Origin of the sequence: Caldicoprobacter algeriensis (assembly GCF_023838525.1) — a bacterium.
Taxonomy (GTDB): domain Bacteria; phylum Bacillota; class Clostridia; order Caldicoprobacterales; family Caldicoprobacteraceae; genus Caldicoprobacter; species Caldicoprobacter algeriensis.
Map to the genome: position 1 here is coordinate 1 of NZ_JAHUQD010000004.1, position 57671 is coordinate 57671.

Sequence of the window (57671 nt, forward strand, 5' to 3'; positions counted from 1 at the left end):
CCCCTCCCAAAAGTGCTATTTTGCTGACTTTTTATAGTATTATTATACCATATTTAGCACTTTTTTGAAAGAGATTGGCGTATTTTACCCTACAATTAGTCCGAAAAATTTTTACTCCTCAGCGCTGAATCAGGTCCTTTTTCTGAAATAGCGGACGCGGAAGGTGTCATAGGTCATTCCACCTTCTGGCAATATAAATCCGCGCATCTTTACGGTATCCAGGACACGGCTCATCTCGCCAATCTCCTCTTCCATAAGAGATAAAGCCTGCAGTACGCCTAAAGTTTCCCATGGCAACAATTCAATATCCGCCTTTACTCCATCAGGCAAGGTTGCCCAGCCCGACAATATCCACAAAGGCTCCCGACGGCTTTTCATCGCCTCCATATATTTTAAATCGATTCCACCCGCATATGCGACAATGGCATGACTGCTTAGCAGACTGAGGTCGCACTCATCTGCTATCACCACAAGTTGCTTGCCTTTAAGGCATTGACCGGCATCAGTGGTAACCGGGCAAGCCAGCCCGGTCTCCACCAGGATCTCATCGGCCAGTCCATAAAGTTCTTCCTCAACTGTGCCCCCCAGTACCATGTCGTTTATAGAAGGCGCCAGCGCTCTGGCAAACAGCCTGCCAGCCCAGCCATCAGCCCCCCAAATTCCCACTTCCATGTTGAGAACCCTCTCCTTTAGCATCCCCAGCAGATGTTTTACCGAGTCCACAAGTGCGAAGATGCGCATCTGGTACGCGGAATCCACAACAAATCTCTCGTTCATCACTTCCACAGCCTCTTCAGGCAAAGCACCCCAGTAATAGGGGATGCATACCACTTCAATGCCAAGCTCCTCCACCAGCCTTAAATATCTGAGGAGTCTCTTGCTGCGCCTGCCGGGCGAAAGCCCATCCCAGTTCACCATAAAATCCGGCAATTGGAGTATGTACCCCATCTCCTGGGCATCTTCTTTAAAAAAGATGGTACCTATAGGCTGAAGCGTTCTGCTAGACCGCCTACCCTTCAAAATATTCATTAATCTGCCCACAATTCCAGTACCAGCTTGGGATTGGTCATCCACATGCCGAAATGTCATGACGGCAAACTTGCTCACTTTCTGATCCCCATTCAATTCAAATATTCAACCCTGTGGGTGATGCCAAATTCCCGTATCAGCCTGGCGTACATATCTGCAGTGATGTCTTCTGGCCTTTTCCCCGAAAGGCTGACTATCAAAGCCTCAATCACATTGGTGCCAAAAGAGCGCCCGTTAAATTCCGGAGTTGAGGTCACAAGCAGCTTCACGCCCCTCTGCTTGAGCATCTGTACATCGCTTTCGGTGACGGTATTGGTCACAATCACCTTTCCCTCCAGGTGATCAGGAAGGTAGCGCTTTATATATATAAAATCTCCCGCAATGATATCAGCAGCCTGGTAGTACCTGCTGTACTTAGGGAGTATCTTTTCCTGCTCACGGCCTGTTGGATACAGCCAGTGAAAGGGCAACCGGCAAACGATGGGCATCAAGGCACTTGCCAGACGATGCAGATTTTTTAAACTGCGTATCGGTACGGGCAGCCCCAGCGCAAACATCACATCGCCGAATATCATATCACAGCCCATACCCGTAAATCCCTCTGCCATGCCAAACCTATCCATGGCAGACACCAGCAATACCTTTTTCCCTTTCAAATCCAATCCGCAATCCCTGTGCAGGAAATTGACCACGTCACGTTCCAGCGTATTTTTAAGGCCTGAACCATCAACGATGGGCGTTTTTTGGGCAGCCCTGGCAAGGGGTAACGCCGCCCTTATCACATACCTCCGCCCATTGCCACCATACAGATACAGGTCGATCCCGCCCATGCCAAACACATCAACTTTTCCATCCAGCTCCTCAATGAGCTGAACGGCCTTTTTTAAGTCCCCATCGGTTCCTATCCTCTCTATAAGAAAATCCTGACCGCAGATGTTGGTGGTAACGCTGTGGTTCCTTGAAGAGGCCCCTATGCTTACGCTGACAATCCTCTTCATGCCATCCTCCTATAAATCATTTTTATTCAACCGGTCCATCACCAATTACAATTATACCCATTACTGAGGCTTGTCAAATATCCTGACAAAAATTCTCAAAAATTTCCCTTTAAAGCGCTATCACACAGACCTTTCCAGCTCAAGCAGATACCCCTTCAGCAGCTTACGGATTTCCTCTACGTCCTTTAAAGTATTCACGATATTTTTAACCCTATTAGCATTGGGCAGTCCCTTAATATACCAGCTTATATGCTTCCTCATCTCCCGGATTCCCACTTCCTCTCCCTTGTATTGTATCATCATGTTGAGGTGATGCAACGCCATTTCGATCTTCTGGCGCGGGGTGGGCGGAGGCAGCAATTCCCCTGTCTCCAAATAATGGACTATCCTCTTAAAAATCCAGGGATTGCCGTGAGCCCCTCGACCGACCATTACGCCATCGCACCCCGTCTCATCCAGCATCCGCTTTGCATCCTCGGGCGTAAATATGTCCCCGTTCCCGATGACGGGTATAGATACCGCTTGCTTCACCCTGCGAATGATGTCCCAATCGGCAGCGCCAGAGTAAAACTGCTCCCTGGTACGGCCATGCACCGTTACGGCACATCCCCCCGCTTCTTCGATCATCTGGGCTATTTCGACGGCGTTGACGCTTTCATCATCCCAGCCCTTCCTTATCTTGACAGTTACAGGCTTGCAAGAAGCCTCCACCACCGCCTTTACTATCTCATAAACCTTTTCGGGTTGACGCATGAGTGCGCTTCCATCCCCATTTTTCACAATCTTGGGCGTGGGACATCCCATATTTATATCTATCAAGTCCACATCGGTCTGAGACAGCTTCCTGGCTATCTCGGCCATTATATCGGGGTCAGAGCCAAAGATCTGCACCCCTACAGGGTGTTCGTCAGGATGAACCTCGGTAAGCCTCCAGGTCTTTTCATCGCCGTAGTAGAGGCCCTTGGCGCTCACCATTTCAGTATACACCATGCCACAGCCCTGCTGCTTGCACAGCAGGCGAAACGGTATATCTGTAACTCCTGCCATTGGCGCTAGAAATACATTGGTGGGAACAGACAAAGTGCCTATCTTCATCATATACGATTCCTCCTGTATGTCGTTTGCTCATTCTCTTTGTGCGTCAAGGGTTTAAACAAAAACAGCCACGGGCTCTTCCCCGCAGCTGTCGTCAAACATCATCAACGTCTCTTACAGGCTATCCACCTCTATCCATTGACCTTCTGCAATGGATAGATCCACTGCCTCAATCACCTGCGAACACTTCACCCCGTCATTGAAATCGGGGCAGGCATTTCTATCGTGAGCGATTGCCTCTACAAATTCGTAAAGCTCGTGTACAAAGGTATGCTCATAGCCTATAACATGCCCTGCAGGCCACCACGCCGAAGCATACGGATGAACCGGCTCTGTAACTTGAATAAGCCGGAAGCCCTGTACTCCTTCGGGGTCTTCAGAAGAATAATACCACAGCTCGTTCATCCTTTCAAACTCGAACTTTAGGCTACCCTTGCTGCCGTTTATCTCAAAAGACATACCGTTTTTGTGGCCGTTGGCAAAGCGGGTAGCCTCAAAGGAGCCGAGGGCACCGTTTTTAAACTCAGCAAGGAACAGGGTAGCGTCGTCTACCGTTACCTCACCGCGGGGCGCACCGGCCTGGGCGTTAGCGCTCAAGCCCTCCATCCTCTCCACTATGGGCCTTTCCTTAATAAAAGTCTTGTTAACACCAATGACCCTGTCAAACTCTCCTACCAGGAAGCGGGCAAGGTCAATGATGTGAGCGCCCAGGTCGCCCAAGGCCCCCGACCCGGCTATCTTCTTGTCAAGCCTCCACACCAGCGGAAACTCGGGATCCATAACCCAGTCCTGGAGATATAAAGCCCGGAAGTGGTATATCTTCCCGATTTTGCCCTCGTCAATCAATTTTTTGGCCAGCTGTACAGCAGGAGCAAACCTGTAGTTGAACCCTATCTGGTGCTTTACCTTGTTCTTCTCCACTGCTTCCAGCATTTCCCTTGCGTCCTTGAGGTTTAAAGCCAGCGGCTTTTCACAAAATACGTGTTTTCCTTCCTCAGCGGCTGCAATGGCTATCTCCTTGTGAACGTTGCTGGGGGCAGTTATATCCACCATGTCTATGTCGTCCCGTTTGACCAGCTTCTCCCATGAGGTTTCGTAGCTTTCCCACCCGAATTTCTCGGCCGACTGCTTGACCCATTCCTCGTCCCTGCCACATATGGCCTTCATGACGATCTTCAGGCTGGGATTGAAAAACATCCCCAGTTTCCTGAAGGCATTGCTATGGGCCTTACCCATGAACTTATACCCAACAAGCCCCACATTCAAGGTATCCTTCATCATATACGAGCGCAGGAGACCCCATCTTTTTCAAGATGGAGAGGAATGCGCTCTTCCCTCCTTTCTAACATTAACGTCTTTGCCCTCTCTACAAGTTTTAACTTGTTGTGTTTGGCACTGTCGCGCATCTTTTCTCCCGAAAAACTTTTTATAGCAAAACAACCACTGCTCCTTAAACCTACTATTATCCCAATCTTTGAGATTACATACACCCTATGCGGTAAGCCTCCTTGTGGAGTTAGGTGCTCATCGCCAATGTTAGACAGGCTTGTCATGCAATTGTATTTTACTACAACGGATATAGATTTGAACAATGCCCATTTCGGTGCCATTATAACATATCAGGGAACCCCTCCAATTTATCAAGAGAAGTCCCCTGATTTAATTTCAAAGCCTAATTTTAAGCCCACCACATCTCGCCTTTGGACTCAAAAATCATGACCTCTTTCAAGAACGCAATGGCCTTCTGCAGCCCTTCATTTGGCGACATAAGGCTGTCCTCATGTTCTATGCTCATTACGTAATCATAGCCCACCATGCGCAGGTTGCTCACAATGTCCTTCCACACCTGATAGTCATGGCCATATCCGACTGTGCGGAAGATCCAAGAGCGGTTGATCTCATCGCTGTAATGCTTTGTATCCAGCACGCCATTCACAGCGGTGTTGAGCTTATCTATCCTGGTGTCCTTGGCATGGAAGTGATATATGGCCGGGCCCAGCTTGCGGATAGACGCAACGGGATCTATCCCCTGCCAGAACAGATGGCTGGGGTCATAGTTGGCGCCAATGGTATCGCCCACCGCGGCTCTCAGCTTAAGCAATGTTTCGGGATTATAAACGCAGAAGCCCGGGTGCATCTCAAGGCATATCTTATTCACGCCGTGGTCATTGGCAAACTTGACCGCCTTCTCCCAGTATGGGATAAGCACCTCGTTCCACTGATAGTCCAGTATCTTCAAGAAATCATCCGGCCACGGGCATGTGACCCAGTTCGGATACTTAGAACCGGGAGAGTCCCCAGGACACCCCGAAAAGGTAATAACCCTGTCGACACCAAGCTTTTCAGCCAGCAGCACCGTCTTTTCAAAATCCTTATGAAAAGCATCCGCAATCTCCTTTTGGGGATGTACGGGATTGCCGTGACAGCTCAATGCGCTGATCTGCATGTCGTACTTCTTGAGCAGGTCTTTAAACTCATTGAGCTTATTTTCATCGGCCAGCAGCTCATCAGGATTGGCATGCGCTTTACCAGGAAATCCCCCCGTACCTATCTCTACCGCTTCAACCCCCGAATCATGCAAATACTTTAAGGCCTCCTCAAAGCTCTTGTTGGCCAGCAACACCGTGAAGACCCCTAACTTCATATGTACGCGCCTCCCTTTTGCTTTATTTTTTATCATGGGCAATCTAATATGATTTTTATCAACAGCTCAATAATATATATTCTACGCCGCTTAGCAAATTCCTCCATGAAAAAGCTATTAATTTAAGTTTACAGCATTATTTTTTTGCCTTTTCTAGCACTTTCCAGCGCGCCGAAGACCATTGCCATGCTCTTTATATTATCAGTACAATCGGTCTCGGCCTTCCTGCCTTCCAAAAGCGCGTTAAACATCTCATCAAGACACCCAACATGCCCCTCTCTACCGTTCCACGAATATGTGGCTTCAACCCTTTTGGTCTCATAAATGAACTGTTTCGTGTGACCCTCTACCACAACCTCACAGTAGGGGGGATTGACACCATCCCATATAGCCGTCCCCTTACTGCCCGTAATTCTCCAGCAGGATTCCCACGAAGTAGGAGCGCCTTGCGCACACCAGGATCCCCTGTAACAGAACACCGAACCATCCGAAAACTCAAAAATACATACCGCAGCAGCATTTCCTTTATACCATGAACCAGGGGGATTGAATTCATGGCAGTACACCGAAACGGGGTCCGCACCAATGATAAAACGCGCTTGGTCAAATGTATGGATGGCCATGTCCAGGATAAGCGGGCTGTCCATGACCTCTCTGAACCCTCCAAAATGGGGCCCCAGGAAAAAATCGGCACATACAAACCCAGGCTTGCCGATAACCCCCGAGCTTACAAGCTCGCGAAATGCACGAATATGTTTTAAGTATCTCCTATTCTGCATAACCGCATACATTCTGCCTGATTTGCTAGCAACAGACACCATTTCCCGGGCCTCTTCCATCGAGGAAGCCATGGGCTTTTCACCCAGCACATCGCATCCCATCTTAAGCGCTGTGGTCACTATCCTATGATGAGCTTCAGGTACGGTTACATCAAACACCAGGTTAGCTGATGAATCTTTTATAGCTTTTTCAATGTCCTGGTATATGCCACAGTTCAAGCCATACCGCCTTGCCATAGCACGTGCGTTTTCTTCATTTATATCAACCAGCGCCACAATTTCAGCGTCTTGCCTTTCCAAAGCGTATTTTATCCAGGTATTGGCCATGTTACCACAGCCAGCCACAACTATTCTAAACCGCTTCATCTCGCTGCCTTCACCTCCGTCCATACCCTATCATACTCCTTTATAACATCCGACAGCGCTTCAAATACCTCGCAATTCTTCAAATCCTCATCGGGTGGATAGGCAGTCCTGTCGTTGAGAATCTCGGGGTCCAGCATCTTCTTGGCCTCGGTATGAGGCGTGGAGTATCCTATATAGTCGGCGTTTCTAAAGGCGATCTCGGGCTCACACATGAAGTTGATGAACTGCTCTGCCGCCTTCTTGTTTTTAGTACCCTTTAGAATTACCATGGCATCGACCCACAGATTGCTGCCTTCCTTGGGGATTACGTACTCCAGGTCGGGGTTTTCCCTCTTGGTATAGACGGCATCGCCCGACCACACAACCGCAAGAGCGGCCTGCCCTGATATCATGGCATCCTTAACCTCGTCACCCACGTAAGACAGCACCAGTGGCTTTTGCCTTATCAACGCCTCCTTGGCCTGCTCCAATTCATCTATATTCCTCGTATTCAAAGAATATCCCAGCATCTTGAGGGCCACCCCTATGGAGTCCCTGCTGCTGTCCAGCATGAAGATCTGCTTCTTGTACTTTTCATCCCACAGTATCTTCCAGCTGTCAACAGGCTCTTTGACCATCTTTTTGTTGTACAAAATGCCAACGGTGCCCCACATGTAGGGAACGGAATATTCGTTATTCGGGTCATAGGGGAGATTCTTAAACCTTTCATCAATGTATTTATAATTAGGAACGTTGCTGAAATCTATCTTCTCAAGCATGCCTTCCTTTATCATGCGCTCGATCATGTAATCTGACGGAATGGCCACGTCATAGTCGGCTCCACCGCCCTTTACCTTTACATACATCTCCTCATTTGTAGCAAAGGTATCGTATATCACGTCGATGTTGTACTTCTTTTCAAATTCTTCAATGACAGTTTCGTCGATATAATCTCCCCAGTTGTACACTTTAAGCTGCGCCTTGGGAACGCTGCCGCATCCGGTCAAAATGCCCACCACAATCATTATGCTGAAAAAAAGCCCGAAAATTTTAAATGCCTTTTTCATCGCACACTCTCCTTTACCTTTGAATTGTCTTTGCTCATCCTTTTGTTTACAATTAATAACAGTATAAGCACAGTGACAAACATAATCGTTGATAAAGCATTTATCTTAGGGTTGACACCCCTTCTGGCCATGGAATATACGTATATGGCAATGTTAGACACCCCCGAGCCGGTGGTAAAGAAGCTGATGACAAAATCGTCGATGGATAGGGTGAAGGCCAACAAAAACCCCGTTAATATTCCCGGCATTATCTGGGGGATAACAACCTTTCGTAAGGCATAAAAAGGGGTTGCACCCAGGTCGAGCGCCGCTTCATATACGTGTTTATCAAGCTGCTTGAGCTTGGGCAATACGGATAGTATTACGTAGGGTATATTAAAGGTGATGTGGGCAAACAGCATGGTGAAAAAGCCCAGCCCCATCCCGGTAAAGGGCTTGGTAAACACAAACAGCAGCATGAGCGACACGCCTGTCACAATATCTGGGTTTATCACAGGCAGGTAGGTAAGGTTCATCACTATTGCCTTCTTAATCCTCTTCATCTCATGTATGCCTATGGCGGCCGCCGTACCGATGACCGTGGCTATCACTGCCGACAGGACGGCTATGGCCAGGGTATTGTAAAGCGCACGTAACACCTCGGTATCCCTAAACAGCTCGGCATACCACCTTAAAGTGAAGCCACCCCACCGCCCCATGGACCTGGACTCGTTAAAGGAATATACAACCAGCATAACTATTGGTGCATACAGGAAGAGGAAAATTAGGTACAGGTATACCCTTTTGACAATGCGCCCTACCATATTGCACCCCCCTCATACTCCCTGTCGTATTTGCGCATGATGCCCATGCTTATCAGAATTATCACCGTCAGCACAAAGGATATGGCCGACCCAAAGTTCCAATCGCCTACAACTATGAACTGCTGCTCTATCAGATTGCCTATGAGTATATACTGCCCGCCACCCAGCAGCCTGGAGATTATAAAGGTGGTTACCGCCGGCATGAACACCATGGTGATGCCCGATATGACCCCTGGCAGGCTGAGGGGGATGATAATCCTCTTCAGCACAGTAATATAGTCTGCACCCAGGTCTTCTGCCGCTTCGATGATGCTCTTGTCCATCTTAGTCAAAACCGAATATATGGGCAGCACCATAAAGGGCAAAAAGTTGTACACCATCCCCAGCACCACCGCGTGGTCGGTATAGAGAAGCTGTACAGGAGGGAGGTGCAAGAAATTCATCACCATATCGATCAGGCCATTCTTCCCCAGCAGGCTCATCCAGGCATAAGTCCTTACCAGAAAATTTATCCACATGGGAATGACGAACAGCAAGGCCAGAACCCTCTTCTGGCTGTATTCCTTGCTGGCAAGGATCAGCGCCACGGGATAGCCTATCAAGAGGCACACAACGGTGCATATGAGCGCAAGCAGTATTGAGCGCAGCAACACCATCAGGTATATCGGTTCCCATACGCGCTTTATGTGCTGCAGCGTAAACCTTATGCCCTCTTCGGTGGTGGCGGTAAAGGTATAAAACAGCAGCAGAAATAGCGGCACCACTATGAAGATGGCCATCCATACCAGGTAGGGGTATGCGTACCACGCCTTTTTCATTTTACCGCCACCTTTTTCATTATATGAATGTCGTGGGGAAGTATGCGGAGCCCTATCCTGCTTCCCACCGGCTCCATAAGGGTGCTGTGTATCATCCAGTTTATCCCTTCGCTGCGCACTATCATCTCGTAATGTACCCCTTTGAAGGTCACCGATTCCACTTCTCCCTGCAGCATACCCTCTCCTACAGGTACCAGCTTTATGTCCTCGGGCCTTATGACCACATCTACTTCTTCATTGCGTTCAAAGCCGGAGTCGACGCACTCGAATTCATGGCCAGCAAAATACACCAGGTTGTCCTTAAGCATCCTGCCCGGGATGATGTTGCTCTCACCGATGAAATCGGCCACAAATGCGTTTTTAGGCTCGTTGTATATCATCTCGGGCGTACCAATCTGCTGTATGGTGCCATCCTTCATGACCACGATGGTATCCGACATGGTGAGGGCCTCTTCCTGGTCGTGGGTCACATAGACAAAGGTGATACCCAGCATCTTCTGAATCCTCTTAAGCTCGATTTGCATGCCCTTCCTCAGTTTCAAATCCAGAGCCCCCAGGGGCTCATCCAGCAGCAACACTTCCGGCTCATTGACCAGTGCCCTGGCTATGGCCACCCTCTGCTGCTGTCCTCCGCTTAGCGAGTCCACGCTCCTTTTTTCAAACCCTTTAAGGTTTACCAGCTCAAGCACATCGGCCACTTTTCTCTCTATGGTCTTCTTATCCAGCTTCTTTATCTTAAGCCCAAACGCTATGTTCTCGGCCACATTCATATGCGGAAACAGGGCGTATCTTTGAAAGACGGTGTTTACCTTTCTCTTGTAGGGAGGCAGATTGGTTATATCCTTGCCTTCAAAGAACACCGCACCAGAGTCGGGCCGTTCAAAACCCGCAATGATGCGAAGCGTTGTGGTCTTACCGCACCCGCTCGGCCCAAGCAAAGTAAGAAACTCGTTTTTGCGTATATACAGATTGATATTCCTCAAGGCCTCTGTCCCGTCGTAATTCTTGGAGACATTCACCAGCCTTATGATAGGCTCCTCTGCCATGTGTACCTCCCCCTCAAACCTTCATAATATTAAAAGCTGGGTGGCGATGATATCCACAGCACAACTGCCTTCGCCTTCCCAGCATTTTCTATCCTATGAACCTGGTTGGCCTTAAAATAAAAGCTCTCTCCCTTTCTCACCCTGTACTTACGGTTCCCCAGATAGAGGTTTATGCTGCCCGATATCACATAGCCGAATTCCTCTCCATCGTGCGGATTATCTTCATTGGAGCTTCCGCCGGGTTCTATCTGCAGGAGTATGGGCTCCATTGCATTTTTTTGAGCGTTGGGCACCAGCCATTTTATGGAGTGCTTGAGCTCCTCGTCCTGCTTTATGAAGACATCGTCCTTCTTGAACACCACCTTCTCGGGCACAGCATCGCTGAAGAAGTCTTTGAGGTTTGTCCCGAGGCATTCCAGTATGTCCATCAAGGTGGCAATGGATGGCGACGTAAGCTCCCTCTCCACCTGCGAGATAAAGCCCTTGGTCAGCTCGCACCTGTCGGCCAGCTCTTCCTGCGTCAAACCCGCCTTAAGCCGCAGTTGTCTTATCTTCTCACCGATTTTCATATGCTATTCTCCCAACGAAATTGAAACTGAAATTTTAAACACAAACTTTTTAAAGTTTTTGAAGACTAAACTTTTTGTTTAGTGATTTTAAACCCAGCACAAACTTTAACACAGATAAAAAAATATGTCAATACTATTTTTTTGTAAATAATATTGACATATATGGAAATTTATTCTATTTAAGTTTGCAGCGAAATCTAATCGCCCATCTTATCCATATTCACAGCCTATCTTATCTACGCACCACCGGCTTTTTGAAGCACCCTCCACATCCCATCTTGGGGTTTATACAGCACCACCCTATACTTTTCCCTGCCGCCATCATCCAAAAATTTCACCGTCACGGTGCCATCGGGATTGTCCAAGACAACCGGCTCTCCTATATCGGTCTCCATTCCCACCCCCAGGCCATCTATCTGTGCCACCATAACGGGATCAGAACGCCACGGCTGATGCCCTCCCAGTTCCCAGGCCAAGTTTTGTGGAGTCAGGCTGCCATCGGTTATACGCCAACCCTCCTGAGTTTTAACCACGGTGAAAAAGCCTGTGTAGTAAAAGATTCCCGTTCGCGAGTTGTCACCGGTAACCTCGATATGCCGGGTCTCGACGAAAAACCTCGCCTGTCCATTTTGCCTTCCAGCAGGAAGAAGCTTTAAAAGCTCCACCTGCACGGTACCCTGCCATGATGCAAGGAACTCTTGATAGGTGTGTTTACGCCTCCATTGCTCACTCCAACATCGATAGGCCTCCTCATACGGCTGTAAGCCCTCGCCTGTGGTTCCGCCCAGCGCCGCCATCTGGCGCTCGGTCAAATTCGATGCCGCCTTTAAAGTGTCAAAATAAAAGCGCAAGGCCGCCTCAGGCGAGTCAAATGCCTGCAAGAAATCTGCACCGCTGTAGCTATGCCCTTCTCTTGGATGCCCTGCATCCTGTCGTTTATCTTTTGAATTCAAAAAGCTAGATGCCATGCCATTGGAATCAAAGAGCATAGCAATCGATAAAGACAAAAATGCAACAATGATGATCAGCGCAAACCTTTTCTTCATGTTAGTTTCACCCTTTCTTCGGCAGTTCATTTTTTTCAGCGCTACAGTCAATTTAGCTGAAAAACAGCTCTTGTTTCTGAAACAAAGCCTTTCAAAATCAATATCCTTCTATCTTCAAGATTAATTATCTCTCTCCAGTTAAAAGTTTATTTAATTTATCAGAATTTTTACCGCGGCTTTGCAAATTAACGAGCAAGCAAATGGCTTTATCATTATAAGCTAAATATTACCAGAATAAATACAGTCTTACCAGCTTTCCATTAAAAGTTAATACAGAGGTTAACATTGAATCCACGATTCAAAAAATACACTAAAAAAATACAATGTACTCAAAATCGCGGCTTACAAATTCCGAACATTTATCACTCTTATAAGATATTGTATAGGTATATATTCCGTACTTTTTATAAAAAATGTTGCTTTTTGTTTGAAAACATGGTATATTTTCTTATACATACCTAAAACAATCGTTCAACACGATTCAAAAAGCAAAAGGATATGGGAAAATACAAAATAATACAAACAGCAAGGGAGGAGTTAGAAGCTATGGAAATTTTACAAGACATACTGGCGGCTTTGAGCGTAATCTTAAACGGTTTGCCCCAAGGACTACTGACATTATCCTATGGTTTTGCATCGATACCAACTGCCCTGGCTTTCATAGTCGGCGCTGCCGGCAACGCGCTGGTGGGATCTGTCGCTCCCATATCATTCCAGGCCGAAACCGTAACAGTGGGAGGGACCATGGGCCAGGACAGGCGCGAACGCTTATCCATGACCTTCCTGGGCGGCTGCATCATGACGCTAATAGGCCTCTTTGGGATTTTAGAAAAAATCGTGGATTTTGTGGGCCCTGTCATTACCAGCGGCATGATGGCCGGCGTGGGTATTATGCTGGGAAAAATATCCATAGATATGGCCAGGAAAAACCACATTGTTGGATTCAGTTCAATGATAGTTGGCTCTATCACCTACCTTTTAACCAAAAACCTGGTATATACCATCACGGTTTCAGTGGTGGTGTCCAGCGCAATTGCGTTTTTGCTTAAACAAAAGTCGGACATTCAGATAACGTGAGTCGTACAGGCCGTCGAACGGCTGGTCACCAAAGCTGGAGGTATAGTGGTCTCAAAAGCGGCCATCCTGGCCGAGGGAGACGCTGCCCAGCGGGATGATATAATATTTTGTGAAATTTAGGCATCAAAAAGGCATCCCTACATGAGGGATGCCAGACTTTCTTTGCCCAGTATGACGATTTTCCTTCGCCCCTCCAGCTTTATCCAGCCCATCTTCTGGAAGTATGACAGCTTTCTGCTGAGCGTCTCGGGAGACATGCCGGTATGTGACGCCAGGTCGGCCCTTGCTGAGCTCAAGGACCACCTCGTCGTTATGTAAATTTCAGTCAAAACATCACAAACTCCTTACAAAGCGCTGGCCGAATTCCCTGCACTGCTGCAACGCCTGTTCATCGGGATTCCACAGAGCCCTTATCCCCTCATCTACAACCGCAAAGCCGGCATCCTTCAGCTCCTCAGTGATAATCTTTACGCCTTCGCCGCTCCAGCCATAAGCTCCAAAAGCGGCCGCCTTTTTATTTTTAAAGCCCAAACCCTTTATCATCTCGAGGATGCCCGATATGGAGAAGGAGATTCCCCTGTTTATGGTAGGCGAACCAAACAGCACGGCCTTGGATTTGAACACCTCGGTGATTATATCGTTTTTGTCATATTTTGCAGCATTATACAACTTAACCACCACGGCATCATCAGCAGACCTTATGCCTTCTGCAATCGCCTCTGCCATTCGCCTGGTACCATTCCACATGGTGTCATATATGATGGTGATTTGATTTTCCTGGTAGTTATCGGCCCATTCCAGGTACTTGTTGACAATCTGAAGCGGGTTGTCCCTCCATATAATGCCATGGCTGGTACATATGATATCAATGGGCAACCCCATATCCACGACCTCTTTAATCTTCTTTGTGACAAAGCCGCTAAAAGGCGTCAATATGTTGGCATAGTACTTCATGGCCTCATAATACAGCTCATCCTGGTTCACCTGATCGTTGAAAAGCTGCTCCGATGCATAGTGCTGGCCAAATGCGTCGTTGCTGAACAGGATGTTCTCCCCTGTCATGTACGTAAACATGCTGTCAGGCCAGTGGAGCATCCGCGCTTCGATGAAAATCAGCTTGCTCTCCCCTATATCCAGGGTATCGCCGGTCTTCACCTCAACGAAATTCCAGTCATGGTGATAGTGCCCCTTCAACGACTTTACGGCATTGGCAGTGCAATATATTGGAGTATCGGGAATCTCCCTCATAAGTTCAACCAAGGCACCGCTGTGGTCTATCTCTCCATGATTTATTACGATATAGTCAATCTCATTAAGGTCTATCTCCTTCTTCAAATTTCGGACAAACTCACCTGCAAAGGGCTTCCATACCGTGTCTATCAGGACGGTCTTCTTATCCCTTATAAGATAGGAATTGTACGAGGAACCCCTGTGAGTCGAGAGCTCGTTGCCGTGAAACTTCTTAAGCTCCCAGTCTATCTTGCCCACCCATGTAACCTTTTCCGTTATCTTTCGCGCCATCTAAAGCACCTCCAACATATCTAAATTGATTATTTTTTGGTCTATAGTCTGCAGCCTTTATACAATTAATACACTCAAAGCTCGCATTTGAAACCATTTTTCGGGCTTACAATGACCCGCGCTTTTTCTTTGAACCGGATTTTTGGGCCGGCTGCTTCTGCTTCTTACCCTGTTCTTTCACATCTTGCAGCTTTTCTCTCAGCCTGAATATCTCATCCCTGATTTGAGCGGCCTTTTCAAACTCAAGGGCTGCTGCGGCGTCCCTCATCTCCTTCTCCAGCTTCTCTATACGGGAATGTATCTCCTCAACCGACAGCTGCTCTTTCACATCATAATCGGCGGGCTGCTCGGCCACGGCTTTTGTAGCCTCTATGATGTCGTGTATGCCCTTCACAACAGTCCTTGGGGTAATCCCGTGCCTTTGGTTATACTCCATCTGGAGCCGGCGTCGCCTGTTGGTCTCATCTATGGCCCTGCGCATGGAATCGGTTATGGTATCGGCGTACATTATGACCTTGCCGTTGACATTTCTTGCTGCGCGGCCAATTGTCTGTATAAGCGACGTCTCGGAACGGAGGAAACCCTCTTTATCGGCGTCAAGTATGGCCACCAGCGATACCTCAGGAAGGTCCAACCCTTCCCTGAGCAGGTTTATTCCCACCAAAACGTCAAACTCACCTTTGCGCAGGTCGCGGATAATTTCCATGCGTTCGATGGTATCGATGTCAGAATGCAGATACCGTACCCTTATGTCCATCTCCCTTAAATATTCGGTAAGGCTCTCGGCCATCTTTTTAGTCAGAGTGGTGACCAGCACCCGTTCATTTCTTTCAACGCACTGGCGTATCTCGCCAATCAAGTCGTCGATCTGCCCTTCCACCGGCCGCACCACCACCTCGGGATCCACCAGTCCTGTAGGCCTTATGATCTGTTCAACCACGCGCGACGACTTGCTGAGCTCGTACGGTCCCGGAGTGGCGCTGACGTAGATGACCTGGTTTATCTTGCTTTCAAACTCCTCAAAGGTAAGAGGCCGGTTGTCATAAGCTGCAGGCAGTCTAAAACCGTACTCCACCAGGTTATCCTTTCTGGAGCGGTCGCCAGCATACATGGCCCGCAACTGCGGTATGGTGACGTGGGACTCGTCTATGAACATTAGGAAGTCCTCTGGAAAATAGTCCAGCAGGGTATAAGGAGGCTCGCCAGGTTGCCTGCCATCCAGATATCGGGAATAGTTCTCTATGCCGTTGCAGTACCCCACCTCTCGCATCATCTCGATGTCGTAGTTGGTGCGCTGCAGCAGGCGCTGGGCTTCCACCAAACGTCCCTGGTCCCTGAGCTCCTTAACCCTTATCTCCAGGTCACACTCTATCTGTGCGATGGCTCGTTCCAGGCGCTCGCGCGACGATGCATAGTGCGAAGCAGGGAATATGGCCACATGAGTGCGATAACCCAGCACATCCCCGGTTAATGCGTCTATCTCAGCGATCCTGTCGATCTCATCACCAAAAAATTCAACACGGATGGCTCGGCCGGAAGACCCTGCAGGGAATATCTCCACCACATCGCCCCTGACCCGGAAGGTTCCCCGCACGAAGTTTATATCGTTTCGCTGATACTGTATGTCCACCAGCTTGCTCAGCACCTCATCCCGGTCCTTTATCATCCCGGGCCGCAACGACAGTGTGAGGTCCCTGTATTCCTTGGGGTTTCCCAGGCCATAGATGCACGATACGCTGGCCACGATTATGACGTCCCTGCGTTCGAACAACGCCGAAGTAGCCGAATGGCGCAGCTTGTCTATCTCATCGTTAATCGAAGTCTCCTTCTCGATGTAGGTATCGGTGGCTGGCACGTAAGCCTCTGGCTGATAGTAGTCGTAATAGCTCACGAAGTATTCGACAGCGTTATCGGGGAAGAATGCCTTAAACTCGCTGCACAGCTGAGCCGCCAGCGTCTTGTTGTGCGCCAAAACCAGCGTTGGACGCTGGACTCGCTCGATTATGTTTGCCATGGTGAAGGTTTTGCCCGAACCGGTAACCCCTATCAGGGTTTGATGCTTCTCGCCTTTATTTAAACCCTCTACCAGTGCCTCAATGGCTTTAGGCTGGTCCCCTTGAGGTTTGAAATCCGACTTTATTTTAAAACGCATAGTCATGCTTCACCTCTTCAAAGTCAATTATACCACAATTCATACGTCATCAAAATCTTCATGTTGATGAACGCTGTTACGTTATGTGAACTAGGTCTATTTATCGTACTTACAGATTGCTAAATTGTCCAAACCAGTTTCACTGGTGGCATTATAGCAAATATGCGAGCATCCTGATTGTTCATATTTTATTATGACCAAAATAATGGAAAAAGCAGGTAACATTACCTGCTTTTTTATATTATCCTTATCCCTTTAGTTTTAATCTCTTTTATAAATGGATCATCTTTTTCAAATGCATCGCTGGTAAATGGCCGCGGTGATATTCTGTTGTCAATTTTCCTCCTGAGCCGCATTAACAACAAAGTATCTTCTACTAAATCTCCTGAAAATGTATCAGCCACAACCGCAACATCTATATCGCTGTCCTCGGAATAATTTCCGTTAGCATATGAACCATACAGATATACTTCCTTTACACCTATTTCTTGTTTAAGCAATTCAGCATAATTTTTAACAATATTTTCCACTATTCCCGGAGTAAGCTTAGTAGCCATTCTTTCATCTCCCTTATACGTTCAATATTCTCCCACGCATATTCCTTGGTACATTTTTTATAGAACTCGTGTTTATAGTCAGGATAACGAACATTGATATTAAACGTCGTTAACAAATCCAGCACATCTTTTTGCTCATCTGTAGTATGAATCAAGGCTTTCTCAGCTAATCTAGAAAGGTCATGAATTCTCGGAGGGTTATCACTTACATTTTTTACATATATCGCCTTAATCAGCTTTTCAATAACCAGATGCCCTATAAAAAGGCTCCAATGATAGTCTCCAGTCTCATACAAGTGGAGCATGGTATTATAATCTCGCAAAGCCGTATCAACCCAATAGCGAATTAATTCTTTTTTATCCATGAGGAATGACTCCTTTAAATTATAGCTTCTTTATTAATTATATCGCTATACAACGCTTTTATCAAGAAATAATAGGGTTGTCCAAAAGAAAGGGCCCTATTTCGTAAGCAGGGAGGCACTGCACCAACTTGCCTCGGGAATTGTATCCCTGGCCTCGCTTGAACGTCACACAGGCAATCACGAAAACGCAGGGGATACAACCTGAAATTGCAGCTTGCATCATCGCAATAGCAAAAATATAATAAAAAATGTAAAAAATTTAAAGGAACTGGAAGATGGTCAGATATGGAAATGATATATGTTAGCGTAGATCAGGGAGTACCGCGCTATGTTTACACTGGTTGCAAAAACTGCACAAGTACCATTGGCATAAGCCTGTGCGGCATTAAAAACAGGGGCTGCTGCTATTATTACCCCAGGTTCACACTTTTGGACATACAGAGGATGGCCAGGTCACTGGAAGGATTGTGGGTCCTGGAGACCATAAGGCGGCTTCCTTCTGTCGAGATACACCCTTTTGAGATTTATGCCAGGGGATATTTTGATGAGGAAGGCTATATAAGATACATGGAAAGCGGGAATAAGATTGACGCAGGAAGTATCCAGGACCATTCCATATTCTTTAAAGCCTGTCCCTTTGTCAAGAGCGGCTATGGCTGCACCCTTCCACCGCGCTACCGGACGTATGTCTGCAACTTCTTCCTGTGCGATGAGGTGATAGAAAAGATAAAAGGCAACAGCTCTTTTGAAGCTTATATCAAAGAAAGGGAAAGATATGTAAGGTGGGTGGAGTGGGAAAACACCTCCTTAAAGGAAATACTCTTTGAAAACAAGCTTGACCTCGTCAAGGACTTTGATGGCACCATAAAGCTGTTGCAGGAGATACCGCTAAATATCTATGATTTCCCTCAACTGCAGCCCATCGTGATAAGTGCAGGGTTCAGCAGGGGAGCTTAACATCTATCTCTCATTCGTGGTGGCAAAAACTCGCTCCACCTTTAAGGGTGCCTGCAAGGAGCTTTTGTATAACCTCCTCAACGCTGCCCTCCACTCCTGTTATTACATCAATGCCATATTCCTCCAATAATTGAATCGCCTGTTTGCCTATACCACCACAAAGAATACAATTTACACCCTGGTCATGTAAAAACCTTGGTATAAACCCGGGAGAGTGACCTGGATTGTCTATTACCCTACTGGTGGTAACTTTCCTGTTTTCAATGTCTATTAAAACATATTTTTCGCATCTGCCAAAATGAGGAGACACATATCCCTGATCAGCTGAAATCGCGTACCTCATAATTTTATCTCTCCTTTCACAATCGTCAAAATGATAAAAATTTGAAAATTTTGGGAGGAGAACCCCGGAAGTTTCCCCTCCCCAACCGATTTATTTATCGTCTTCTTTTTCTGACTCCTCAATTTCTTTTATCCTGTCCTGTATATCCTGCAGCTGCTGTTTGAGCAGCTCAGCCTGCTCTTTCAAGATGTCAATTTCTTTGAGCTGGCCCGCATCGCCCACATAATAAGGGTATGCATAAGGGTTGACCCAGCCGCCAAAGGCGGGATAGCCGTAAGCTGCCCGTATCCAGCCAGGAAGGCCGGTAGCCCAAAACCAGTGCCTGTAGCCCCGTCCCCTGCCGCGCCCGAAAAAGCGCAGGGCAAACCACCATCCACCCGGTATGGGATTCATATATCCAGGTACAGGATAACCGGCACAAAAGCCTGCTCCTCTACCTGTCATTGGCCCCAATCCATCTGGACCAGTCCCATCTCCCCTCGGCATGCTGTTCACCTCCTTTCCTTTTATAACTGGTATCTTTTTTGTTATCAGCTTCTGCAGTCTTTATATATTAAATTTGTATCAACGCTTACCACCACATCCATCTTCTGCCGCAAAGCCATCTACCCCGTCTGCGACCCACTCCACCAAAGAAGAATGGCCTTCCCCATAGAGCAAATCCGAGAAAATTTTTCCACATGTACAAAGGATAAAATTTCCTTAAGCTAAACAATGGGTAAAACCTCACAAACGGAAATGTTCTATAAGGATATCTCAAAAGTTCTGGCCAATATTTTTTAGGAGCTCTATTGGTGGGGTCCGCAATGGTGTCGTTTAAAGGGACTACGCAGTATCCCCGCCCTCTGCCAGTCATGGGCCCTTGCCCCAGAGGTCCCGTTCCATCAAAGCCGGGCATAAGATACACCCCCTTCTTCCCTTTTTTGAAATGCAGGTGACAGTAAAGACATATGTAACGCAATTCTTTCTTTCACACAGTCAGCTTTTTCAGTTCATCCACAAGCCTGTGCCACAATTTTACCACCTCATCGGTAAACTCGACGTTCCCTGCCTCCACTGGCGTCTTAAAGTTTTTCAACGCCTCGACAATGGCAGGGTCAAACGGTATTTTCCCTATCACCGGAAAACCGTTTTGTTGGCAAAAACGCTCAATTTGTTCGGTTATCTCTGGGTTTAAGTCATATTTGTTTATGCATACGAAAGCAGGAATTCCAAAGTGCCGCGCCACATCCAGAACTCTTTCAAGGTCGCTAAGTCCGGACATTGTAGGCTCAGTTACGGCAACGACGGCGTCAGCCCCGGTAATCGATGCTATAACTGGACAGCCTATGCCGGGAGAGCCGTCTATCAAAAGCCATTCCTCCCCTTTGCATTGCCCTTCGGCACTCTTTCTCACCTCGGTGACCAGCTTCCCCGAACCTTCTCCACCGATGTCCAGCAATGCATACGAAAAAGTTCCTCTGTCAGTGCTGGAAACATATACCTCCCCTGTTTTTTCGTCGTCTAAGCGTATGGCATTGCAGGGACATACCAGAGCACATACCCCACACCCCTCACACTTCATAGGAAGCACTTCCAGCTTTTTGCTTATTGCTCCGAATCTGCACACCTGCCAGCATCTGCCACATTGCATGCAAACCGAATAGTCGATAACAGCTTTTTTGCCTCCAAAATAATCCCTTCGTTCTATACTTTCTCCCTTTATAAGAATATGGAGATTGGGCGTTTCCACATCGCAGTCGGCCATCATCTTATTGTGTACGATAAGGCTTAAAGAGGAAACTACGGTACTCTTTCCAGTTCCACCCTTGCCGCTTATAAAAACCACCTGTTTCATTTATTGCTACCCCTTTTCACTTTTTCGTACAGCAATGCCAATCGAGCCCTCCATTCATCGTCCACGTCAATCGGAAGAATACCTTGTGAATAGGCTTTAGCCACTTCCACCGAAAACGGCAATTTCACAAGCACATCAATACCTCTTTTTTCGCAGAACTCATCTATTAAATCCACCCCTTCAGAGGCCTTATTTGTAACCACTCCAAACGGAATACCCATACGCTCCATGAGCTTTACAGCTATTTCCAGGTCGTACAACCCAAAAGGGGTGGGCTCGGTCACCAGTATGCAGTAATCACAGCCTTCAATCGCATGTACGACGCTGCACGAAACGCCTGGCGGGCAGTCCAGTATTGGATGCGCATCTTCTTTCAAATTCCTTTTAAGCTCATCTACTATGGGCACACCTGTTGATTCACCGGTATTGAGCCTTCCATGAATAAATGCCCCATCTTGGCTGATTTCAACCACGCCTATCTGTCTTGGCACCTCCTTTATGGCGCCTTCCGGACAGGCGATGGTACAAGCTCCACAATAATGGCATATCTCGGGAAATACAAGCACTTTGCCGCGCACCACAGCAATGGCGTTAAACTGACAAACCCGGGCACATAGACCACAGCCGGTACACTTTTGCACATCCACCGTAGGAACCAATAGCTCTACCGAGATGCTTTTTCCTATCCGAGGCCTTAAAAATATGTAGCCATTTGGTTCCTCCACATCACAGTCAACATACTGGCTGCCAGGAATCAAGGCTGCCAGGCTGACAGATACCGCCGTTTTGCCGGTACCTCCCTTACCACTTAAAACAGCTATTTTCATACCTGCCTCCACCCAAATCCTTTGCCATAATGGGGCGGTACGCTGTCTTCAATCTTGTCCAGCAAACCTTTTTTGAGCCTCTCCACGTTTTCCTTTACAGAACCGTTTACGCCTCTGTACACGCCTATACCGACTGCCTTCAAAACATTCATGGCATTTGGCCCTATGTTACCTGTGACCACCGCATCCACACCTTTATCCACCATAAGCTGGCTGGCAGTTACACCGGCTCCCCCGCCTGTAAAAGCCGCATCATTCCTGATACATTCAAATTCCATGCTATCGGTATCAACTAGCACAAAGAAGGCTGCTCGACCAAATCTTGGGTCCAGCGGGCTTTCCACGGAATTGCCAGTTGCTGTAACACAGACTTTCATGCACTTTCCTCCCCTGGAAGTATCCTGGAAAACAAAGCTTATTTTGCCTTTTCGACTCCACTTGTTTTCATTTAAAGTTTCTCAAAAACCATTTTGAGCATATGCTCTAAATATATTCTATTTATATTATGGGCATATGTCAATAATTTTACGCAAAAAAAAATTTTGAAAAATTTTTGCTCGAAATTACCTTGGTGACCTCCCCTAGATAAATTGAGGGGAATCCTAAAACTGCTCCATAAATCTTTCGGCAACCGGTTTGAAAAAGTCAGGATACAGGTGATGTACCAGCTCGATTCGCCCTTCGTCGCCCAACTGCGCTATATCGGGTATAAGAGGCAGGCTGCCCAGGAAAGGAATCCCCGTCTCCTCTTCCACCTGCTTTCCCTTGCTCCTGCCAAACAATTCTATGACCTCTCCGCATTTAGGGCATTGAAGATAGCTCATGTTCTCCACAAAGCCCACAACAGGGACGTTCATCGTTTTCGCCATATGTATGGCCTTCCTTACAATCAATCCCACCAGCTCCTGCGGCGAGGTCACCACCACTATCCCGTCAAGGGGAAGGAACTGCATGACCGTCAGCGGTGCATCGCCTGTCCCAGGCGGCAGGTCCACCAGCAGGAAATCCAAATCACCCCAGTCCACTTCCTCGTAAAACTGTTTGACGACGCCGGATATTAGAGGCCCACGCCATATCACCGGCTGGTCTTCCTTGTCTAGAAGCAAATTTATAGACATGACCTCAATGCCTTTAACCGTAACGGCTGGCAGAAGCGCCCCTTCCCTGCTCTTTGCCTTGCCTTTTATGCCGAACAGCTTGGGTATGCTGGGACCGGTGATGTCGGCATCCAGAATTCCCACTTTATAGCCTTTCTCCTTGAGCCATGTGGCAAGCAGCGCCGTCACCGAGGACTTTCCTACCCCTCCTTTCCCGCTCATCACCGCAATCACGTGTTTTATATCGCCATACGGGTTGTTGGATTTGGGAATATTTACTTGTTTTGTGTTTGGATTTTGCATTTCCTGTGACATATACAATCTCCTTTCATTGATTTTGCATTTATTTATGATACGTCAAAAATAGGAAAACAGGCATTGTCCTTTTTGTGTAGTTTAACCCTTTACTCATGCAAAAGAGATGAGCAATATTATATTCATTTAAATTTTTTGTAACCGCATAATATTGACACCCTAACTCATATCCAAAGGCAATTCCTCCTCTTTTCGATACAGTACTGTTCAGGCAACACTATTTCAGCTAACAAAACAGCGGCCTAGGCAAAGCAAAACTTATTGGCATATGCCAATTATATTTTAGCCTCATTCTGTCAATCTGTCAACAATTATCAACTTTTAGAATCAGCCTGGTGGTGCCACATTATACTGTAGCCACATGAAAAGCGCCGCCCACCACCTTCCGATTGAAATCAGAAGCAACCAGACAGCACTTTTGTAATTGCAAGTATAAAAAATTTAAAAAGGCACAGTCAATTGTCCTGTGCCTCTTTCAAATTATGCCGTATTCGCTTCCACAGCCTGAATATGATACCCTTTTGTTCATCCACACGGAAGTATCTGCCAGTGGTACGCGGGACAAATATAATGCCTAGGTCCTCTATGGGATTCTGATAATCCCTGTACTCCAGGGTTATCACCTTATCCTTGCGCTTCACCTCTGCCCATATGAAGTACATACACTGGCTCAAAACCTCATGCAGCATATCCTCGCTGTTTATATCCCTGCCGTTTAGCCTCAGCAATATATCCCCGCGCTGTACGCCCATCTTTTGGGCCGAAGACTCAGGGAGTACCTCAAGAACCCTAAGCCCCCTCCATGGCACCGCAAAAGCCGGCTTGCCCTGCATCTGCTCCCGTTTGCTTAAAATGATGAGCAACTCGTGAAACAGAGGCGCACTCACCGCCGCAACATACTTCATCCAGTAAACCCGCGATGAAGCCACAGCCATAATTAAGATTGATGTGCTGTACACCCCCAACCAGAACCCCGACTCCCGCGTCCTTTCGTTCGGCAGCTGGGTTATAGCAATGTCACCGTATCCCAAAACAGCGACGATGGGCAGAAGGGCAAACACCTGCGCCATGTTTTGTGGCTTAAAAAGCGGCCACCAGTCAGGCATGGCCACACCACCACCCGAGGCCAGACTGGCACCGGCTTCCGGAATAACCAGCACCACCAGTGGTATGGGCCACACCTTTTGCATGAGGTATGCCCCAACCGGTTTGAACATCCTGTGCTCTATCCATACAGGGAGGCTGTCCTTGTAGCCATCCAGTATGATAAGCAGGCTCTCCATTAGGTGTAATATCCCCACAAGGGCAATTAAGGACGATACATCTATTTTAGGCCAACCCGTCAACAGGTTAACCAACGAAACTATTCCCCCGGCATAGGAAAAGCATATATACCTTTGATTGAACAGCATCAAGAAAAGCGCCAGGGGCCAAATAAAAAGTATGGCATTGTAATCGATAGCGATCCCAATCAGCACTATAAGGACGCTGGCCATCAGCCCCACAAGCATGCCACACAGCACCACGTCAGCAAGCTGAGTAGACACGGGATTGCGCAGAACGCCCAGCCATGACTCTTCCAGCCGCGCATTCCTCTGAATATACAGATAAGCCACCATCACAATACCTATAAAGAACAGGCTGGTTATAGCCTGCGCAAAAGAGGAAAATATAAGCTTTACTAAGGCCAAACCAAAGACCCCCTACTTCTTCTCGCTGAGCATCTTTCTTATCTCCTCAATACCCTTTTGCAGCTGAGTATCAAGTTCCACGGGTAGCTCCTTACTAGGATTTTCTTTTAAAAACTTCTTGGCCTCCTCGCTCAGGTCAACATCGATATCGGGTACGACGCCTTTTTGATGTATACCCCTTCCCTTTGGAGTGAAATATTTGGCAACCGTTATCTTGAGAGCCGACCCATCTCTGAAGGGACCGCGCAATCCCTGAACCAACCCCTTACCAAAGGTGGTTTTACCGATTATGGTACCTACACCATAATCCTGAATAGCACCTGACAACACTTCGGAAGCACTGGCGCTGTATTCATTGACAAGCACCACTAAGGGAATACCCAGATATTCTTTATCGGAATAGTACTTTTCGCCTCTTCCCTGGCGGTTTTCGCTGTACACGATTAAACCCTCTGGCAACAGCATATCAGCAATCTCAGTACATGCCTGAAGCAGGCCGCCGGGATTGCCGCGCAAATCCAGGACAAGCCCCTTCATCCCCTGGCCTTTGAGCTCCTCAACGGCATTTTTGAAATTTTTGGGCGAGTTCTCATCAAATTGGTACAGCCATATATAGCCGATTCCATCGCCTATCATCCTGTATTCCATGTCAGGAATCTCAATAACCGCACGCTCCAGAGTAAAGTTGAGGGGCTGGCCATCCCTCAAGATGGTGATATTTACCTTTGTGCCCGGCTCTCCCTTCATCATGCTGACCGCCTTATCCAGTTCACTTCCGGTTACTTCTAGATCCTCAACCTTGATGATCTTGTCCCCCTGCTGTATTCCAGCTTTGGCAGCAGGGCTGTCCTTAAAAGCTCTGACGACGGTTATGAGGTTGTCTTTCTCATCCACCGTAACCATAAGGCCCACGCCCGCGTAGCTGCCCTGCGTCTGCACGATAAATTCCTTGTACTCCTCCGCCGTAAAATAAGTGGTATAGGGGTCGCCCAGAGCGGCGGCCATGCCCTTTATGGCACCAACAAACAGCTTATCCTGATCAGGCTCCTCTATATAGTCCCTCTCAATGGTCTGCCTCACTTCTTCAAGCATCTGGTACTTTTCCAGCAGCTGATATACTTCCCTGCTTACCACATACCTGTTTCCACTTTGAATGTCGATATACTTGCTGACTTGAAGGGTTAAAAAGGATGAAAAAAATGCGGTGATGATAATGATGACAACTGCTCCCCATGCAGCGGCTTTCTTGCTTATCATCTAGGAATATTCCTCCTTAATACTGATTACAAATATTGTCAACATAAAATTATATATACTTGGATTTTGGCTTTATTATACCATCTTCTCAAGACTTTTCAAAATACTTTTTTGAATTTTTTAAATAACAAAACCATAGGCCAGAGAAGAACCGGCTCTTCTCTGGCCTATGTGCTGAGCGCGATTTATCGCCCCAAATACGGCATGGGATTAACAGGCACCCCGTCTTTCCTCACCTCAAAATGCGCATGGGGACCAGTTGATATGCCCGTGCTACCCACCTTCATAACCGGCTGCCCTCTCTTTACCTGCTGCCCCGCCGATACCAGGATTTGCGAACCATGGGCATAAAGGGTGGTTATACCTCCTCCATGTTCGATTATTACGCAGTTGCCGTAGCCGCCGTACCACCCTGCAAATATAACCGTTCCATCAGCGCCGGCCACAAAATTCTGGCCGTATATGCTTTGCCCGCTTCCATAATTTGAACCAATATCTATGCCTGTATGTAGCCTTCTGGTACCGTAAACAGGATGTACACGGTAGCCGAATGGCGAAGTTATGGTATAAAACCCTGGAACCGGCCACGCCAGTATGCCGCCTGTATATTGACTACCGGTTTGCTGGCTGCCGGTATCCCTGCCTGCTCTAGACTGGGCCTCCCTTTTGCGCTGTTCCTCCAGCTGCCTGAGCAATTGCTGGATGGTCTTTTCAAGTTCCTTTGACGTTCTTTCAAGCTCCTCCAAGTCGCGTTCATAACGCTCTTGCTGCTCCTTCAATTGCTGCAACAACAGGTTCTGCTCCTTCTTCTTTTGCTCGATCTCCGCCTTTTGTCTGGCTACTGCCTGCTTTTTCTGTGTAAGAGATTGCTCCAATTCTTCCAGCTCGGCCCGCTTTTTGTCCACCTGATCCCTGTACTGCTCCATCTGGTCAAGAACCTGTATATCAAAAGCTATCAGCTGCTGCACCATGGACATTCGATCCAAAAACTCGTTTATGCTTTTCGCTTCCAAAAGAAGCTCCAGATATGAAGGGACACCATTCATGTATATAGCCCTTATTCGATCAGCCATCAGCTCTTCCTGCTTTTCGGCCTCCTCAATAGCCCTCTCAAGCTCTTTGCGCGTCGCCTCCAGCTCCTCCTGCGTAGATTGCAGCTCTTTTTCAAGCTTATTTAGCTCCTGTTCCTTTTGTTTAAGCTGCTTTTCTATATCCTGCAGCCTGGCAGCCACCTCGTTTTGTTGTTGCTTGACCTCTTCCAGCTGCTCTTCAGTATTCTTTATCTCTTCATTGACCTCATTGAGCTGCTGTTTTTTCTTATCGATGTTGGAAGCAGCCATGGCGGTAACCCCAGTAAAAACAAACAAAACAGCACATAACAATGCAATAGCCCTGTATCGCATCCCCTTCACCCCAATACACGTTTATTTAAGGCATTCACATGCTCTTTTCAAATATATTGCCAGCAAAGCAGCAACGCCAAAGTCACCATTCATGTTTTGGTAACCATCAGCTCAACTTGCCTGCCAGCATATCCTACCATACCAATAATACATGCAAATCATCCGACTAAGAAGCATGTCCACCTTTTGATCAAAATAAACCATATGAAGTGGGGCATAATAGTAGGGCACAATGTCAACGTTTACACCCTCAAGTGCTTTCTGATTGACAGGCAGCTGGCCAACACGCCCACACACGCCCCCACCAGCAAAGAGGCTTCAAGGACATACAGCATTACTTCATTCAATGGCAGCAGTCTAAATATTCCCAGATACCCCCACCTCATGTTTATATAGCTGCTCCTGTCAAGCAAGAACTTGTAACCCAGCGCCACAACCCCTGTGGCTATTACGCTGCCCATCACTCCCAGGATGAGCCCTTCAATTATAAAAGGCCAGCGAATAAACCAGTCGGTGGCTCCAATGTATTTCATGATCCCTATCTCTCTTCTTCTGGAATACACCGTCAACCTGACGGTATTGCTGATGATAATGGCAGCCACACCCGCCAGGACAGCCACAAGGCCCATGCCCACCAACCGGATGGTCCGTGCAAGCCATTCTATAAACTCGGCCACCTTGCTGCTGTAGTTCACCTCTTCAATGGCAGGGATCTCTTTTGCCTTCTCCACAATGGTATTCACGTATTCCGGCTTCTCTATTTTAACCAAAAAGGAGTCAGGTAAAGGATTGTTCTCCCCGGTATACCCATCAAGCAGGCTTCCCTTATCGCCCAGCTGGCGCTTCCACTCTTCAAGAGCCTGATGCCTGGAGATAAACTCAACATCGTAAACGCCTTGCCAGCTGCTTATCTCCTTTTCCAAACTGGAGCGTTCACTGTCGGTCACTCCGTCTTTCAAAAACAGGGTAATCTCCATCTTGGATTCCACTTCTTTCATCATCACATCAAGGTTGACAACGATAACCAATATAAGTCCCAAGACGATCAGCGCAACCATTATGGCAGTGACTGACGCCAGCGACATGACACGATTGCGAAGGATATTTTGAAACCCGTGATAAACGAAAAACCTCCAGCTCCTAAGGTTCATCAAAATATCCCCCTTCCTGCTCGTCCTTGATCAAAACCCCCTTACGGAATTGAAGCACCCGTTTTCGCATAGCGTTGACGATGCTCTTGGCGTGAGTGGCCATGATTACGGTGGTCCCCCGACGATTTATCAGATTTATGATCTTCATGATCTCCATGGCAGTTACGGGATCCAGATTACCGGTGGGCTCGTCCGCGATGAGAATTGAGGGATTATTCACAAGGGCCCTGGCAAGAGCCACCCTCTGCTGTTCGCCGCCCGATAGCTGATGTGGGTAAGCATGGGCTTTTGAACCCAGCCCTACCATACTCAATACAGCCGGCACTCTCCTGCGGATCTCCTTTGGAGAAGCCCCCACAATCTCCATAGCAAAAGCCACGTTTTCATAAGCCGTCCTATCGGGAAGCAGCCTGAAGTCCTGGAACACCACTCCCAGCTTACGGCGATAATACGGAATTTCCTTCCTCTTTAAAGAGGATAAATCAACGTCATCCACAATTATGCTGCCAGATGTGGGCTCAATCTCCTTGAGAAGCAATTTTATCAACGTGGTCTTACCTGCGCCGCTAGCCCCCACTATAAACACAAACTCGCCATTTGCAATTGTAAAGTTTACATTTGATAGCGCACACAAACCATTGGGATAAACCTTTGTCACGTTTCTAAACTGTATCAAGAGTAACACTCCCGTTTCTGCTTATCTAGCATCATCATTATTTTAAATGTAACTGCATCATGGAAGTTTCTCAGGTCAAGCCCCAGTGCTCTCTGTATCTTGTCCAGGCGATACACCAGGGTGTTACGGTGAATATAAAGCTGCCTGGCAGTCTCGCTCAAATTCAAATTGTTTTCAAAAAATTTATTAATGGTAGTTATCATCTCTTCGTTGAGCACCTTTCTGGCTTCTTCGTTAAAAATCGCTTCACAGTACTTGTGTGAAATCTGCAGGGGAATCTCGTGCAGAAACCGCTCCAGAAGCAAGCTGTCATATCTGTATATTCGACCCGTCACGTCATACATCAACCCTACCTCTATGGCCTGCATGGCTTCAAGATACGATTCTCTCAGCTGAAAGATGCTGGGCTTAGTTCTACCTATTCCAATGCAGATCTTCACGGTAGTCTCGTTCAGAATAGTCTCTTCCATAGCAGCTGCCATCTGCTCCAGCTCATCCTCATCCATCTCGTCAAACACCCGCTTAACCAGTATCACCGTTCGGTTATCAAACAATATCAGAATATCTCCCTGACTTTTAGGGAAAACTTTTAAAAGCAGTTTGTAGACCTGTTCGGCCTCCATGCTGGCAGTACGTATGACAAGCACACATCGAGCTACGTTGGGTTCAAGCTTATACTCTCGAGCCAGCTCCTGAAGCTCAAGGTCGGACACCTGATCCAGTATAATCCTGCGCACAACCTCTTCTCGATTAAGCTTCTGTATATTGGACTTCAAATACAGCTCAATGATTGATGCAATAAGCATACAGTAGTTCCTGGTGACCTTGCTTACACCATCCATGGCTATAAAATAAGTGATGGTCTTATCAACGCTGAACTTCAAATAAGTCCTGCCGTTGTGAACAAAGGTGAGCCTGCCGTTTATGGTATCGTAGTCCCTCACAGCCGGCTCAGCCTGTCCCACTCTCTCCCTGTCGCTACTGGCCACAATCATCCCCGCAGGATCGACGATATCGGTCGTTACCTGGATATTGCGCGCCACCCTGTCCAGTACCTTTTGCATCCTTTGCTCGGTTAGCATAATATTACCACCCAAATATAAGTATACATTAATTTATGAAATAAAAAAAGCAGAAATATTATCCATAAAGACAATATTTCTGCTTTTTTTACAAAAAGTCCTCTTTGATTTTAAAGGATATTTATCTAAGCAGTATGGTCTCTTCCGTATCCTTATCAAAGAAGTGCAGCTTGTTGGTATCAAAGGCAATCTTAATGGTATCGCCCACTCTTGCCTTGGACCTCGGGTTAACTCTTGCCACCAGGTTCCTGCCCGATACCGTCAGGTACAAGTAAGTCTCAGAACCCAGGAGCTCTACAACGTCTACATGAGCCTTTACCGTGCTGTCTGCAGCACTGGCTAAGAATATCTCCTCATCATGGAGGTCCTCAGGACGAATACCCATTATTACTTCTTTACCGATATAGGAAGGATCTTTAAATTTCCTTACCTTGCCTGCCGGAATCTTGATCTTGTTATCCTCAAATACGGCGTATACGTCATCGCCCTCTTTTACCAGGTGCACATTGATAAAGTTCATCTGCGGGCTACCGATAAATCCTGCTACGAACAAGTTGACGGGATAGTCGTACAAGTTCTGAGGTGTGTCTACCTGTTGGATGAATCCATCCTTCATGACAACGATACGCGTACCCATGGTCATAGCTTCGGTCTGATCGTGCGTTACGTAGATGAAAGTGGTTTGCAATCTCTGATGTAGCTTTGTAAGCTCGGTTCTCATCTGCACCCTCAGTTTCGCATCCAAGTTGGACAACGGCTCATCCATCAAGAACACCTTAGGTTCACGGACTATAGCACGCCCTACAGCCACCCTCTGTCTCTGTCCACCCGACAGAGCCTTGGGTTTTCTGTTCAACAGATGCTCAATATCCAGCATCCGTGCGGCTTCCCTTACGCGCCGATCTATTTCGGCCTTGGGTACCTTCCTGAGCTTGAGACCGAAAGCCATGTTGTCGTATACCGTCATATGCGGATACAGAGCGTAGTTCTGGAAAACCATCGCTATATCCCTGTCTTTGGGAGCCACATCGTTGACCAATCTATCGCCGATGTAGAGTTCCCCTTCTGTGATCTCCTCTAGCCCGGCAACCATACGCAGTGTAGTAGTCTTTCCACATCCAGAAGGGCCTACCAAAACTATAAACTCCTTATCAGCAATATCAAGGTTAAAATTGCTTACAGCAGTGACCCCTCCTGGATATACCTTAGACACGTTTCTAAAAGTTACACTTGCCATTTAAACCCCTCCATAACAGTATTTTCCGCACCCCTTGGATGCAAAACTTAAAAAATAAATACCAAGTATGATTATATTATAATGTCTCCAGGACAATCTGACTATAGATATTATTAACAAAAAAAGCACATTAGTTTTTGAAAGTATTGCATAAATGTTGAATATCCTTCTTCCACTTTAATATTTTATTACTTGCCACTACCCGCTTCAACAGAATATATGCCTCTATGCATAAATAATAAATGCAACGATTAAGGTGATATATCATAGGATTATTATAGGTATGTGAAAAATTTTAATAAAACACGCTCAACATGTTGTATTTTTATACAATAATATTTATAATTATAACATGTGCATTAAAAATCAAAGGGGGTCACAGCGTTGATCAGGGTTAGCGTTGTTGGCGCAACGGGATATGCCGGAATAGAGCTGGTGAGGCTGCTCTACTCCCATCCACAAGTGGAGCTTGTGCATCTCGTATCCCAGAGCTTTGCTGAACAGCCTATATCCGACATATATCCAAATTTCAAAGGATTGCTCGACAAGGCGTGCAGCCAGCTCGACATCGACAAAATCGCAGAGGAAAGCGACGTCGTATTCACCTCGCTGCCTCACGGGATTTCAAACCAAGTGATCCCGGCTCTGTACGAAAGGGGCAAAAAGGTGATTGACTTAAGCGGCGATTTTCGATACAAATCAGCGGAAGTATACGAAAAGTGGTACGGCACCCGTCACGTACGCCCAGACCTGCTGCAAGCGTCGGTATACGGGCTTCCGGAATTACACAGGGATGAGATCAAAACAGCCAGGCTAATAGGCAACCCCGGCTGCTATCCCACATGTGCTATATTGGGTCTGGCTCCACTGGTAAAGCAGGGGCTGATTGACTTAAATTCCATCATCATAGATGCCAAATCCGGAGCCACGGGTGCGGGCAGGGAGCCGTCACAGGGCCTTCACTTTTGCGAAGTGGATGAAAACATAAAAGCGTACAACGTGGCAACTCACCGCCACACTTCCGAGATAGAGCAGGAACTCGGCATACTGGCCCAAAGGGAGGTCACATTATCGTTTACCCCGCATCTTTTGCCTGTAAAACGGGGAATCCTGAGCACCATATACGCCAATTTGAAAAAATCGCTGAGCTTTGGAGATGTTTACAGCCTGTACAGCGAGTTTTACGCCGGCGAGCCGTTTATAGTCCTTCACCAGGAAGGAAACCTCCCCGAGATAAAGCACGTAAATGGCTCAAACAACTGCCACATCGGATTTGTGGTTGACAGGCGCACCCACCGGATAATAGTCGTGGCGGCAATAGACAACCTCATAAAAGGCGCAGGAGGGCAAGCTGTACAAAACATGAATATACTGTTTGGTCTGGACGAGACCATGGGGCTGCGAAATCCTGGATGGTACCTCTAAAACAGCTACCATCACATCTGCGTTGCTGCGTTATAAAGAAATAAAGGGCAATTTTAGGATAGGGCAATTTTAGGATAATCAAAATTTTCAGCCCAAATAAGAAGCCAATATATTTAAGAGAAATCTTAGGGGAGAGGAGAACGATTATGGATACATTGATTCATAAGGCCAACATCTTAACCGAGGCCTTGCCTTATATACAGCAGCTCAGCGGCAAAACTGTTGTTATAAAGTACGGCGGAAATGCCATGATAAGCGACGACATAAGCCGTACCATCATGCAGGATATCACCCTTCTCAAATACGTGGGCGTAAATCCCATTGTAGTGCACGGCGGTGGACCAGAGATCACCAAAATGCTTGAGGCTTTAAATATCCCATCTAAATTTTACAAGGGACTGCGCATTACAACAAAGGAAGCCATGGAAGTAGTGCAAATGGTATTAACGGGAAAGATCAACAAGGATATAGTATCCCAGCTCAATTCCCTGGGGGGCAAAGCCATAGGCCTGTGCGGGAAAGATGCTAACCTAATAGAGGTAGAGCCCATGGAGCCCATAGATGGAGTGGACCTGGGCTATGTGGGGAAGATCAAAAATATAAACTGCAAAGTGCTGGAGATACTGGCAAGGGATGAGTACATCCCCGTAATTGCCCCCATAGGCGTAGGCCCTGACGGACAGAGCTACAATATAAACGCCGATACGGTAGCGGGAGAGGTGGCCGCGGCTCTAAAAGCCGAAAAGCTGATATTTCTCACAGACGTCGATGGGATAAGGCGAGACCCGCAGGACCCCGAATCAATCATATCGGTCATAACAGTAGAAGAAGTGTACGACCTGATAGACAAGGGTATAATCACCGGCGGCATGATACCAAAGGTAAAGGGCTGTATAAAGAGCATCGAGCAGGGCGTCAAACGCACTCACATTGTCAACGGCACCATCCCCCATCCCATCCTTCTTGAGATATTCACCGATAAAGGGATTGGCACCATGGTGACGCGATAAAACTTAGAAAATCCATTAAAGCAGTCATTGCAATGACTGCTTTTTTGCTATATCCTATTTAGAGAAAAACTTACGAAAGAGGGGATCTCATTGACCCGCAAATCAGGCAGATCAAAAGCTGCACAAAACGCCCTTGCCAACCTGGCCATAATAGCCACCGTCATCTTCTGGGGAATGTCATTTGTGAGCTCCAAGGCCATCCTCAATGCAGGCGTGCCTCCATTTACCATGGCCTTCCTTCGCTTTCTCATAGCATCCTTGATCCTGCTACCTATTCTCAAGCGATTACAGCCCGACACCAATATACGAAAAGAGGACAAAGTTCCTTTGATGTTGAGTGCCCTTTTCGGAGTGACCATATACTTTTTGTTTGAGACCTGGGGAATAAAGCTCACATCGGCAGCAAGCGCATCCATGATAGTTGCCAGCATACCCGTATTCACCATATGCGCCGAATATGTCATCTATAAAAATAGTATTTCGCCCATTAAATGGCTTGGGGTATTGATGTCAATAACAGGGGTCTATTTCATAATTAAAAGAGGACAACCCAGTGAGAACAACCCGCAGGCTCTCTGGGGCAACTTGCTTATGATTGGCGCCTGCCTGTCATGGGTTGCATATATATTAATAAGCAAAGGCTTAAACAGCAGGCTTTCGGGGCTGGCGCTCACCACATATCAGAGCTTGTTCGGAGCGCTGTTTCTTCTGCCGCTCGCTCTCCTTGAACGCAACCTCTGGCGCCCCATACCCCCTATAGCATGGATAAACATAATATACCTGGCCGTATTCTGCAGTGCAATAAGCTATTTCCTCTATATATATTCCCTCTCACACCTGGATTCAGTGGTGGTCTCATCGTATGTAAACCTTATACCGGTGGTAAGCGCCCTGGGCGGCACATTTATACTGGGAGAAGAGATAACCCTGCAGCAGATTTTAGGCGGACTGATAGTAATAGCGGGCGTTTATGTAGTGAATCTAAAAAAGGAGGAGGCATACAGGAATCTCAAGCAACACAAGCAAACCACCAGTTATTAGCTGAAAAGGTCAAACATTGCAAATATTGTAATGTAAAAGCGCTGTAAATGCTGTATTACTCTTAAATTTTTACACATAGGCGGTACCAAATCAATTTGACGAAATGCTATTGTAATATCTTTACTTTGCCATTATAATTTAATTCTAGATGTTGCAGTAATCTCTCCACCAACAATCCCTCATTTTAAACACAAAACATGGAAACAGCCGAAGCAAACATTTAAACTAAACCGTTGGTAAGCCATAATCCTAAAATCGTCTGGGATGGTAAACACAAATAAAAAAATCAGATGAGGTGATATATCGTGTCTTTAAGCCCTGAATGGAGACACAGGATACTGAGCTGGAAAAACGAGCTCACCCGTCATTTCTACATACCCCTGGGTGAAATTGAGTGGGAAGGGTTTACCACAAAGCAGCAGCTCACCTACAGGGAAGCATTAAAAGGAAACTTTTCTCCCATGCCACAGGGTACAAAATGGGGTGCAAAGTGGGAATACGGTTGGTTCAGGAGCACTATAACCCTGCCAGATGAAGCGGCAGGCAAACGCATCGTGCTGAAAGTCGACGTTGGTGGAGAAAGCGCCATATATGTAAATGGCGTAAATGCTGGAGCAAAAGACAATGAACACCACGAGGTAACATTGACCATGAACGGGGTTCCAGGGCAGCAGTATGAGATACTGGTAGAGGCTTATGCCGGTCACGGCCCCAGAGTGGCCAGCGTAGGGCCCACGCCTCCTGGACGCATCACCGTTCCCGAACCCGGTCCCACCCAAGCCGTGGTGGGAAAGAGCACCTATGGCATCTGGGAGGAAGAGGTCTACCAGCTGTGGCTTGATGTGCAGACTCTGTTCGAGGTTCGTGAAAGCCTTGATCCCAATTCATTGAGAGTGGCCGAAATCGATGCCGGCCTTAAAGATTTTACTTTAATAGTGGATTTTGAGCTGCCATATGAGGAAATGATGAAAACCATTAGCGCCGGAAGGGAGCGGTTAAAACCCCTTTTGGAGTGCGTCAACGGCTCTACTGCTCCCATCATGTTTGCATTTGGGCATTCGCACATAGATGTGGCCTGGCTATGGCCGCTGGCCGAAACCGAAAGAAAATGTGCCCGCACCTTTGCAACCCAACTGGCATTGATGGATGAATATCCGGAATACAAGTTCTTGCAGAGTCAACCCCACCTTTACATGATGGTGAAGCGGCGCTATCCTGAGCTTTACGAAAGGATCAAGGAAGCCGTCAAAAGAGGCCAGTTCATCCCTGAAGGCGGAATGTGGGTTGAGGCCGACACCAACATATCCGGCGGCGAAAGCCTGATTAGGCAGTTCATACATGGTAAGCGCTTTTTCAAAGAGGAGTTCGGCATAGACAGCAAGCTGTGTTGGCTTCCCGACGTATTTGGCTATTCAGCCGCTCTTCCTCAGATCATGAAAGGGTGTGGCATCAAATATTTTTCCACCCAAAAGATATTCTGGGGCGCATACACTGGCGGGGAGCCATTCCCTTACAACACCTTCATATGGGAGGGAATAGACGGCTCTGAGATTTTGGTGCACCTGCACAACGACTATAACTCCCATACCAATCCGGCTACGCTGATCCAGCGTTGGAACGAGCGCGTCCAGAAGGATGGGATATCCACGCGCCTGCTTCCCTTCGGCCATGGAGATGGCGGCGGTGGTCCAACGCGCGACCACCTGGAATACTTAAGGCGGTGCAAGGACCTGGAAGGAGTACCCAGGACAAAGATATGCCATCCACTAGAATTCTTCTATGACCTTGAAAAACGTGGGTTCCCCGAAAACAGGTATGTGGGTGAACTTTATTTCCAGGCACATCGCGGCACTTACACTTCCCAAGCCAGGACCAAGAGAGGCAACCGCAAGAGCGAAATAGCCCTCAGAGAAGCCGAGATATGGGGAGCAACCGCCAGAGCGCTTAAAGGATATGCCTTCCCGCTGCAAACCGTGGACCAGGCGTGGAAGACCGTGTTGCTCAACCAGTTCCACGACATCCTGCCGGGTTCATCCATCCAAAGGGTATATGAGGAAGCCGAAGCAGATTATGAAAAGGTAATCTCTACCGCCAAAAAGGTAGCAGAAGAAGCCGCTTCCAGTCTATTGGAACGAGCATCAGAAAAAGCAATTACGGTATTCAATTCACTCTCATGGAGCAGGACGGCCATAGTGCCATTGCCCAAGGAATTTAAAGGGGCTACGCTGGCTGATGGGCGACCTTTGCCAGTTCAGCAATCGGAAGATGGCCTGCTGGCTGAGGTTGAAGTGCCCTCCTGCGGATGGATTACGCTGTATCCCGGAGATGGGAAGGCAATCGAAAATGTCCTCAAGATTACCCTGCATTCGATGGAGAACGAGTTTTTGCGCATAGAGTTTAACGACAAAGGCGAAATAGTGAGCATATTTGATAAAGAGGCTGACCGCGAGCTTGCTGCCGGGCCTTGTAACAGCTTCAAGATGTACAAGGATGTTCCCAGCCACTGGGATGCGTGGGATATCGACAGCATGTACAGCTTAACGCCGGTCGAGCTGAATGAGCCCGCTTCGTTTGAGGTGGTATCCCAGGGGCCTCTGATGGCCATTCTCAGGGTCAAAAGGAAGCTCCACAACTCCCTCATGACCCAGGATATCATCTTGCGGCGCAACAGCAGGCGTGTTGACTTCGTGACTACAATTGACTGGCAGGAATCCCACAAGCTGCTAAAAGTGGCCTTCCCGGTAAATATTCATACAAACGAGGGCGTACACGAAATACAGTTTGGCCACTTGAAACGCCCCAACCACAAATCGCGGCCGTTTGATGCTGACCGGTTTGAGGTATGCAACCACAAATGGACGGCCCTTATGGAAGAAAACCGCGGGTTTGCAGTGTTAAACGACTGCAAGTATGGAGTAAACACCCTAGGCAACAGCATCAACCTGACGCTTTTGAGGGCACCTTTGGCACCCGACATGAACGCTGACAGGGGCATCCAGCACTTCACCTATTCGTTCTATACATGGAACGGCAGCTTTGCGGAAAGCGACGTAATCCGCGAGGCCTATGACATCAACTGTCCTGTGATGGTGGTCAACGGTGCCACCGAAAATTGCACTTCGCTGTTCTCACTGGATGCCGCTAACATAATCCTTGAAACAGTGAAGATTCCCGAAGATGGCTCAAATGATATAATACTGCGGCTGTACGAATCCAGACGCACGGCCACACGCTGTACCCTGTCGGTAGCATTCCCCATTGCAGGGGCTGAACAGACCGACATGCTCGAGAATACCGAAAAAGAGCTGGTGGTTCGGGACAATAAGATAGAACTGGACTTTAGGCCCTTCGAAATCAAAACCATACGCTTAAAGTTGCCAAAAACAAAGCAATAAATAAGGGTTGACTATAAAGATTTACCTTGCTTAACAAGCCGGATATATAAACTTGTTTGACTACTCGCAGAAAAAGGCGTTAAAAGTGAATGCTATAATAGGGCAGTTTGTGTCATCATCAATCAGACAAAAAGAGAGGGGATACAATCCGTTGAACAATCCCCTCTTTTTTATGCAAATTCCCTTGTCATTAATTGCCCTGTCATTGCTTATACATCGCCCTGATAGGCTGCACTATGCGTGTTTAATAGCCCCCGTTGGGCAGCTGTCCATGGCTTCCTGGGCATCTTGTTCCAGCTCGGCCGGAACATCGGTGGCTATGGCTTCTGCCTTATCGTCGGCATTCCAATGGAATACCTCTTCACATGTGTTGATGCATAGCCCACAGCTTATACAGAGGTCTTGATCAACGGTTACCTTCAACTTCATTCCTCCTCTTCATCATTTCGTTGATATTCTCTCTATATTTTTCCCATAAGTCCCTGTTTTGATTAATACATTTTAAATGCGACGTAGCCATATATACTTAAAAAGTACAAGTCAATAGATATATTTTTTAACTTACAATTGTTATTACGTTATATGCCTTGTATTTTGAATATATCATACAATTTCTTTTAGTTTCTTTGTGTCAGCAGTTCATACTACTTAATTTAACGTCTTACCTTAATTTATCGCAAAAATTGTGGTATAATAACAAATTTATTTTTTCATCCTATTTGTCAATTTATGAATAATTTCAGACTATTTTAAGAGGAGAGGTGATGAAGTAGATGCAAAAAGCAGACAGGAGGGAGATAGCAATAAAACGAGCACAGGAGCTCAAAGAGAGAATCAAAGATTACATTGAAGCAAAAGCAAAAATCCCAAAAGGGTTGGAAATGCAAAGCCAGTTTGAAGAGAACAAATAAAAGCTGCTTAAGATATTAAACGCTACTGAAGATAACTGGAATGACTGGCATTGGCAGCTTAAAAACATGATCAAAGACGTGGACGTTTTAAGCCAATTTATAGAGCTGGACGAAAAGACAAAAGGATATTCAAAAAACTTTCCAGCCTTTACCGATCACGAGGACCTGATTATGTAGTATTACGCACATAGGAAGGCAAAATTGTAAAATGTAGAAATTTACCTTCCCAAGACATCAAAACCACTATGGAAGAAACCAAACAATTTGAACAAAGCGAAGGAAGAGTCGGCTGATGCCGGCTATTCCATACTTTTCTGATGTTTGCAGCTTTTCGCTCCTCTTTTCATATATAGTATGCCCTCGAAAAGTCTGAGAGCTTTATTTTAGCTTGTTTGCAGGTTCGGTCTTGGGATTTCACCCCATAATTATTCTGCAAGGTCGCCCTACAAAATCAATCGTTGTGCCTATGTTGCTCAGCTACTTTTCGAGAGCGTTCATATACCATAACGATAATTTTTATATTCAGCACAAAGCCCCTTAAAAATAAATTTTTTATTAAAGGTGATAATGCTTTTACAGCAAAATTAAAGCTTGAAAAGTTAATTACACTGTGTTATAAATAACCCATAAAATAAATAACAGCTAGACTTTAATCACTCATATTATGGAAGGAATTTTGCATTTTATACGGAAGAGCCCACCTATTGCATTTTAAATTTTAAATAAAAACCAGAAAGGAGAATTGGAATGGCAGAGTGGCTATCTCAACACAACCTCACCTTAATTGGAATGATTTCCAGCATAGTGGCCGGCCTGGGCACCGGAATAGGGGCCATACCAGTATTTTTCACGCGAAAAATCTCCGATAAAACCATAAATGTGATGCTGGGATTTGCAGCAGGTGTGATGCTGGCCGCCACATCCTTTAGCCTGGTGGTACCCGCCATTGAGAAGAGCGGCGGGGGCATCAAGGGAGCGGCTACCGCTCTGATTGGCATTATACTGGGCGGCCTGTTCTTGGATTACATAGACAAGGCCCTGCCCCACTTTCACACGGTGGCAGGTATGGAGGGCAGGAAAAAAAATTTGAGCCGAATATGGCTGTTTATAATCGCCATCACAATACACAATTTCCCAGAAGGGCTGGCGGTAGGTGCAGGATTTGGCGATTTTGACTATGCCAACGGATTTGCCCTCACCATAGGAATCGGCATACAGAATATGCCTGAAGGATTGGCCGTAGCCATGGCTCTGGCCACCCAGGAAAACTCCTCACTGGGCAAGGCCTTTTGGGTGGCACTTTTGACAGGACTGGTAGAACCCGTAGGTGCAATCGTGGGCTTGGCGCTGACCCAGCTGGCACGGCCCATCTTACCGCTTACATTGACATTTGCAGCCGGCGCCATGCTGTTTGTAATCAGCGATGAGATCATACCCGAAACCCACAAGCGTGGTTCACAGAGGATCGCCACGTACGGCGTACTTATAGGTTTTGCCGTTATGCTTATTTTGGATACCCTTATAGGGTAAAACAGAAATTTATAATGTGCATCACTAGAGGTGAACCTTGTATGGTAATTGGAGTGTGCAAAATAAACCTCCTCATAGAAGAAGCGTTTTCATTAAAAGAAAAAAGGCGCATACTTAAAAGCCTCATAGAGCGCCTCAAAAGCCGGTTCAATGCCTCAATCGCAGAGATAGGACTGAATGACAAATGGCAAAGCGCCGTCATCGGTATAGCATGCGTATCCAACGAGGGAGGACATATAGACAGGATGCTATCCAGCATCATCGAATTTGTCGAAAACGACGGCCGCGTTTTCATCACCGATTTCAGCACCGAAAAGATATACGTATGAAAACGCATTCTTATCATTCACCCGTTGCCCTCTCTGTTGCTATATGCCCGCATCCCAACATCAGTCATCTGCCCGCGCCACCACAACGCGGAAACCCTCTACCTTGATCACCTTCACTTTTATGCCTTTTGGGATGAACTCCCCTTCGGTTATCACATCCACCCTGCGATCGCCTATCTGGGCCGTTCCAGATGGCCGAAGCATGGACAGAGTGACCCCTTCCATCCCCAGTAGGCTTTCCTCAAGCTGAACGCTGGTATAACCCCGCTCCTTATCCAGCCTGGAATGGAGCAGCAACGAGCGAGATATTTTCCCTCCTTTTGTCGCCGAGCGGTAAGCCCAAACCAAAAGCGATGCTATGACCAATAGCACGGCAACTATGATGCCCACCAAAACAGGCGGCGATACCACACGGGAGGCAACCACTATCCCCAGTACCAGCGATATGATGCCCAGTGTGCCCGCTATGCCAAACCCCGGCATCATAAATTCAATGGTCACCAATACAGCCCCCAGTATGAAAAGCAGCGCCATCAACCATTCCAGGTGTTCGAACACCTCTATCAAGGCCATGGCCAACTCCCCTTTTTAAACTCTCCTTTTCAACCCTTTCTACTCACCACAATGCTGCAAGGCCGTAACCCTGCTCCCATTCAGCTTTTTACCCTGGTTGCACTCCCACTTCAGATTTTATCAAAAATTTCTGCAGCTGTTGATCAAATATTTTTCATTATTATGCTTTCGACTATGTCGGCAACCTCCTCACAGACATCGCAACAATTTTCAAAGCATTCAAACACTTGTGTCCAAGCTATGACTTCTATCGGGTCCTGTGACTCGACGTAAAGCCTTCTCAAAGCAGCGGTATACAGCCTGTCACCTTCCTCTTCCATATCATTTAACTCCACGATATACTTGTGAATAGTGGCGGATTTGCGGAAATTGGGAAACTCACGCATCAATTCCTTTAAAGTTTCGGTGCACCTTGATATTATCTTTACAAACTCAAAGCTTTCATGCCGTATTGATTTTATATTGTACATGTAAAGGCGCATCAATATCTCTTCAATCGAGTCCACCACGTTGTCAACCTGCTCTGCCAGCCGGATTATATCTTCCCGCTCTATGGGAGGCAAAAACTCTTTTAGCAGATGGCGTATCATCTCATGCTTTTCAGCATCGGCAGTATGCTCTATGTTATGGATTTCAGTGATCTTCCGCGAAAGCCCCTCTAGTTTGTAATTGTCAATGGTGGTTTGTAGCATTTGAGAGGCCTCACATGCATGCTCGGCCACTTTTTTGAACATTTCATAATAGTTGTAACCTTTTCTCCTTAACATCTGGACCTCCTACTTTTTATATATTTTTTTATTTCATATTTATTCCTTCCTGTACTCAGTAAAATGTCATCGCTTAAATCGCTGTCAGAAGAGCCATATAAACAATTTGGCCATCAAGAAGCCGATAAGGCCGCAACCCGGAAAGGTCAAAATCCAGGTAAGCACCATGTCCTGCACCACCGACCAGTTTACCGAGGAAATGCGTTTGGCCGATCCCACGCCCATGATGGCCGTGGTTTTGGTATGGGTGGTGCTCACCGGGAAACCCACCAGCGAGGATAAAAGCAGGCACAAAGCTGCAGCTAAATCAGCCGAGAAGCCCTGGTATTTCTCCAGTTTCACCATATCCATACCCACCGATTTGATGATCCTGTATCCTCCTATCGAGGTTCCCAGTGCCATGACCAGCGAACACAGAACTATAAGCCATAAAGGAATTTGAAACTGACCCGTTCCAGCCTGTCCCTTTACCAGGAACATCCCCAGTAAAAACACGCTCATAAACTTTTGCCCGTCTTGTGCACCGTGCATAAAACCCATGGCAGCGGCGCCAAATATCTGAGCATTCTTGAAAAATCCAAGCGTCTTCCGTCTGTCGGCCTTTTTAAATAAAAACTCCACCAACTTCACTGTCACAAACCCCAGCACAAATCCTAGAAACGTCGATAATACAAGGCCATACAGTACTTTTACCCACTCAGCCCCATTTATGCCCGAAAAACCACCTTGAAGGCCTATGGCTGCACCCGAAAGACCAGCTATAAGAGCATGGCTTTCGCTTGTAGGTATCCCAAACCACCATGCGGCAGTTGCCCAACTCACTATAGCAAACAGTGCAGCGCACAGCGCCACTAGTGCCGTGTGGGTATCTCCACGGAAGTCCACCATCTTATAAACTGTCATGGCAACGGAATTATTGATAACCGTCATGACAAATACGCCTAAAAAGTTGAATACAGTAGCCAGCAATACCGACCAGCGCGGGCTTAAAGACCGGGTAGAAATGCAGGTAGCAATAGCATTGGGTGCATCGGTCCAGCCGTTGACCAGTATGACCGACAGTGTCAACAGAGTTGTTATTAATAGTGCAGGAATCGTAAAAAGCTGCTGTAAAAATTCGACAAACGAAACCGCCATCCTTCTCTTCCTTCCACATGTACAGATTTTCATAGCCATTGTAAAAACATAGTAGAACTACAGATAATTTCTATAATTTTTTTTTGCGTTATATCTAATTTTACAATAACCATTAACATACAATGAAAGGTACAAGCACAAAACACCCACATAATAATATCATATTCTCACCACAAGCGCAATACTTTTAATTTATCTCCAAATTTTGACATGAGTTGGGCTTGTTTGAACGTTGAAAGCCCTATAGGCTGCATCCACAGGGCTTTCAAAAGTAGTTACTATCATCCCCTTACCTCATTTGCTCATCATTACCAGAGGCAAAATGATCGCCACGGCTACCAGAATTGTGGTCCCCACCGCCGCTAGTTTATTTTTATTTTTCCAACAGTACTTCGCATAACTTAAGCTGTATCCACAGCAAATGAGTATGAACACTGCGATAACGTATCTCATTTATCCTCCCCTGAATACTTTATCCTAGAGCTATAAATCATGGTACCCGTACGCCTTATCTTGAAATCCACCTCCGTGTATATCTCGGCGTCCTTGTAATGGCTGTTCCAGTCATAAGCCTCCCATTCCTGTATGGTTTCAAACTTTTTTACGGCGGTATGGCCAAAGTGAAACACGTCGCAGTTAAGCTGCTGCGTCTTTTCAATCGCCTTAGCCAATTCTCTCTTTATAAACCTCTCAAAAGCTCTTTCTATTACCGGCAACATCTCAGGGGTCTCATAGTGAATTCCGCTCTGAATGCTGTGTATGTCCCCTTCAAGGTATATCTTTAAACTAACAAAAGGCTTTTCGCCCTCAAACCATACCTTTATATCAGGCCGCCTTGCCTCCCTCACCTCAAGGTCCACGTTGAGTTCCGGCCGTTTGGGATCCGGGATGGTGTACGTTCCCTTCTCAAAAGCCCCCTTCGCCATAGCCAGCAACCGGCTCTCATGCCCCGTAAGCTTGCCTACCATCCTGTCACCGTTAAACACAGCCAACCCTAAAAGCTCAACCTTGCTTCCTTTTTTGCGCGGCACATCTCCCGCATAATAGTCACCGGGTATATTATATTTTGTATCCCACTTAGGCCCTTTCTCTATAAAGTTTCCACCTTTGTTCACCGCTGCCAGGACGGCTATGGGCTGATGGTATGGCGATGTCATGCAGTCGTGCAGATCGTACAAGGTAAGGTCTGCAAACAGCCCCGTTTCCCGTGCCTGGTTTATCAAGTTTTCGCACATCCTGGTTATATCGCTCCCACCAAACGGTTCCAGCAGCTCAACAAACTCGGCCGCGCTTTCTCTGGCAATCAGCAGGCGGGTGCTGTACCTGATGGAGCTGTTTCTGACTATGGGGGCCAAAAATTCTCCTATCAGCCCGGCTTTGGCAATATCTTCAGAAATAACAATAAACTGCACATGCATAAAGTCGAGCGTCCTAGGTATGTTTGTGTTGGCTAATTCCAGGGCCGCACTGAAGGAAGGAGCATCAATGGTCAGGGTTTTATAGTTCAAACCACCGCCGGGAGATTCGCCGCCTTCTCCCTGTGCCCCGCCGGCTTCAAAGGCTGGAAATTTAAAAGTAACCCTGAACTTATCCGATATCCCCCTGTCTATGCCTATCAACAAAATATAGGCAGCGTCGTTGATATCCCTGGCATCGTAACAGCCAGCCAGCATAAGTAGTATGATGCACAGCAATACCACAGCCACTATCTTCTTCATGCCTGCCAACCCTTCTTTTTAGTCAACGCCGTCATCAGCAAAGCTATAGAGGGTAGCACATAGAATACCACCCAGCCAAACTCTCTTAAATATCTTATGTAAAACTGTACCAGCTCAACAATGTTTGAAGGAATCAACGATAGGGCAATCATTATAAACGAAAATGGGACTGTGATGGGCCTTATATCATCTATTTTGAAAAGATAAGAGTATATAAGCAACACCATATAAAACAATAAAGGTATGGATATCAAGGTACTGATGTTCCAGATAAATAGGAACAGCGATTCCACTCTCTGGAAAAAGACCCCATAATGAATAAGTGACGCCCCGGCATACAAGGGCGCAGTAAGCTCCTTGCTAAAAGGATATGTAAAGATCAAAGTTAACCCAAGCTGCATCAAAAGCATGAGAGAAGCTGCAATAATTAAGCTGGTATATCCTACCTTCCTTATATCCTGTATACCATGCAGCGACTTGGCGAATATGGCAACGAGGGTTATTTCACCATATATCGAACTTCTCAAAAACCCCTGAACAAGGGTGTTTTTCAGCCCATACCCAAGTAACGGATAAATACGGTAAAATCGAAAGAATCTGGATGAAAGCATCAGCAATATTATAAATCCCACCAGCATTACATAGCCAGCAAGCTTTGAATACCTGGTTATATTCTCCAGCCCTATAAAGCTCAAAATAACCGCAGTTACGGCCAGCGAACCTATCAAATAGACCGGTGGAGTTTTAGGAAACACATATATCTTTATTATTTCAACATACTCCCTCAAATTCATTGCAGCAGAAAACAGCAATACAAAAGCTACCGTAAAAGAAAATCCAAAACCGATGTACCTGCCAAACACATCGTCATATATCTCCATTATATTTTTCCCTGGAAATCGTTTGAGCAGAAAATACACAGCAGTAAAACCCAAAGCTGCAACAGCCGCACTTACCAACACCATATACCATCCGGCTGTTCCCACTTTTCTCACTATCATATTGGGGTCTGTGAAAAATTCCTTTGCCATGCAGGCAATTACCAGAGCAGAAATGGCTTCTTTATTCCCAAATTTACCTTGTCCTACCAATTGTTATTCACCCCTTTTAGGGTACAAACCGCTTCTCCTGCTCACTGTATCCATGTAATCTCCCGCTACCAACTCTTTGTACAGGGGTTTCCTCAAAATCAAATCGCTGCTGCGCCTTGTCTTGGGGGTAAAAGGCGCCAGAAACGGCACCCCAAACGACTTCATGCTGCAAGTCAAAACCAGCAAAATAGTCAGACCCACCGAAATGCCATAAAACCCCAGAACAGCGCCCATGAAGATGAAGAAAAACCTCACAATCCTTATGGCCATTGCCAGGGAATAATTGGGTATGACGAAATTTCCGATTCCTGTTATCGCCACAATGATGATGAGTATGGGGCTTACAAGCCCTGCCGCAACGGCAGCCTGTCCCAGTATTAAAGCCCCTATAATGCCCAAAGTCTGACCTATAAGCCCTGGAACCCTAATGCCGCCCTCGCGAATCAGCTCAAACGCAATCTCCATAAGCAGCACCTCAACCACGACAGGAAATGGAACGGCTTCCCTCATCTTGAGTATGGACAGCAGAAGTGGAGTTGGAATCATTTCGCTGTGAAACTGCACAAGCGCCATCCAAAGCCCTGGCACCAGCGAAGCAATTAGCACCCCGATAAACCGGGTAAGCCGGATAAACGTCCCGTACTGCCACCTAAGCATCGTATCCTCCGAGGAATGCAAAAGGTGAAAGAATGTAACGGGCACCGCCATTACAAAAGGTGAACCCTCACACACTATGACCACCTGTCCCTCCATGATAAAAGAAGCAGCCCTGTCGGGCCTTTCGGTACTTATCACCTGTGGAAAAAGCATAAAAGGATTGTCCTCCAGAAGTTGTTCCAGCATTCCGCTTGATTCCACAAAATCGTATTTTATATTCCTTATACGCCTTTTAACCTCTTGCACCAATTCAGGGTCTGCGGTGTCATCCAAATAAACCAAAGCACAGTTGATCCTATTTTTGTTGCCCACCGGCAGAATTTCGGTTATCAAGTTTTCGCTCTTTATTATTTTCCTGAGCAATGAAAGGTTGGTCCTCAAATTCTCGGTAAAGCCCTCCTGCGGTCCCCTTATAACATTCTCAGTCCTGGGAGCCTCAATATTTCTTTTTTCAAAGCCCCGGCTCTCAATCAAAAGTGCTTCGCTACAACCATCAACAAACAGGGCAGTTACGCCGTTGAGAATTTGAGGAATTATTCTGCTGTACTCTTTAATCCTGGTCACTTGATAGATGGATATCACATTTCTGATTATGTAATCCATGACGTCGCCTTGGCTGAATTCTTTAAAATTGCCTTCGTCCATAAGCTGTGGCAGAACAAACTGGTTAATGACCGTCTTGTCCATCATTCCATCTACAAACACCAAGAAGGCTTTGAGCCTTTTTGCGACGTTGAACTCCCTAATGACTATATCCTGATTTTTTGGTACGCTGAACCTCTGCCTTATATATTCCATATTAACGTCAATATTTGAAGCCACCATGCCGTTTTTGATTAAATCAACATCTCTCTTTTCGAGTCCTCTCCACTGGCTACTCTGCCCTGCCCTTTTCTTTTGCCTGTTTCTCCTTCTTATTACAACAGTTGGCTTAACTGTGCCAGTAACAGTACCATTCGCTTGTCCACCGGCACCAGCAGTGCGGCAATTTCCCTGATTGTTTTGTTGAACTTGTTTGTCATCTGCCTGCTTCAAAATCTTCTGCCAGTCTATTCCTTCGCTGGCGTTGTCCTGGCCATCATTTCCCCCGCCATTTTTCGGCGGCTGGCTTTCTTCTCCCAAATATTCTTCTGTAGCGAATTTTTGAAGAGGCTTGTATGTAAAAAGGTCAATAACGGCCCTTAAAATGTTTGGCATACTCATCACACCTTTTCAGGTTACCCACAAATAAACTCTAAAGTTTATTATAGCGTCCCAAAAAATATTTATGCTTATATTGCCAGCACAAACTTTAAGACCAGCTTGAAGAGGTGGATAAATGCAGTGATACAACGTGGTTCTGTGAAAACAAAAAACCTTCGGGAATTTTCCGAAGGTCTCATTTTCACTGGTGGGACCTACTGGACTCGAACCAGTGGCCTCCACAATGTGAGTGTGGCGCTCTCCCAGCTGAGCTAAGGTCCCGCCTCTATTAAACTTTACATTGTTATTATATACCCTGAACTTCGCATTTGTCAATAGGGAAAAACTTATCGGCTCCGCCACATTTCAAGCTACTCAAAAACCTGACCTGCCTTCATGCAACACATCCACCATATCCTCCGAACACATTCTGTGAAAGAATGCATATGCATAATATGGCAAACGCCCCACAAACAGGGCAAACGCAAACAAAAATGGCAGATACAGCGGCCAGGGCAGCAGCTTAAATTCAATTGGAAGATAAGCGGTATACAGATAATTGCTGCCTATAAGCATATTTACTATTCCGGTAAGTACCGCACATATTATAAGAACGCAATATGCCTTTTTCACATTTCTTATATCAGGCTGATAGTTTAAATAGGGAAGCATAAATGCGATAAAACCCATGGCCGTGTGATAAAGCAGGCTTTGAATGCTTCTAAAATGAAATACCGGGTATTCGCTAAGCGTGGGAAGTGGAAGTATTAGGGCGAGCACAAAGCCTACTGTCCCGTACGCATACACGAATTCACACATATATTCTCCCATCTTCCAGATCCACCTTGAAGTTTCAGCAATGCTGGATGTATCAGAATAGTCAAGCGGTTGGCCCTCATTGCGTTGCAGCAAAAGCGCCAGGGGAATGGCAAACATTTGTATACCGCAAAGCTGAAGAGGCAAATCTTCTTTTATGTTAAAAATCCCCATATAGACATCCCATACAAATCTGAAAATATTAAGAAAAACAAGAAAGGCATAAGCCCAAACAGACCATAAAAACCGCAAACGATACTCCTTCTGCTTGACATGGCCAACAGCTATATAAACCACTATAAACAGAAACAGCATTGCCGAGATGTGCAAAGTAGTGAAAGGCCTGTAAGGACCGTTTTGCAAAATTAGCGGGTCATCTTTACCGGCAAAGAATAGCTTAAACACGGTAAATCCCCCTTTTATTTAGGCCAAAACGTTCTCGAAAAGTCTAAGACCTTTATTATAACTTGTCTGCAGGTTCGGCCTTTGGGACTTCATTATGGTGCAATGTTGCTCTACAAACTCAATCATTATGCGTATCACTTTTCAAGAGTATTCAGAACAACCTAACAAAAAAGCATCACAAACTACAGGTTGCTGGCATTCTCATATATGGCCTCTATCTCTTGTGGTTTTAACAGCTTGCTTATGGCATAGGCTATGATGATGATTCCGGGTATATTGACAAAAAGCCTCGTCAACGCAAATTTGACACCTAAAGCACTCATCTCAAATAAAAACATAGGAATTTTAGTGGTAGACCAAGCACCCAAAAATATCAAGATATTGGAAAACTTGGCTCCTTTTTTCATGAATACTGCAGCTACTGGAAAAGCCCCGTATAAAGGCCCTGCAGCAGCTGAACCCAGGAGGATAGAAAGAAGGATCCCCTTCAATCCCGAATTTTCACCCAGATACTTCACCATTGTCTCCCTTGGCACCCAAACATCAAGCAGCCCAAGCAAAACAAAAATAGGTGGAATAACCAGCAGCATCTCTTTGAAACTATATCCGGTAACCTGCAACGCCTTAATACCCAGTTCCCTGTTTATAATCATCAACAAAGCGGTTATACCTATAGTTATTATAAAAAATCTGTACCTCTTTATCAAATTCATATGCCGCCCACCACCTTTCCTATGACATATGCCACTATGAACGAGAACAGATAAGCCAGTAAATTCCTCAAAATAGCCACATTTTTACCAAAATATTTAACTTCCACCGGAAAGGTGACTACCCCCACCATCATCAATGAAGATATAAAAGCCCCTATCTGCATATAACCTGCTCCGCTTTTAAGCAGCATGGCCGCTGTCGGAAAAGCAACAAACCCTGGGATTAAAGTAATAGCCCCCACGACCGATGCCAGGAATACACCCCACCATCCAGAAGAGCTCCCTATAATTTTGCTGATAACTTCAGGATTCAAAACAGCCAGTAAAATCCCTACCAGCATTATAACCCCTAAAAACTGCGGGAGTATGTTTTCAAAGGCCTTCCATCCCTTCTTTAATGCCTTCAATGTCTTTTCCCTATCCTTGTAAAATGATAATAGAACGAGTACGATAGTGATAGCATACAGCATTAAGTTTCCCATAAAATTCCTCCTCGTTAATCTGTATCTTAATCTGCATCGACAACACCTAGGTCGAAATGGATGCCGCTACAAGTTTACTTGCTTAGCTACAGCTCCATATTATTTATCATATAACATTTTTCGCTTCAAGATCCCAAATTCCTTTTAATTCAGCAAAATTAGCTATGGATCAGAATCAAAAATTGGTCTTAAGAAGGTATAGAAAAATGGGAAGCTTTAGGCAAGTTACCTATAAATGCTTCCCAAAAATCTTAAAAAATCTTTGTCATATCATGTTTCACGCGCGCTTCACATCTCATCCTGTATGAGCTTCTTTATCTCCTCCTTGCCGGGGACCCTACCAAATGCCTTTACCTTGCCGTTGATAACCAGCCCCGGAGTCATCATTATATTGTACTCCATAATCTTGTCAATTTCAGTGACCTTTTCAATGGTAGCGTCAATCCCTAACTCGCTCACAGCTTCACTGGCATTTTTCTCAAGCATCTTGCATTTAGGGCATCCTGTCCCCAGAATCTTTATATCCACATACTTCACCTCCCCATTAGGTCATACTATATTCATATTCTAAAAAAGTTCAAAGTCATAATTTTTTGTTTGTTTTATGAGTCAACTTTTAAATCTAAACATTAATTCCCTTTAAACTTCATCCTTCAATGTTGCAATTATCGTATACTGAGTCTTTGCTTCCTAAACACTTTTCCAAAACATCGAGTCATAATATGCAGATTGACTATCAAAGCTCTAAACCCACCACTTAACAAATACATTACGTCAGTTGTAAATATAAATATATCAACTTACAAATTTTACCCAACTATAAAACCAAATATCATCCCGGTTATGGTAGCGAATATGATTACCAGGGATACATATACAATAGTCTTCTTTGTGCCCAGCACGCTCCTTATAACCAACATGCTGGGAAGGCTAAGCGCTGGGCCGGCCAGCAGAAGTGCCAGAGCCGGGCCTTTTCCCATTCCTGAACCCAGTAACCCCTGCAATATAGGCACTTCGGTGAGGGTGGCAAAGTACATGAATGCCCCAACCACTGAAGCTACAAGATTTGCCAGCAAAGAATTACCTCCAACTACAGCCGAGATATATTTGGAAGGAATAATCCCCGCATCGATATTGGGCCTTCCCATAAGGAAACCTGCAACCAAAACCCCTCCAAACAGCAGCGGCAGGATCTGTTTTGCAAAGCTCCAGGTGGCCTCAACCCACGAAATCCTTTCATCCCGATTAAACCACGTGACCAAGGTATAACCTAAAACGATGAGGAAAAAAGCAGTCAAATACCATTTTACTCTGTAAACCGCCATGAAAAACCCCACATCCTGAGCCGGCTTACCCCACGCAGCAAAGATCAATATGAATACGAGGCTGGCAAAGTATATGATGTTCTGCAGCGGACTGCGCCCCTCGGCTTCTTCCACAAACTGTGCCATAGAGCTTTTTGTGCGAGCCTCATCTTCCTTGCGGTATATAGCCGCCATAATAAGGCCTATTATTATAGAAAAAAGCACTGCACCTATGGCCCTTGCAATGCCAAGCTCCCATCCCAGAACGCGTGCCGTTAGAATGATAGCAAGTATATTGATGGCAGGCCCTGAATAAAGGAATGCAATAGCCGGGCCGATACCAGCACCCCTCTTGTATATCCCCGCAAACAGCGGAAGGACTGTACACGAACATACGGCAAGAATAGTGCCCGAAACCGATGCCACAGCATATGATACCCATTTTTTGGCTTGACCGCCGAAATACTTAATGACAGCTGCTTGGGATATAAAATTTGAAATTGCACCGGCAATAAACAGCGCCGGTACCAGGCAGAAGAGCACATGCTCCCTTGCATATTCCTGGAGCATGTAAAACGCCTCAAGTATTGCCGAACTCACTCTAGGATGAGAAAAAGGTATACAGTAGGCGGCAAGGAATACTCCTACTATTAACGCAAATTTTTTCCATTCCTTCATGGTTTCCATCTCCTTAATACTCATATTTACAAACTTTAATTTTCATAATATTCCCTTATAGTTGATGTCTGATAATCAGACACCCATATAAGCACCACCGATAATGTGGTTTACTCACAAACCACACTCATAGCCCACCTTATAACCTAATAACGCTGCATAAATAACACTGTTTGTAACTTTAATTAATCCCCATTGTATCACATATTAGCCACAACAACTGCACCCACAATTGCAGCTTCCACCATCCTCGCCGGCATCCCCTACATAGGCTATTGCCCCCACTGGACACAGGTTACCGCATCCCTTGCAACCTTCTACGCATCCTTCAGGGTAGACCACCACAGGTCTATTGCCATCGCGCTTAAACACCCCGTGTTTGCATTTTTCAAGGCAGGCACCGCATTCAATACATTCCTCATAATTTATCACCGGATACCACGTCTTTGACATTTGAGCTCCCCCTTCTCCTCCAATAATATTTTTGTTTCCTCAATCTGCCTTAAAATCATATTTTCTACCAATTCAATTACCTGCAACACCTCAGGACTCTTGAGCCTGTAAACTACCTTGGTCCCTTCTCGCTCGCTTTCCACAATACCTTGACTCCTCAAAACCGCCAGGTGTTGCGAAGCGTTTGACTGCTCAGAATCAATATTGGGCAAAATCTCGCAAACGCACAGCGGTCCCGCTCTCAACAGATTGATAATTTGCAGCCTTATGGGATGAGCGAGGGCCTTAAACACTCCAGCCACCAATTTATCGCTCATATGTGCCATTCGCAATACACCTTCTTTAGAATATTAGAATTTTCTAATTTACTAATAATAATATTACTATTTTTTGTGTTTGTCAATAAGTAAATTTAATACTTTAATACACAAAATCTTTAATATGCTCTGTAATGTTTCATCATACCTGAGTCAATATTAATAGCCCGGCTGCAACCTACCGGTCTCTGAATCCCTAATTTCACAACTCACCTTTCTTTACCCTGTCTATCAGTTCCTCAACCTTTTGCCTGATGATATCCCTTGCCTTTCTGTATTCCTCTATGGGGCCACCTGATGGGTCTTCTATGCCCCAATCCTCCCTGTGCTTACAGGGAACGTAGGGACACTCAACACCGCATCCCATGGTTATCAATATATCCACTTGGGCAGGGATGTCACTTAGCAGCTTGGGATGATGCCCGGTCATGTCCACCCCCACTTCTTCCATAACCTTGACGGCCAGAGGCTTGACCTCGGGATATTTCTCGGTCCCGGCAGAATAGGCCTCCAGGACATCGCTCCCTAATTTCTTTGCCCAGGCCTCTGCCATTTGAGACCGGCAGGAATTATGCACGCACACAAACGCCACTTTCTTTTTCATGCTCGCTGCATACCCCTTTCTTCATTTTGTTCAAACAAGTGCCTTGTTTTACTGATTGACTATCTTTTTTACAATTGTGTCACCGCCGGTATATAATTGACCCACCCCGTGAGAAATTATCCATCTGATTAATCCTACAAAGAATCGGAGAGAAATAAATGCTAGGGAGTGAATCTATTATAATGTTACACGAGTTAAAAGCAAAAGGCAAGAGCATTCGTGCAATCGTTAAAGAAACTGATCCTTCAAGAAATACTGTAAGAAAATACCTGAGAGCAGATGGAATTCCTCGAAGAAAACCTCATCCTAAAAGAGGGTCAAAGCTTGACCCATACAAGGATACTATTCAACAGGTGATAAACTTAGGTATATTCAATATTCCATCTATAGTGATCCTTGTGTTAGAAAAATAAATAACTCTGCTTGCCATTCAGTTACCAAAAACAACTCATATATGTTATAATTTCATTAGCTTAACGATTTTCATCAAAATTAAAAACAAGGGGGCGTGTTCTATGGAAAGTACCGTTACATATTTTGAAGAACCTGGAAGAAAAAATACCTTAACCACTCTGGAAATCGCTAAAAAAAGAGCCTTAGAGCTGGGGATCAAAAAAGTGCTGGTGGCTTCCTCCCATGGCTATACAGCCCTTGAAGCAGCCAAAGTTTTTGAAGGTACAGGTATTGAAGTTATAGCCATAAGCATTTCCAATAGCTTTCAAGAGCTGGGATGGTCAATGACGCCTGAAGAAAGAAGCAAGTTAGAAAAAGTAGGCATAAATGTGTTAACCGGCCTTCATGGCCTAGCCGATGGTGTAGCAGAAGGATTCCTTGGCGAACATACACCAGGCAGCATTATAGCCGATACTCTGCGCATGTTTTCACAGGGAACAAAAGTAGCAGTTGAAATATCCATCATGGCTGTGGAAGCTGGCCTTATTCAGCCGGGTTCCGAAATAATCTCTATCGCTGGAACCAGTGAAGGATGTGACACCGCTCTGGTAGTCAGGCCGTCTTTTGCAAGAAAAATTAAAGACTTCAGGATATGCGAAATTCTTTGCAAACCTAGAATCGCTTAATTTGTAAGCCTCAAATAAAGCACATCAAAAATGTAACCCCCAAAACCTTCCACTCCAAGGCTTAGGGGGCTTTTTTCTACTCCAAATTTCTACTCCCACTCGATTGTGGCAGGAGGTTTTGTGGTGATATCGTAAACCACCCTGTTTACGTGTTTTACCTCGTTTACAATCCGGGTGGACACCCTTTCTAGAACATCGTATGATATTTTTGCCCACTGTGCCGTCATGAAGTCGGTGGTCACCACCGCCCTCAGGGCAACAACGTAGTCGTATGTCCTGTCGTCTCCCATAACGCCCACCGTTTTCATATTGGTGAGCACTGCAAAATACTGGCTTATGTCTTTGGCCAGCCCAGCCTTTTCGATTTCCTCCCGGAATATATGGTCAGCTTCTCTGAGGATTTCGAGCTTCTCCCTTGTCACCTCACCTATTACTCTTACCGCCAGGCCTGGCCCCGGGAAAGGCTGCCTTGAAACTATCTCCTCTGGAAGGCCTAGCTCCCTTCCCACTTGCCTTACCTCATCCTTGAAAAGGCTTCGCAACGGTTCGACAATTCCCTTGAAGTCTATATCAACCGGAAGTCCGCCGACGTTATGATGGCTCTTTATAACTGCCGCGTTCCCAGTGCCGCTCTCTATCACGTCTGGGTATATGGTGCCCTGTACCAGATAATCAATCTTTCCCAGCTTTCTCGCCTCTTCTTCGAAAACCCTTATGAACTCCTCGCCTATAATCTTTCTCTTCTTTTCAGGATCAACTACGCCGGCCAGCCTGGACAAAAATCTATCGGCCGCATCCACCCTTATGAAGTTGATATTAAACCTGTTTTTGAAGACATTTTCAACCTGGTCAGCCTCATTCTTCCTCAAAAGCCCGTGGTCTACAAAAATACAGGTAAGCTTGTCGCCCACTGCTTTATGCACCAGCAATGCCGCCACCGATGAATCTACGCCGCCCGACAGGGCACACAGCACCGAAGCATCGCCCACCTTTTGGCGTATATCCTCAACGGCATCCTCAATGAAGGATGAAATCTTCCAGTCTCCTGCGCATCTGCATATCCCAAACAGGAAGTTTTTGAGCATCTCCTTCCCCTTAACCGTATGCTCCACTTCGGGGTGAAACTGCACCGCATACAGCTTTTTCTGAGGATTTTCCATGGCCGCCACAGGGCAGTTGGCTGACCTTGCCGTAACCCTGAACCCCTCTGGGAGCTTACTCACATAATAAGTATGGCTCATCCAGCTGACTGTCTGCTCCTCCAGGCCGTAAAAGAGCTGGCTGGAGGGATCAAGCGTTACTTCGGTTTTACCGTACTCCCTCTGTTCGGCCCGGGCAACCTCACCACCCAGCATGACACTCATAAGCTGCATACCATAGCATATTCCCAGCACAGGCACGCCCAGCTCAAACACCTCCTGATGGCAGAAAGGCGCACCCGACTCAGTAACCGACGCAGGTCCTCCGGTTAGTATAATCCCTTTGGGATTCAAACATTTAATCCTATCGATTGAAACATCAAACGGCAGTATCTCGCAGTATACGCTGGCTTCCCTTACCCGTCTGGCAATAAGTTGGCTGTACTGCCCTCCAAAGTCGAGTATTAGCACCACTTCGTGCTTCAAACCAAATACCCCTTTCTCTCGTGAACTTAGATTCATAAATAGCATCTATCTTCTCACAGGTATGCCCCTCTCTGCCAGGTACTCCTTTACCTGCGAGATGGTGAGCTCCCTATAGTGAAACAGAGAAGCGGCCAGAACGGCATCCGCTCCTCCACGCACTATCACATCGTAGAAATGCTCAGGCCGGCCCGCACCGCCCGACGCAATAACGGGTATATTAACCGCCTGCGTTACGGCCCGGGTCAAAACAACATCGTATCCGTTCTTGGTGCCATCAGCATCCATGCTGGTCAAGAGTATCTCCCCGGCACCTCTTTTTTCAACCTCTACGGCCCACTCGACGGCATCCTTACCCGTGTTTATCCTTCCACCGTTGATGTAAACATCCCAACCGGTACCATCCTGCCGACTCTTAGCATCTATTGCCACTACGACGCACTGGCTGCCAAACCTTATAGCCGCTTCCTCTATAAGGTCAGGATCTCGTACGGCTGCAGAGTTTATGGAAATCTTATCGGCACCGGCCTTGAGTATATCACGGAAATCCGAAAGGCTGCGTATACCACCACCTACGGTCAGCGGAATAAAAACCTGCTCGGCGGTCCTGGCCACAACATCAAGCATTATGTTGCGAGCTTCAGCTGA

At 46.3% G+C, this 57671-nt stretch carries 59 protein-coding genes, 1 tRNA gene and 3 pseudogenes (1 of these 63 running past the window's edge); 12 read left to right on the top strand and 51 right to left on the bottom strand.

The annotated features are described in order from the left end of the window. Nucleotides 1–129 precede the first annotated feature (129 nt). The 13 genes from KVG29_RS03215 to KVG29_RS03275 form a co-directional block, all read right to left on the bottom strand. The gene (locus KVG29_RS03215; protein WP_252226490.1) at nt 130–1107 is read right to left on the bottom strand and encodes a hypothetical protein; all 978 of its coding nucleotides are present in this window, start codon (nt 1105–1107) and stop codon (nt 130–132) included. A gap of 14 nt (nt 1108–1121) precedes the next feature. Next, the gene (locus KVG29_RS03220; RefSeq protein ID WP_252226492.1) at nt 1122–2027 is read right to left on the bottom strand and encodes a quinate 5-dehydrogenase; all 906 of its coding nucleotides are present in this window, start codon (nt 2025–2027) and stop codon (nt 1122–1124) included. 120 nt (nt 2028–2147) lie between these two features. After that, the gene (dusB, locus tag KVG29_RS03225) at nt 2148–3122 is read right to left on the bottom strand and encodes a tRNA dihydrouridine synthase DusB (protein ID WP_252226784.1); all 975 of its coding nucleotides are present in this window, start codon (nt 3120–3122) and stop codon (nt 2148–2150) included. A 114-nt stretch (nt 3123–3236) separates the two neighbouring features. After that, nucleotides 3237–4400: a Gfo/Idh/MocA family protein gene (locus tag KVG29_RS03230; RefSeq protein WP_420840522.1), complete on the bottom strand. Its 1164-nt coding sequence runs from the start codon at nt 4398–4400 to the stop codon at nt 3237–3239. Beyond that, the gene (locus tag KVG29_RS03235; RefSeq protein WP_252226496.1) at nt 4400–4612 is read right to left on the bottom strand and encodes a hypothetical protein; all 213 of its coding nucleotides are present in this window, start codon (nt 4610–4612) and stop codon (nt 4400–4402) included. The genes KVG29_RS03230 and KVG29_RS03235 overlap by 1 nt, the downstream gene beginning before the upstream one ends. Nucleotides 4613–4800: 188 nt before the next feature. Next, nucleotides 4801–5766: a sugar phosphate isomerase/epimerase family protein gene (locus KVG29_RS03240; RefSeq protein WP_252226497.1), complete on the bottom strand. Its 966-nt coding sequence runs from the start codon at nt 5764–5766 to the stop codon at nt 4801–4803. A gap of 128 nt (nt 5767–5894) precedes the next feature. Next, the gene (locus tag KVG29_RS03245) at nt 5895–6911 is read right to left on the bottom strand and encodes a Gfo/Idh/MocA family protein (RefSeq protein ID WP_420840523.1); all 1017 of its coding nucleotides are present in this window, start codon (nt 6909–6911) and stop codon (nt 5895–5897) included. After that, nucleotides 6908–7957 carry an ABC transporter substrate-binding protein gene (locus KVG29_RS03250; protein ID WP_252226501.1) on the bottom strand — a complete coding sequence of 350 codons (1050 nt, stop codon included), beginning with the start codon at nt 7955–7957 and terminating at the stop codon, nt 6908–6910. The genes KVG29_RS03245 and KVG29_RS03250 overlap by 4 nt, the downstream gene beginning before the upstream one ends. After that, a complete protein-coding gene (locus KVG29_RS03255) occupies nt 7954–8760 on the bottom strand; it encodes an ABC transporter permease (RefSeq protein WP_252226502.1) in 807 nt (268 codons plus the stop codon). Before KVG29_RS03255 ends, KVG29_RS03250 begins: the two co-directional genes overlap by 4 nt. Then, on the bottom strand, nt 8754–9578 hold the full coding sequence (locus KVG29_RS03260; RefSeq protein WP_252226504.1) for an ABC transporter permease: 825 nt from the start codon (nt 9576–9578) through the stop codon (nt 8754–8756). The genes KVG29_RS03255 and KVG29_RS03260 overlap by 7 nt, the downstream gene beginning before the upstream one ends. Next, nucleotides 9575–10624: a spermidine/putrescine ABC transporter ATP-binding protein gene (gene potA, locus KVG29_RS03265; protein WP_252226505.1), complete on the bottom strand. Its 1050-nt coding sequence runs from the start codon at nt 10622–10624 to the stop codon at nt 9575–9577. Before potA ends, KVG29_RS03260 begins: the two co-directional genes overlap by 4 nt. A 29-nt stretch (nt 10625–10653) precedes the next feature. After that, nucleotides 10654–11193: a cupin domain-containing protein gene (locus tag KVG29_RS03270; RefSeq protein ID WP_252226507.1), complete on the bottom strand. Its 540-nt coding sequence runs from the start codon at nt 11191–11193 to the stop codon at nt 10654–10656. A gap of 236 nt (nt 11194–11429) precedes the next feature. Beyond that, nucleotides 11430–12239: a hypothetical protein gene (locus KVG29_RS03275; protein WP_252226509.1), complete on the bottom strand. Its 810-nt coding sequence runs from the start codon at nt 12237–12239 to the stop codon at nt 11430–11432. A gap of 546 nt (nt 12240–12785) precedes the next feature. On the opposite strand from KVG29_RS03275, the pseudogene KVG29_RS03280 reads away from it, so the two are divergent. After that, a pseudogene (locus tag KVG29_RS03280) lies at nt 12786–13295 on the top strand (NCS2 family permease); the annotation flags it as partial. Between the two features lie 24 nt (nt 13296–13319). Then, nucleotides 13320–13436, top strand: a pseudogene (locus tag KVG29_RS03285) (adenine phosphoribosyltransferase); the annotation flags it as partial. 17 nt (nt 13437–13453) lie between these two features. Here KVG29_RS03285 and KVG29_RS03290 read toward each other — a convergent pair. The 5 genes from KVG29_RS03290 to KVG29_RS03310 all read right to left on the bottom strand — a co-directional run bounded on the left by KVG29_RS03290 (nt 13454) and on the right by KVG29_RS03310 (nt 17911). After that, nucleotides 13454–13612: a helix-turn-helix domain-containing protein gene (locus tag KVG29_RS03290; RefSeq protein WP_252226511.1), complete on the bottom strand. Its 159-nt coding sequence runs from the start codon at nt 13610–13612 to the stop codon at nt 13454–13456. A 37-nt stretch (nt 13613–13649) separates the two neighbouring features. Beyond that, nucleotides 13650–14837: an anaerobic nitric oxide reductase flavorubredoxin gene (locus KVG29_RS03295; protein ID WP_252226512.1), complete on the bottom strand. Its 1188-nt coding sequence runs from the start codon at nt 14835–14837 to the stop codon at nt 13650–13652. A 106-nt stretch (nt 14838–14943) separates the two neighbouring features. Further along, entirely contained in the window at nt 14944–16989 is a 2046-nt protein-coding gene (gene uvrB / locus KVG29_RS03300) for an excinuclease ABC subunit UvrB (protein WP_276576369.1), read from the bottom strand. Nucleotides 16990–17225: 236 nt separating this feature from the next. After that, nucleotides 17226–17546, bottom strand: a complete 321-nt coding sequence (locus tag KVG29_RS03305) for a nucleotidyltransferase domain-containing protein (protein WP_252226516.1) — start codon at nt 17544–17546, stop codon at nt 17226–17228. Next, the gene (locus KVG29_RS03310) at nt 17519–17911 is read right to left on the bottom strand and encodes a HEPN domain-containing protein (protein WP_252226518.1); all 393 of its coding nucleotides are present in this window, start codon (nt 17909–17911) and stop codon (nt 17519–17521) included. Before KVG29_RS03310 ends, KVG29_RS03305 begins: the two co-directional genes overlap by 28 nt. A 285-nt stretch (nt 17912–18196) precedes the next feature. Here KVG29_RS03310 and KVG29_RS03315 point away from each other — a divergent pair, with 285 nt between their 5' ends. After that, entirely contained in the window at nt 18197–18868 is a 672-nt protein-coding gene (locus KVG29_RS03315) for a hypothetical protein (RefSeq protein WP_252226520.1), read from the top strand. Nucleotides 18869–18878: 10 nt separating this feature from the next. On the opposite strand, the gene KVG29_RS03320 is transcribed toward KVG29_RS03315, so the two are convergent. The 14 genes from KVG29_RS03320 to KVG29_RS03385 all read right to left on the bottom strand — a co-directional run bounded on the left by KVG29_RS03320 (nt 18879) and on the right by KVG29_RS03385 (nt 31784). After that, nucleotides 18879–19211, bottom strand: coding sequence for a NifB/NifX family molybdenum-iron cluster-binding protein (locus tag KVG29_RS03320; protein ID WP_252226521.1), 333 nt, complete (start codon nt 19209–19211; stop codon nt 18879–18881). Nucleotides 19212–19301: 90 nt separating this feature from the next. Next, a complete protein-coding gene (locus KVG29_RS03325) occupies nt 19302–19697 on the bottom strand; it encodes a DUF5320 domain-containing protein (RefSeq protein ID WP_252226523.1) in 396 nt (131 codons plus the stop codon). Nucleotides 19698–19782: 85 nt separating this feature from the next. Next, a complete protein-coding gene (locus KVG29_RS03330) occupies nt 19783–20109 on the bottom strand; it encodes a DUF5320 domain-containing protein (RefSeq protein WP_252226524.1) in 327 nt (108 codons plus the stop codon). 72 nt (nt 20110–20181) lie between these two features. Beyond that, on the bottom strand, nt 20182–21048 hold the full coding sequence (locus KVG29_RS03335) for an ATP-binding protein (protein WP_252226525.1): 867 nt from the start codon (nt 21046–21048) through the stop codon (nt 20182–20184). Continuing rightward, on the bottom strand, nt 21045–21875 hold the full coding sequence (locus tag KVG29_RS03340; RefSeq protein WP_252226526.1) for an ATP-binding protein: 831 nt from the start codon (nt 21873–21875) through the stop codon (nt 21045–21047). The genes KVG29_RS03335 and KVG29_RS03340 overlap by 4 nt, the downstream gene beginning before the upstream one ends. Continuing rightward, nucleotides 21872–22252: a NifB/NifX family molybdenum-iron cluster-binding protein gene (locus KVG29_RS03345; RefSeq protein WP_252226527.1), complete on the bottom strand. Its 381-nt coding sequence runs from the start codon at nt 22250–22252 to the stop codon at nt 21872–21874. Before KVG29_RS03345 ends, KVG29_RS03340 begins: the two co-directional genes overlap by 4 nt. Nucleotides 22253–22477: 225 nt before the next feature. Continuing rightward, nucleotides 22478–23287 (bottom strand): Mrp/NBP35 family ATP-binding protein, encoded by an 810-nt coding sequence (locus tag KVG29_RS03350; RefSeq protein ID WP_338084612.1) that lies wholly within the window; start codon nt 23285–23287, stop codon nt 22478–22480. A gap of 455 nt (nt 23288–23742) precedes the next feature. Next, nucleotides 23743–24978 (bottom strand): PDZ domain-containing protein, encoded by a 1236-nt coding sequence (locus KVG29_RS03355; RefSeq protein WP_252226529.1) that lies wholly within the window; start codon nt 24976–24978, stop codon nt 23743–23745. A gap of 12 nt (nt 24979–24990) precedes the next feature. After that, on the bottom strand, nt 24991–26235 hold the full coding sequence (locus tag KVG29_RS03360; RefSeq protein WP_252226531.1) for a S41 family peptidase: 1245 nt from the start codon (nt 26233–26235) through the stop codon (nt 24991–24993). A 185-nt stretch (nt 26236–26420) separates the two neighbouring features. Then, nucleotides 26421–27638 (bottom strand): murein hydrolase activator EnvC family protein, encoded by a 1218-nt coding sequence (locus KVG29_RS03365; protein WP_252226787.1) that lies wholly within the window; start codon nt 27636–27638, stop codon nt 26421–26423. Between the two features lie 242 nt (nt 27639–27880). Next, nucleotides 27881–28789: a permease-like cell division protein FtsX gene (ftsX, locus tag KVG29_RS03370; protein WP_252226533.1), complete on the bottom strand. Its 909-nt coding sequence runs from the start codon at nt 28787–28789 to the stop codon at nt 27881–27883. Next, nucleotides 28779–29465, bottom strand: coding sequence for a cell division ATP-binding protein FtsE (gene ftsE / locus KVG29_RS03375; RefSeq protein WP_252226535.1), 687 nt, complete (start codon nt 29463–29465; stop codon nt 28779–28781). The genes ftsX and ftsE overlap by 11 nt, the downstream gene beginning before the upstream one ends. Continuing rightward, nucleotides 29462–30547 carry a helix-turn-helix domain-containing protein gene (locus KVG29_RS03380; RefSeq protein WP_252226537.1) on the bottom strand — a complete coding sequence of 362 codons (1086 nt, stop codon included), beginning with the start codon at nt 30545–30547 and terminating at the stop codon, nt 29462–29464. The genes ftsE and KVG29_RS03380 overlap by 4 nt, the downstream gene beginning before the upstream one ends. 121 nt (nt 30548–30668) lie before the next feature. Further along, a complete protein-coding gene (locus tag KVG29_RS03385) occupies nt 30669–31784 on the bottom strand; it encodes an ABC transporter ATP-binding protein (protein ID WP_252226539.1) in 1116 nt (371 codons plus the stop codon). Between the two features lie 384 nt (nt 31785–32168). Here KVG29_RS03385 and argC point away from each other — a divergent pair, with 384 nt between their 5' ends. The 4 genes from argC to KVG29_RS03405 all read left to right on the top strand — a co-directional run bounded on the left by argC (nt 32169) and on the right by KVG29_RS03405 (nt 38655). After that, on the top strand, nt 32169–33209 hold the full coding sequence (argC, locus tag KVG29_RS03390; RefSeq protein WP_252226540.1) for an N-acetyl-gamma-glutamyl-phosphate reductase: 1041 nt from the start codon (nt 32169–32171) through the stop codon (nt 33207–33209). 146 nt (nt 33210–33355) lie between these two features. Further along, complete coding sequence (argB, locus tag KVG29_RS03395) at nt 33356–34219, top strand: acetylglutamate kinase (protein ID WP_252226542.1); 864 nt, start codon at nt 33356–33358, stop codon at nt 34217–34219. A 90-nt stretch (nt 34220–34309) separates the two neighbouring features. Then, nucleotides 34310–35260: a DMT family transporter gene (locus tag KVG29_RS03400; RefSeq protein WP_252226544.1), complete on the top strand. Its 951-nt coding sequence runs from the start codon at nt 34310–34312 to the stop codon at nt 35258–35260. A 305-nt stretch (nt 35261–35565) separates the two neighbouring features. After that, nucleotides 35566–38655 carry an alpha-mannosidase gene (locus tag KVG29_RS03405; RefSeq protein ID WP_252226546.1) on the top strand — a complete coding sequence of 1030 codons (3090 nt, stop codon included), beginning with the start codon at nt 35566–35568 and terminating at the stop codon, nt 38653–38655. Nucleotides 38656–38889: 234 nt separating this feature from the next. On the opposite strand, the gene KVG29_RS03410 is transcribed toward KVG29_RS03405, so the two are convergent. Further along, nucleotides 38890–39078: a ferredoxin gene (locus KVG29_RS03410; protein WP_252226789.1), complete on the bottom strand. Its 189-nt coding sequence runs from the start codon at nt 39076–39078 to the stop codon at nt 38890–38892. Nucleotides 39079–39428: 350 nt separating this feature from the next. Between KVG29_RS03410 and KVG29_RS03415 the strand changes: the two genes are divergently transcribed. The 3 genes from KVG29_RS03415 (at nt 39429) to KVG29_RS03425 (ending at nt 41425) form a co-directional block, all read left to right on the top strand. Beyond that, on the top strand, nt 39429–39566 hold the full coding sequence (locus KVG29_RS03415; RefSeq protein WP_252226548.1) for a hypothetical protein: 138 nt from the start codon (nt 39429–39431) through the stop codon (nt 39564–39566). Between the two features lie 747 nt (nt 39567–40313). Next, nucleotides 40314–41096, top strand: a complete 783-nt coding sequence (locus KVG29_RS03420) for a ZIP family metal transporter (RefSeq protein ID WP_252226549.1) — start codon at nt 40314–40316, stop codon at nt 41094–41096. A gap of 41 nt (nt 41097–41137) precedes the next feature. Continuing rightward, nucleotides 41138–41425: a DUF503 domain-containing protein gene (locus KVG29_RS03425; RefSeq protein ID WP_252226551.1), complete on the top strand. Its 288-nt coding sequence runs from the start codon at nt 41138–41140 to the stop codon at nt 41423–41425. Nucleotides 41426–41485: 60 nt separating this feature from the next. On the opposite strand, the gene KVG29_RS03430 is transcribed toward KVG29_RS03425, so the two are convergent. From KVG29_RS03430 to KVG29_RS03505, 16 genes are all read right to left on the bottom strand, one after another. After that, nucleotides 41486–41998: an NfeD family protein gene (locus tag KVG29_RS03430; RefSeq protein WP_252226552.1), complete on the bottom strand. Its 513-nt coding sequence runs from the start codon at nt 41996–41998 to the stop codon at nt 41486–41488. 143 nt (nt 41999–42141) lie between these two features. Continuing rightward, entirely contained in the window at nt 42142–42765 is a 624-nt protein-coding gene (locus KVG29_RS03435; RefSeq protein ID WP_252226554.1) for a DUF47 domain-containing protein, read from the bottom strand. 84 nt (nt 42766–42849) lie between these two features. Then, complete coding sequence (locus KVG29_RS03440) at nt 42850–43902, bottom strand: inorganic phosphate transporter (RefSeq protein WP_252226555.1); 1053 nt, start codon at nt 43900–43902, stop codon at nt 42850–42852. Between the two features lie 294 nt (nt 43903–44196). After that, nucleotides 44197–44355 (bottom strand): hypothetical protein, encoded by a 159-nt coding sequence (locus KVG29_RS03445; protein ID WP_252226556.1) that lies wholly within the window; start codon nt 44353–44355, stop codon nt 44197–44199. Continuing rightward, complete coding sequence (locus KVG29_RS03450; protein ID WP_252226557.1) at nt 44352–45620, bottom strand: Ger(x)C family spore germination protein; 1269 nt, start codon at nt 45618–45620, stop codon at nt 44352–44354. The genes KVG29_RS03445 and KVG29_RS03450 overlap by 4 nt, the downstream gene beginning before the upstream one ends. Beyond that, on the bottom strand, nt 45617–46711 hold the full coding sequence (locus tag KVG29_RS03455) for a GerAB/ArcD/ProY family transporter (RefSeq protein WP_252226564.1): 1095 nt from the start codon (nt 46709–46711) through the stop codon (nt 45617–45619). The genes KVG29_RS03450 and KVG29_RS03455 overlap by 4 nt, the downstream gene beginning before the upstream one ends. 3 nt (nt 46712–46714) lie before the next feature. Continuing rightward, nucleotides 46715–48565, bottom strand: a complete 1851-nt coding sequence (locus tag KVG29_RS03460; protein WP_252226566.1) for a spore germination protein — start codon at nt 48563–48565, stop codon at nt 46715–46717. Between the two features lie 191 nt (nt 48566–48756). Then, nucleotides 48757–48832 (bottom strand) — tRNA-Val (locus tag KVG29_RS03465). Between the two features lie 93 nt (nt 48833–48925). Next, complete coding sequence (locus tag KVG29_RS03470; RefSeq protein ID WP_252226568.1) at nt 48926–49771, bottom strand: TMEM164 family acyltransferase; 846 nt, start codon at nt 49769–49771, stop codon at nt 48926–48928. A 182-nt stretch (nt 49772–49953) separates the two neighbouring features. Continuing rightward, nucleotides 49954–50484, bottom strand: a complete 531-nt coding sequence (locus KVG29_RS03475) for a permease (RefSeq protein WP_252226570.1) — start codon at nt 50482–50484, stop codon at nt 49954–49956. Then, nucleotides 50481–50966, bottom strand: a complete 486-nt coding sequence (locus KVG29_RS03480) for a permease (RefSeq protein ID WP_252226571.1) — start codon at nt 50964–50966, stop codon at nt 50481–50483. Before KVG29_RS03480 ends, KVG29_RS03475 begins: the two co-directional genes overlap by 4 nt. Nucleotides 50967–51254: 288 nt before the next feature. Next, complete coding sequence (locus KVG29_RS03485) at nt 51255–51494, bottom strand: thioredoxin family protein (RefSeq protein WP_252226572.1); 240 nt, start codon at nt 51492–51494, stop codon at nt 51255–51257. A gap of 281 nt (nt 51495–51775) precedes the next feature. Further along, nucleotides 51776–52948: a permease gene (locus KVG29_RS03490; protein WP_252226573.1), complete on the bottom strand. Its 1173-nt coding sequence runs from the start codon at nt 52946–52948 to the stop codon at nt 51776–51778. 207 nt (nt 52949–53155) lie between these two features. Next, nucleotides 53156–53401 (bottom strand): ATP-binding protein, encoded by a 246-nt coding sequence (locus tag KVG29_RS03495; protein ID WP_204489156.1) that lies wholly within the window; start codon nt 53399–53401, stop codon nt 53156–53158. After that, entirely contained in the window at nt 53377–53718 is a 342-nt protein-coding gene (locus KVG29_RS03500) for an ArsR/SmtB family transcription factor (protein WP_252226575.1), read from the bottom strand. Before KVG29_RS03500 ends, KVG29_RS03495 begins: the two co-directional genes overlap by 25 nt. Before the next feature lie 202 nt (nt 53719–53920). Next, on the bottom strand, nt 53921–54322 hold the full coding sequence (locus tag KVG29_RS03505; RefSeq protein ID WP_252226576.1) for an arsenate reductase ArsC: 402 nt from the start codon (nt 54320–54322) through the stop codon (nt 53921–53923). Between the two features lie 158 nt (nt 54323–54480). On the opposite strand from KVG29_RS03505, the pseudogene KVG29_RS03510 reads away from it, so the two are divergent. Next, nucleotides 54481–54732 (top strand): annotated as a pseudogene (locus KVG29_RS03510) (IS21 family transposase); the annotation flags it as partial. A gap of 105 nt (nt 54733–54837) precedes the next feature. Continuing rightward, a complete protein-coding gene (locus KVG29_RS03515) occupies nt 54838–55401 on the top strand; it encodes a pyruvate kinase alpha/beta domain-containing protein (RefSeq protein WP_252226577.1) in 564 nt (187 codons plus the stop codon). 89 nt (nt 55402–55490) lie between these two features. Here KVG29_RS03515 and guaA read toward each other — a convergent pair whose 3' ends face one another. Then, a complete protein-coding gene (gene guaA / locus KVG29_RS03520) occupies nt 55491–57062 on the bottom strand; it encodes a glutamine-hydrolyzing GMP synthase (RefSeq protein ID WP_420840519.1) in 1572 nt (523 codons plus the stop codon). 9 nt (nt 57063–57071) lie between these two features. Further along, on the bottom strand, nt 57072–57671 hold the 3' portion of the coding sequence (hisF, locus tag KVG29_RS03525) for an imidazole glycerol phosphate synthase subunit HisF (RefSeq protein WP_252226579.1). It continues 162 nt past the right edge of the window; 600 of the gene's 762 nt are visible here — the last part of the coding sequence; its start codon lies beyond the right edge, outside the window — the gene reads right to left on this strand; it ends in the stop codon at nt 57072–57074.

Excerpts from the sequence above, each read along its gene's own strand:
- KVG29_RS03420 (WP_252226549.1), top strand. The coding sequence starts at position 40,314 with ATGGCAGAGTGGCTATCTCAACACAACCTCACCTTAATTGGAATGATT.
- KVG29_RS03515 (WP_252226577.1), top strand. The coding sequence starts at position 54,838 with ATGGAAAGTACCGTTACATATTTTGAAGAACCTGGAAGAAAAAATACC.
- KVG29_RS03345 (WP_252226527.1), bottom strand. The coding sequence starts at position 22,252 with ATGAAAGTCTGTGTTACAGCAACTGGCAATTCCGTGGAAAGCCCGCTG.
- KVG29_RS03335 (WP_252226525.1), bottom strand. The coding sequence starts at position 21,048 with ATGAAACAGGTGGTTTTTATAAGCGGCAAGGGTGGAACTGGAAAGAGT.
- KVG29_RS03480 (WP_252226571.1), bottom strand. The coding sequence starts at position 50,966 with ATGGGAAACTTAATGCTGTATGCTATCACTATCGTACTCGTTCTATTA.
- KVG29_RS03425 (WP_252226551.1), top strand. The coding sequence starts at position 41,138 with ATGGTAATTGGAGTGTGCAAAATAAACCTCCTCATAGAAGAAGCGTTT.
- KVG29_RS03350 (WP_338084612.1), bottom strand. The coding sequence starts at position 23,287 with ATGTCACAGGAAATGCAAAATCCAAACACAAAACAAGTAAATATTCCC.
- argB (WP_252226542.1), top strand. The coding sequence starts at position 33,356 with ATGGATACATTGATTCATAAGGCCAACATCTTAACCGAGGCCTTGCCT.
- KVG29_RS03490 (WP_252226573.1), bottom strand. The coding sequence starts at position 52,948 with ATGAAGGAATGGAAAAAATTTGCGTTAATAGTAGGAGTATTCCTTGCC.
- guaA (WP_420840519.1), bottom strand. The coding sequence starts at position 57,062 with ATGAATCTAAGTTCACGAGAGAAAGGGGTATTTGGTTTGAAGCACGAA.
- KVG29_RS03450 (WP_252226557.1), bottom strand. The coding sequence starts at position 45,620 with ATGAAGAAGATAGTGGCTGTGGTATTGCTGTGCATCATACTACTTATG.
- KVG29_RS03305 (WP_252226516.1), bottom strand. The coding sequence starts at position 17,546 with ATGGCTACTAAGCTTACTCCGGGAATAGTGGAAAATATTGTTAAAAAT.
- KVG29_RS03275 (WP_252226509.1), bottom strand. The coding sequence starts at position 12,239 with ATGAAGAAAAGGTTTGCGCTGATCATCATTGTTGCATTTTTGTCTTTA.
- KVG29_RS03500 (WP_252226575.1), bottom strand. The coding sequence starts at position 53,718 with ATGAGCGATAAATTGGTGGCTGGAGTGTTTAAGGCCCTCGCTCATCCC.
- uvrB (WP_276576369.1), bottom strand. The coding sequence starts at position 16,989 with ATGCGTTTTAAAATAAAGTCGGATTTCAAACCTCAAGGGGACCAGCCT.
- KVG29_RS03360 (WP_252226531.1), bottom strand. The coding sequence starts at position 26,235 with ATGATAAGCAAGAAAGCCGCTGCATGGGGAGCAGTTGTCATCATTATC.
- KVG29_RS03255 (WP_252226502.1), bottom strand. The coding sequence starts at position 8,760 with ATGGTAGGGCGCATTGTCAAAAGGGTATACCTGTACCTAATTTTCCTC.
- KVG29_RS03460 (WP_252226566.1), bottom strand. The coding sequence starts at position 48,565 with ATGCCAAACATTTTAAGGGCCGTTATTGACCTTTTTACATACAAGCCT.
- KVG29_RS03245 (WP_420840523.1), bottom strand. The coding sequence starts at position 6,911 with ATGAAGCGGTTTAGAATAGTTGTGGCTGGCTGTGGTAACATGGCCAAT.
- KVG29_RS03230 (WP_420840522.1), bottom strand. The coding sequence starts at position 4,400 with ATGAAGGATACCTTGAATGTGGGGCTTGTTGGGTATAAGTTCATGGGT.
- KVG29_RS03440 (WP_252226555.1), bottom strand. The coding sequence starts at position 43,902 with ATGGCGGTTTCGTTTGTCGAATTTTTACAGCAGCTTTTTACGATTCCT.
- KVG29_RS03475 (WP_252226570.1), bottom strand. The coding sequence starts at position 50,484 with ATGAATTTGATAAAGAGGTACAGATTTTTTATAATAACTATAGGTATA.
- ftsX (WP_252226533.1), bottom strand. The coding sequence starts at position 28,789 with ATGAACCTTAGGAGCTGGAGGTTTTTCGTTTATCACGGGTTTCAAAAT.
- KVG29_RS03505 (WP_252226576.1), bottom strand. The coding sequence starts at position 54,322 with ATGAAAAAGAAAGTGGCGTTTGTGTGCGTGCATAATTCCTGCCGGTCT.
- KVG29_RS03220 (WP_252226492.1), bottom strand. The coding sequence starts at position 2,027 with ATGAAGAGGATTGTCAGCGTAAGCATAGGGGCCTCTTCAAGGAACCAC.
- KVG29_RS03310 (WP_252226518.1), bottom strand. The coding sequence starts at position 17,911 with ATGGATAAAAAAGAATTAATTCGCTATTGGGTTGATACGGCTTTGCGA.
- KVG29_RS03380 (WP_252226537.1), bottom strand. The coding sequence starts at position 30,547 with ATGCTAACCGAGCAAAGGATGCAAAAGGTACTGGACAGGGTGGCGCGC.
- KVG29_RS03250 (WP_252226501.1), bottom strand. The coding sequence starts at position 7,957 with ATGAAAAAGGCATTTAAAATTTTCGGGCTTTTTTTCAGCATAATGATT.
- KVG29_RS03445 (WP_252226556.1), bottom strand. The coding sequence starts at position 44,355 with ATGAGATACGTTATCGCAGTGTTCATACTCATTTGCTGTGGATACAGC.
- KVG29_RS03385 (WP_252226539.1), bottom strand. The coding sequence starts at position 31,784 with ATGGCAAGTGTAACTTTTAGAAACGTGTCTAAGGTATATCCAGGAGGG.
- KVG29_RS03435 (WP_252226554.1), bottom strand. The coding sequence starts at position 42,765 with ATGTTAAGGAGAAAAGGTTACAACTATTATGAAATGTTCAAAAAAGTG.
- dusB (WP_252226784.1), bottom strand. The coding sequence starts at position 3,122 with ATGAAGATAGGCACTTTGTCTGTTCCCACCAATGTATTTCTAGCGCCA.
- KVG29_RS03330 (WP_252226524.1), bottom strand. The coding sequence starts at position 20,109 with ATGCCCGGCTTTGATGGAACGGGACCTCTGGGGCAAGGGCCCATGACT.
- KVG29_RS03240 (WP_252226497.1), bottom strand. The coding sequence starts at position 5,766 with ATGAAGTTAGGGGTCTTCACGGTGTTGCTGGCCAACAAGAGCTTTGAG.
- KVG29_RS03325 (WP_252226523.1), bottom strand. The coding sequence starts at position 19,697 with ATGCCGAGGGGAGATGGGACTGGTCCAGATGGATTGGGGCCAATGACA.
- potA (WP_252226505.1), bottom strand. The coding sequence starts at position 10,624 with ATGGCAGAGGAGCCTATCATAAGGCTGGTGAATGTCTCCAAGAATTAC.
- KVG29_RS03295 (WP_252226512.1), bottom strand. The coding sequence starts at position 14,837 with ATGGCGCGAAAGATAACGGAAAAGGTTACATGGGTGGGCAAGATAGAC.
- KVG29_RS03365 (WP_252226787.1), bottom strand. The coding sequence starts at position 27,638 with ATGCGATACAGGGCTATTGCATTGTTATGTGCTGTTTTGTTTGTTTTT.
- KVG29_RS03270 (WP_252226507.1), bottom strand. The coding sequence starts at position 11,193 with ATGAAAATCGGTGAGAAGATAAGACAACTGCGGCTTAAGGCGGGTTTG.
- KVG29_RS03340 (WP_252226526.1), bottom strand. The coding sequence starts at position 21,875 with ATGAAAATAGCTGTTTTAAGTGGTAAGGGAGGTACCGGCAAAACGGCG.
- KVG29_RS03415 (WP_252226548.1), top strand. The coding sequence starts at position 39,429 with ATGCAAAAAGCAGACAGGAGGGAGATAGCAATAAAACGAGCACAGGAG.
- KVG29_RS03495 (WP_204489156.1), bottom strand. The coding sequence starts at position 53,401 with ATGTCAAAGACGTGGTATCCGGTGATAAATTATGAGGAATGTATTGAA.
- KVG29_RS03430 (WP_252226552.1), bottom strand. The coding sequence starts at position 41,998 with ATGGCCTTGATAGAGGTGTTCGAACACCTGGAATGGTTGATGGCGCTG.
- KVG29_RS03320 (WP_252226521.1), bottom strand. The coding sequence starts at position 19,211 with ATGAGGTACGCGATTTCAGCTGATCAGGGATATGTGTCTCCTCATTTT.
- KVG29_RS03315 (WP_252226520.1), top strand. The coding sequence starts at position 18,197 with ATGGAAATGATATATGTTAGCGTAGATCAGGGAGTACCGCGCTATGTT.
- KVG29_RS03260 (WP_252226504.1), bottom strand. The coding sequence starts at position 9,578 with ATGAAAAAGGCGTGGTACGCATACCCCTACCTGGTATGGATGGCCATC.